The sequence below is a fragment of the Mesorhizobium sp. M2E.F.Ca.ET.209.01.1.1 genome (assembly GCF_004010375.2).
Lineage (GTDB): Bacteria > Pseudomonadota > Alphaproteobacteria > Rhizobiales > Rhizobiaceae > Mesorhizobium.
This window is the reverse complement of record NZ_SADP02000001.1, coordinates 166525-223556: the sequence shown is the minus strand read 5'-3', so window position 1 is coordinate 223556 and position 57032 is coordinate 166525. Positions and strand designations below refer to the sequence as shown.

At 64.4% G+C, this 57032-nt stretch carries 54 protein-coding genes (2 of these 54 only partly in view); 24 read left to right on the top strand and 30 right to left on the bottom strand.

Features of this window, described 5'->3' with window-relative positions:
- The 25 genes from flgK to EN852_RS01030 all read right to left on the bottom strand — a co-directional run.
- On the bottom strand, positions 1 to 268 hold the beginning of the coding sequence (gene flgK, locus EN852_RS01150; protein ID WP_127874585.1) for a flagellar hook-associated protein FlgK. The gene continues 1184 nt to the left of window position 1, outside the view; the window shows 268 of its 1452 coding nt (coding positions 1-268); the start codon lies at positions 266 to 268; its stop codon lies off the left edge, out of view.
- Between the two features lie 30 nt (positions 269 to 298).
- On the bottom strand, positions 299 to 1555 hold the full coding sequence (locus EN852_RS01145; RefSeq protein WP_127874584.1) for a flagellar hook protein FlgE: 1257 nt from the start codon (positions 1553 to 1555) through the stop codon (positions 299 to 301).
- A 91-nt stretch (positions 1556 to 1646) separates the two neighbouring features.
- Complete coding sequence (locus EN852_RS01140) at positions 1647 to 2315, bottom strand: response regulator transcription factor (RefSeq protein WP_042640505.1); 669 nt, start codon at positions 2313 to 2315, stop codon at positions 1647 to 1649.
- Positions 2316 to 2537: 222 nt separating this feature from the next.
- Positions 2538 to 3128 carry a transglycosylase SLT domain-containing protein gene (locus EN852_RS01135; protein ID WP_246694135.1) on the bottom strand — a complete coding sequence of 197 codons (591 nt, stop codon included), beginning with the start codon at positions 3126 to 3128 and terminating at the stop codon, positions 2538 to 2540.
- Positions 3058 to 4416 carry a flagellar hook-length control protein FliK gene (locus tag EN852_RS01130; protein ID WP_127874582.1) on the bottom strand — a complete coding sequence of 453 codons (1359 nt, stop codon included), beginning with the start codon at positions 4414 to 4416 and terminating at the stop codon, positions 3058 to 3060. The genes EN852_RS01135 and EN852_RS01130 overlap by 71 nt, the downstream gene beginning before the upstream one ends.
- Positions 4413 to 5891: a chemotaxis protein MotC gene (locus tag EN852_RS01125; RefSeq protein ID WP_127874581.1), complete on the bottom strand. Its 1479-nt coding sequence runs from the start codon at positions 5889 to 5891 to the stop codon at positions 4413 to 4415. The genes EN852_RS01130 and EN852_RS01125 overlap by 4 nt, the downstream gene beginning before the upstream one ends.
- Positions 5888 to 7306: a MotB family protein gene (locus tag EN852_RS01120; RefSeq protein ID WP_127874580.1), complete on the bottom strand. Its 1419-nt coding sequence runs from the start codon at positions 7304 to 7306 to the stop codon at positions 5888 to 5890. Before EN852_RS01120 ends, EN852_RS01125 begins: the two co-directional genes overlap by 4 nt.
- Positions 7303 to 7938 (bottom strand): hypothetical protein, encoded by a 636-nt coding sequence (locus EN852_RS01115; RefSeq protein ID WP_127874579.1) that lies wholly within the window; start codon positions 7936 to 7938, stop codon positions 7303 to 7305. The genes EN852_RS01120 and EN852_RS01115 overlap by 4 nt, the downstream gene beginning before the upstream one ends.
- A gap of 3 nt (positions 7939 to 7941) precedes the next feature.
- The gene (fliF, locus tag EN852_RS01110; protein ID WP_127874578.1) at positions 7942 to 9600 is read right to left on the bottom strand and encodes a flagellar basal-body MS-ring/collar protein FliF; all 1659 of its coding nucleotides are present in this window, start codon (positions 9598 to 9600) and stop codon (positions 7942 to 7944) included.
- 177 nt (positions 9601 to 9777) lie between these two features.
- Positions 9778 to 10848 (bottom strand): flagellin, encoded by a 1071-nt coding sequence (locus tag EN852_RS01105; RefSeq protein WP_127874577.1) that lies wholly within the window; start codon positions 10846 to 10848, stop codon positions 9778 to 9780.
- A gap of 358 nt (positions 10849 to 11206) precedes the next feature.
- Positions 11207 to 12202 (bottom strand): flagellin, encoded by a 996-nt coding sequence (locus EN852_RS01100; protein WP_127864329.1) that lies wholly within the window; start codon positions 12200 to 12202, stop codon positions 11207 to 11209.
- 211 nt (positions 12203 to 12413) lie between these two features.
- The gene (gene fliP / locus EN852_RS01095) at positions 12414 to 13145 is read right to left on the bottom strand and encodes a flagellar type III secretion system pore protein FliP (protein WP_127874576.1); all 732 of its coding nucleotides are present in this window, start codon (positions 13143 to 13145) and stop codon (positions 12414 to 12416) included.
- Positions 13142 to 13636, bottom strand: a complete 495-nt coding sequence (locus tag EN852_RS01090; RefSeq protein ID WP_127864331.1) for a flagellar basal body-associated FliL family protein — start codon at positions 13634 to 13636, stop codon at positions 13142 to 13144. The genes fliP and EN852_RS01090 overlap by 4 nt, the downstream gene beginning before the upstream one ends.
- 18 nt (positions 13637 to 13654) lie before the next feature.
- A complete protein-coding gene (gene flgH / locus EN852_RS01085; protein ID WP_127864332.1) occupies positions 13655 to 14359 on the bottom strand; it encodes a flagellar basal body L-ring protein FlgH in 705 nt (234 codons plus the stop codon).
- Positions 14356 to 14976 carry a MotE family protein gene (locus tag EN852_RS01080; RefSeq protein ID WP_127864333.1) on the bottom strand — a complete coding sequence of 207 codons (621 nt, stop codon included), beginning with the start codon at positions 14974 to 14976 and terminating at the stop codon, positions 14356 to 14358. Before EN852_RS01080 ends, flgH begins: the two co-directional genes overlap by 4 nt.
- An 8-nt stretch (positions 14977 to 14984) precedes the next feature.
- Positions 14985 to 16073 (bottom strand): flagellar basal body P-ring protein FlgI, encoded by a 1089-nt coding sequence (locus tag EN852_RS01075; protein ID WP_246694162.1) that lies wholly within the window; start codon positions 16071 to 16073, stop codon positions 14985 to 14987.
- A gap of 149 nt (positions 16074 to 16222) precedes the next feature.
- Positions 16223 to 16744, bottom strand: coding sequence for a flagellar basal body P-ring formation chaperone FlgA (gene flgA / locus EN852_RS01070; RefSeq protein WP_127874574.1), 522 nt, complete (start codon positions 16742 to 16744; stop codon positions 16223 to 16225).
- Positions 16745 to 16750: 6 nt separating this feature from the next.
- On the bottom strand, positions 16751 to 17539 hold the full coding sequence (gene flgG / locus EN852_RS01065; protein WP_127874573.1) for a flagellar basal-body rod protein FlgG: 789 nt from the start codon (positions 17537 to 17539) through the stop codon (positions 16751 to 16753).
- Between the two features lie 10 nt (positions 17540 to 17549).
- Complete coding sequence (locus EN852_RS01060) at positions 17550 to 17879, bottom strand: flagellar hook-basal body complex protein FliE (RefSeq protein WP_127864337.1); 330 nt, start codon at positions 17877 to 17879, stop codon at positions 17550 to 17552.
- Positions 17879 to 18295: a flagellar basal body rod protein FlgC gene (gene flgC, locus EN852_RS01055; protein WP_095817159.1), complete on the bottom strand. Its 417-nt coding sequence runs from the start codon at positions 18293 to 18295 to the stop codon at positions 17879 to 17881. The genes EN852_RS01060 and flgC overlap by 1 nt, the downstream gene beginning before the upstream one ends.
- 2 nt (positions 18296 to 18297) lie before the next feature.
- Complete coding sequence (flgB, locus tag EN852_RS01050) at positions 18298 to 18678, bottom strand: flagellar basal body rod protein FlgB (protein ID WP_126059627.1); 381 nt, start codon at positions 18676 to 18678, stop codon at positions 18298 to 18300.
- Between the two features lie 88 nt (positions 18679 to 18766).
- The gene (locus EN852_RS01045; protein ID WP_127874572.1) at positions 18767 to 19555 is read right to left on the bottom strand and encodes a hypothetical protein; all 789 of its coding nucleotides are present in this window, start codon (positions 19553 to 19555) and stop codon (positions 18767 to 18769) included.
- Entirely contained in the window at positions 19536 to 20942 is a 1407-nt protein-coding gene (fliI, locus tag EN852_RS01040) for a flagellar protein export ATPase FliI (protein ID WP_127874571.1), read from the bottom strand. The genes EN852_RS01045 and fliI overlap by 20 nt, the downstream gene beginning before the upstream one ends.
- 4 nt (positions 20943 to 20946) lie before the next feature.
- Positions 20947 to 21669 (bottom strand): flagellar basal-body rod protein FlgF, encoded by a 723-nt coding sequence (gene flgF, locus EN852_RS01035; protein WP_127864340.1) that lies wholly within the window; start codon positions 21667 to 21669, stop codon positions 20947 to 20949.
- Between the two features lie 7 nt (positions 21670 to 21676).
- The gene (locus tag EN852_RS01030; RefSeq protein ID WP_127874924.1) at positions 21677 to 22798 is read right to left on the bottom strand and encodes a DUF1217 domain-containing protein; all 1122 of its coding nucleotides are present in this window, start codon (positions 22796 to 22798) and stop codon (positions 21677 to 21679) included.
- Positions 22799 to 22945: 147 nt separating this feature from the next.
- On the opposite strand from EN852_RS01030, the gene motA reads away from it, so the two are divergent.
- The 6 genes from motA to EN852_RS01000 are packed head-to-tail and all read left to right on the top strand — an operon-like array spanning position 22946 to position 27848.
- A complete protein-coding gene (gene motA, locus EN852_RS01025; RefSeq protein WP_127864342.1) occupies positions 22946 to 23821 on the top strand; it encodes a flagellar motor stator protein MotA in 876 nt (291 codons plus the stop codon).
- A 34-nt stretch (positions 23822 to 23855) separates the two neighbouring features.
- Positions 23856 to 24794 carry a FliM/FliN family flagellar motor switch protein gene (locus EN852_RS01020; RefSeq protein WP_127874570.1) on the top strand — a complete coding sequence of 313 codons (939 nt, stop codon included), beginning with the start codon at positions 23856 to 23858 and terminating at the stop codon, positions 24792 to 24794.
- A gap of 30 nt (positions 24795 to 24824) precedes the next feature.
- On the top strand, positions 24825 to 25217 hold the full coding sequence (fliN, locus tag EN852_RS01015) for a flagellar motor switch protein FliN (protein WP_127864344.1): 393 nt from the start codon (positions 24825 to 24827) through the stop codon (positions 25215 to 25217).
- Between the two features lie 43 nt (positions 25218 to 25260).
- Positions 25261 to 26286, top strand: coding sequence for a flagellar motor switch protein FliG (locus EN852_RS01010; RefSeq protein WP_127874569.1), 1026 nt, complete (start codon positions 25261 to 25263; stop codon positions 26284 to 26286).
- Positions 26287 to 26310: 24 nt separating this feature from the next.
- Positions 26311 to 27393, top strand: coding sequence for a flagellar biosynthesis protein FlhB (flhB, locus tag EN852_RS01005; RefSeq protein WP_127874568.1), 1083 nt, complete (start codon positions 26311 to 26313; stop codon positions 27391 to 27393).
- A 17-nt stretch (positions 27394 to 27410) separates the two neighbouring features.
- Complete coding sequence (locus EN852_RS01000) at positions 27411 to 27848, top strand: hypothetical protein (RefSeq protein ID WP_127874567.1); 438 nt, start codon at positions 27411 to 27413, stop codon at positions 27846 to 27848.
- Between the two features lie 58 nt (positions 27849 to 27906).
- Here the strand turns inward: EN852_RS01000 and EN852_RS00995 are convergent, their stop codons facing one another.
- The 4 genes from EN852_RS00995 to EN852_RS00980 all read right to left on the bottom strand — a co-directional run bounded on the left by EN852_RS00995 (position 27907) and on the right by EN852_RS00980 (position 31614).
- Positions 27907 to 28677 (bottom strand): helix-turn-helix transcriptional regulator, encoded by a 771-nt coding sequence (locus tag EN852_RS00995; RefSeq protein ID WP_127874566.1) that lies wholly within the window; start codon positions 28675 to 28677, stop codon positions 27907 to 27909.
- Positions 28674 to 29384, bottom strand: coding sequence for a helix-turn-helix transcriptional regulator (locus EN852_RS00990; RefSeq protein ID WP_127874565.1), 711 nt, complete (start codon positions 29382 to 29384; stop codon positions 28674 to 28676). The genes EN852_RS00995 and EN852_RS00990 overlap by 4 nt, the downstream gene beginning before the upstream one ends.
- Positions 29385 to 29824: 440 nt before the next feature.
- Entirely contained in the window at positions 29825 to 30856 is a 1032-nt protein-coding gene (locus EN852_RS00985; protein WP_127874564.1) for a histone deacetylase family protein, read from the bottom strand.
- Positions 30857 to 30897: 41 nt separating this feature from the next.
- Entirely contained in the window at positions 30898 to 31614 is a 717-nt protein-coding gene (locus EN852_RS00980) for a TetR/AcrR family transcriptional regulator (RefSeq protein WP_245519483.1), read from the bottom strand.
- Positions 31615 to 31802: 188 nt separating this feature from the next.
- On the opposite strand from EN852_RS00980, the gene EN852_RS00975 reads away from it, so the two are divergent.
- The 8 genes from EN852_RS00975 (at position 31803) to EN852_RS00940 (ending at position 42370) form a co-directional block, all read left to right on the top strand.
- Entirely contained in the window at positions 31803 to 33464 is a 1662-nt protein-coding gene (locus EN852_RS00975) for an amidohydrolase (RefSeq protein WP_127874563.1), read from the top strand.
- A 128-nt stretch (positions 33465 to 33592) separates the two neighbouring features.
- Entirely contained in the window at positions 33593 to 34687 is a 1095-nt protein-coding gene (locus EN852_RS00970) for an ABC transporter ATP-binding protein (RefSeq protein ID WP_127874562.1), read from the top strand.
- Positions 34687 to 35607, top strand: coding sequence for an ABC transporter permease (locus EN852_RS00965; RefSeq protein WP_127874561.1), 921 nt, complete (start codon positions 34687 to 34689; stop codon positions 35605 to 35607). The genes EN852_RS00970 and EN852_RS00965 overlap by 1 nt, the downstream gene beginning before the upstream one ends.
- A complete protein-coding gene (locus EN852_RS00960; RefSeq protein ID WP_127874560.1) occupies positions 35600 to 36397 on the top strand; it encodes an ABC transporter permease in 798 nt (265 codons plus the stop codon). The genes EN852_RS00965 and EN852_RS00960 overlap by 8 nt, the downstream gene beginning before the upstream one ends.
- Positions 36398 to 36418: 21 nt before the next feature.
- A complete protein-coding gene (locus tag EN852_RS00955; protein WP_127874559.1) occupies positions 36419 to 37453 on the top strand; it encodes an extracellular solute-binding protein in 1035 nt (344 codons plus the stop codon).
- A gap of 70 nt (positions 37454 to 37523) precedes the next feature.
- The gene (locus EN852_RS00950; protein ID WP_127874558.1) at positions 37524 to 38720 is read left to right on the top strand and encodes a serine hydrolase; all 1197 of its coding nucleotides are present in this window, start codon (positions 37524 to 37526) and stop codon (positions 38718 to 38720) included.
- A gap of 30 nt (positions 38721 to 38750) precedes the next feature.
- Positions 38751 to 39929, top strand: a complete 1179-nt coding sequence (locus EN852_RS00945; RefSeq protein ID WP_127874557.1) for a serine hydrolase — start codon at positions 38751 to 38753, stop codon at positions 39927 to 39929.
- A 122-nt stretch (positions 39930 to 40051) separates the two neighbouring features.
- Positions 40052 to 42370, top strand: coding sequence for a Tex family protein (locus EN852_RS00940; protein ID WP_127874556.1), 2319 nt, complete (start codon positions 40052 to 40054; stop codon positions 42368 to 42370).
- On the opposite strand, the gene EN852_RS00935 is transcribed toward EN852_RS00940, so the two are convergent.
- Positions 42371 to 43282 carry a LysR family transcriptional regulator gene (locus EN852_RS00935; RefSeq protein ID WP_127874555.1) on the bottom strand — a complete coding sequence of 304 codons (912 nt, stop codon included), beginning with the start codon at positions 43280 to 43282 and terminating at the stop codon, positions 42371 to 42373.
- A 104-nt stretch (positions 43283 to 43386) separates the two neighbouring features.
- Here EN852_RS00935 and EN852_RS00930 point away from each other — a divergent pair, with 104 nt between their 5' ends.
- From EN852_RS00930 to EN852_RS00885, 10 genes are all read left to right on the top strand, one after another.
- The gene (locus tag EN852_RS00930; protein ID WP_127874554.1) at positions 43387 to 44577 is read left to right on the top strand and encodes an acyl-CoA dehydrogenase; all 1191 of its coding nucleotides are present in this window, start codon (positions 43387 to 43389) and stop codon (positions 44575 to 44577) included.
- Between the two features lie 249 nt (positions 44578 to 44826).
- Positions 44827 to 48186 (top strand): transglutaminase family protein, encoded by a 3360-nt coding sequence (locus tag EN852_RS00925; RefSeq protein WP_127874553.1) that lies wholly within the window; start codon positions 44827 to 44829, stop codon positions 48184 to 48186.
- A gap of 6 nt (positions 48187 to 48192) precedes the next feature.
- Positions 48193 to 50604 carry a circularly permuted type 2 ATP-grasp protein gene (locus EN852_RS00920; protein ID WP_127874552.1) on the top strand — a complete coding sequence of 804 codons (2412 nt, stop codon included), beginning with the start codon at positions 48193 to 48195 and terminating at the stop codon, positions 50602 to 50604.
- A gap of 1 nt (position 50605) precedes the next feature.
- Positions 50606 to 51490, top strand: coding sequence for a transglutaminase family protein (locus EN852_RS00915; protein WP_127874551.1), 885 nt, complete (start codon positions 50606 to 50608; stop codon positions 51488 to 51490).
- Positions 51491 to 51606: 116 nt separating this feature from the next.
- Positions 51607 to 52545, top strand: coding sequence for a glycosyltransferase family 2 protein (locus EN852_RS00910; protein WP_127874550.1), 939 nt, complete (start codon positions 51607 to 51609; stop codon positions 52543 to 52545).
- A complete protein-coding gene (locus EN852_RS00905; RefSeq protein ID WP_127874549.1) occupies positions 52545 to 53417 on the top strand; it encodes a glycosyltransferase family A protein in 873 nt (290 codons plus the stop codon). Before EN852_RS00910 ends, EN852_RS00905 begins: the two co-directional genes overlap by 1 nt.
- Positions 53414 to 54157, top strand: coding sequence for a hypothetical protein (locus tag EN852_RS00900; RefSeq protein ID WP_127874548.1), 744 nt, complete (start codon positions 53414 to 53416; stop codon positions 54155 to 54157). The genes EN852_RS00905 and EN852_RS00900 overlap by 4 nt, the downstream gene beginning before the upstream one ends.
- 62 nt (positions 54158 to 54219) lie before the next feature.
- Positions 54220 to 55311 carry a DNA topoisomerase IB gene (locus EN852_RS00895; RefSeq protein ID WP_127874547.1) on the top strand — a complete coding sequence of 364 codons (1092 nt, stop codon included), beginning with the start codon at positions 54220 to 54222 and terminating at the stop codon, positions 55309 to 55311.
- 112 nt (positions 55312 to 55423) lie between these two features.
- Complete coding sequence (locus EN852_RS00890; protein ID WP_127874546.1) at positions 55424 to 55798, top strand: YciI family protein; 375 nt, start codon at positions 55424 to 55426, stop codon at positions 55796 to 55798.
- Positions 55795 to 57032: the 5' portion of an RNA polymerase sigma factor gene (locus tag EN852_RS00885; protein ID WP_127874545.1), read on the top strand. Its footprint extends 37 nt past the window's final position; the window shows 1238 of its 1275 coding nt (coding positions 1-1238); its start codon is at positions 55795 to 55797; its stop codon lies beyond the right edge, outside the window. Before EN852_RS00890 ends, EN852_RS00885 begins: the two co-directional genes overlap by 4 nt.

Sequence of the window (57032 nt, the reverse complement as noted above, 5' to 3'; positions counted from 1 at the left end):
ACAGATCGAGCTGATCCATGCCGTCGTAAAGCGCGCTTTGGCCGCTCCATGCCGACAGCGCCGAAAGGTTCTGGCGGAACAGAAGGTCATTCGCGGTACGCTGGATTTCCACCGCCCTGGCGCCGGGCGCCGTGCTGGTCACCACGGCGATGCGACGGGTGTAGTCCGGGTTCGACGCATCGGCCACATTGCGCGATACGACGCTGGTTTGCTTGGACGTGGCCAGAAGCGCCGACTGGGCAATGCTTAGTGCGGAGGAAAGCGACATGCTGATCTTTCACGGGACGGCGCCCGTCGTTTATCTCTTCAGGTTGACGAGGACGTCCATCAGGTCCGAGCCGGTCTGGAAGACCTTGGAATTGGCGGTGTAGCTGCGCTGCGCCGCAATCATGTTGGTCAGTTCCTCGGCGATATCGACATTTGAGTTTTCAAGCGCGCCGGAGACGATGGAGCCGAGCTTGCCCTCATTGGCAAAGCCGATATGGACCGCGCCGGAATCGGTGCTCTCCACATAGACGTTGCCGGGCATGGCGGTGAGGTTGTCTGGGCTCTGAACGTCGGCCAGCGGGATCTTGTAAAGCGCCTTGGTCGAGCCGTCGGCGAACTGCGCGTAGATGATGCCGTCCTGGCCGATCTGGACCTTCTGGATGGAGCTCGGCGCGTTGCCGTTGACCTTGGCGTCGGCGACGGTGAAGCCGGTGCCGAGCTGGGTCAGCTTGGAGAGATCGAGGTTGAGGCTCTGGCCGCCCGGAACGGTGAAGGACACGCCCGTGGTTGCGCCGGTGAGCTTGCCGGTGGTGGTGTCGAAGGTGAGGTTGGCCGTACCCAGCGCGCCGCCCGTATAGGGGAAGGAGGTGCCCGGCGTTGCCTTCGACTGGTCGAAGACAGCGACCTGCCAGGTGCCGGCGCCGGTGTTGGTGAAGTAGACGTCGAGCAGCTTCTTGTTGCCGAGATTGTCGTAGGCGACCAGCGAGGTTTTCGACGTGTATTGGGCAGTCGCGCTGTTGGTGGAGGGCAGGCTGCCGGCCGCGACCGGAGTGGCGCCTGCCGGCAGGTTGCCGCTGAATATTCCGCTCGTGCTCGGCGTCGCCGTCATTTCCTGATCGGAGATCTGCACCGGCACGAGGCCTTCGAAGCCGTTGGCGGTCGCGGCCGGATCGCCATTGGCGTAGTCGTAGGCCATGAGCTGGTAGCCCGCGGCATTGACCAGCCGGCCCTGCGCATCCGGGACGAAGGAGCCGGCGCGGGTCAGATAGGGCGTGCCGCTGGCATCCTGCACGACGAAGAAGCCATCGCCGTTGACGGCAAGATCCGACACCGAAGTGGTGTAGGTCATGACGCCTTGCGTGCTGATGGCCGAGCGGATCGTCGTCGTCACGCCGCCGGAATTATAGGCGCCGCCGGTGCCGGGCATGATCAGTGACGAGAACTCGGCCGAAGAGCGCTTGTAGCCGGTGGTATCGGAGTTGGCGATGTTGTCGGCCACCGTGGACAAGCGGTTTGCCTGGGCGTTCATACCGGAAACGCCGGTCCGCATCATTCCGTAGAGGCTCATCGATTGATCTCCGCAGTGCCTGGGTAGGAGGCCATAAAACTATGCCTCATGTCTTGCGCGAGGCTGGCGCGGGATGTGCCTTGGGCGGTCATCAAAACACCAGCCGGTAGCCGAGGAACCGCTTGGAATCGATCGGGTCGTGGCCGAGCTTCTCGCGCAGCTTCTTGCGCAGCTTCGAGATGTGGCTCTCCACCACGTTCTCCTCGACCTCCTCGTCGAAGATGCCGTAGATGGCGTTGAAGACCTGCGTCTTGGTCACGCGCCGGCCGCGGTTGCTGGCCAGATATTCGAGGATGCGCCGCTCGCGCCGCGGCAGCGGCAGCGGCTCGCCGTCGATCTCCGGATCGCGGCCATCCATGAAGATGCGCATCGAGCCGACTTCGGTGTAGGCGGCCTCTTCGGAGCCGCGGCGGCGAATGGCGGTGATGCGGGCAAGGATCTCGCGGATATGGACTGGCTTGCGGACGACGTCGTCGACACCGCTCTCGAACAGCCGCAACGTATGTTCGAGCGAGTGATGCTCGCTGAGCGCGATCACCGGCGCGCCGGTCCGGTCGCGGATCTGGCGCGGCGATACCGCGCCCTCGCGGCAGTCGCCGATGAGAAAGGCCCTGACGGATCTGAGATCGGTGTCGGCGGCGGAACTCACCCACTCGCCGAATTCACCTGGCGCGAAACCGGCCGTGGCCACGCCCTCGCGATCGAAAAGTGAAGAGTAGCCCTCTGTCACGAGCTCTCGCTCGTCAACGATCACGATCATCGGCCCGCCCTCCGAATCAATTCATTTGCCCCGTGGGGAAAGGGGTAGCCGGGTCGGCGAATCCTGAAAAACCATCATTTCTTGTAGCTATTTTCTTGGGAGTTTTTTTTGGGAGCCGTAATAAAAGCGGTTGTGCAGGTGTATTCGCGCTCATTTTTGGTCGATGAATATTGGCGCCGGCGACAGGCCGGCGCGGGCCGATCGGCATTCAGGAGAGAGCAACTATTGGTTGCAGAATGCGCTGGCATTCGGCGTCCATTTGCCGAAGCCGGTGGCGACCATGTTGGCGATGACGCGGCAGACATAGACCTTCTGCGCCGGGTCGTTGTCGGGGCCGGCATGGTAGCGGGCGACGGCCATCGACCAGGTCATATGCCGGGCGTGCAGGGCGGCCAGGAAGCGTGCGGCGTAGTCGACATTCTGATGCGGGTCGAGCATGTCGTCGACGCTGCGGAAATGGTCGCCATGATAGTGCTGGTTGATCTGCATGCAGCCGAGGTCGATCAGCACCTTGCCTTCGCGGCGGGCATTCTGGAAGGCGGCTAGCGCTTCATCGCGGCTGCGCGGGAACACAGCTTTTCCCTCTATATTCAAAGCATTAGGCTGAAGGCTACCTTTCTTTCCGGTCTCTGTCAGCCCGACCGCATAGAGTATGCCGGCCGGCACGCCGTAGCGATCTGCGGCGCGCAGGATCTCCGGCTCGCAGGGATTTGTAGCGGCGCTCGCGCCGCCGGCCGCCAAGCTAGATATACATATCGTCGCCAGCGCGCTCGCGAAGAGGCGAAGCCGGGCGAGCGAATTCCTGTGCGCCATTGCCGTCGTTCCTTCCCGGTTGCCGGCCGCCGCCCGCGCCGTTGCCGCCTGAGTTCCCGGGCTGGAACGAAGGCTGGTCGCGGCCTGTCGACATCGGCATGGCGCTGTTGGCGTCGGCGCGGCTCGCCGCATGCGCTGCTATCGAAGGTTGCAGGACGGTGACCTTGTCGACGTCGAAGCCGAGGCTGCGCATCGACTTGACGATGGCATCGCTGTCGGTGGTGAGGCGGCGATATGCCTCGTGCGTCTCGGGCTTCATCTCAATCGAAAGTTGCTCCCCCGAGAGCCGCAGGCTGGCAGTGACCGCCCCAAGCTCGGCAGGGTGGAGCTCGATCTTGAGCACGTGTGTCGGAACGGCAACAGAATTGGTCGTCTGGGAGCCTGCCGAGGCGCTTGCGAAAGCCTGCTGAACGCCTTTGTCGGAGGCAAGCGCCTCAACCAGCGCAGATGCCGTCTGGCCGATCGGGTTTTGCGCCGGCGCAGGGAAGCTCTGCTGGCTGACGACTTCCACGCGTGTGGCGGAAGAAGATGGCTTGGCCGGTGTCTGCTGCGCGGTTGGCTGCGATTGTTGGGAGACCTTGGAGGTCGAAGCTGGCCGCCAGCCCTGCGGCGGCACAGGGCTGTCGGGCTGCGGTTCATTCCCCTGCGTCTGCAAGATTCTGGTTTCGCCGCGGCCGGGCATGTCGAGAGCCATGTCCGCCTTCACCGGCTTCTGCCCGAAGTCAGGCCCGGAAGCTTCAGCCGCCATCGAACGGGCGGATCGCGACTGCGGCTCGGCGGAATTGCCGACCGTCGCGCGCTTGCCCATGCGCAGTTGCAGCTCCAGTCCTTCGTGCTCGCCGGCGCCTTCTCCATTGGCAGCGGAATCCTTCCCGCCCGCGCCCGACGATTGCGCGAAGTGTTTCATGTCGCTCAACGCCATCAGCAACGGCAAGCGGTCCTGCAGCGGCGTGGAATCGTCAGTTTGCGCCGTGGCACCTTTGCCGGTCGTCGGCTTCGCCTCATCGGCTCGGGTGGCCGTGGTCCTCGTGGACTTTCCCGCGGCTTTCTGCGAGCCGGTTTTCCCTTGTGGATCCTGGTCCGGCTCCTGCTTGCCGTTGTCGGCCGCCGAGCGCTTTGCCAGATGCGCGCCCGGCGATACGGTCGCGTGCTTGTCCTGCGGCCGATCGGGCTTTTCCGTCCCGTGCACCATCTCGCCGAAACCCTGATCCTTGTCCTTGCCGCCGGCGGTGTGCTGCCGGGGCTGGGTCGAAGCGAAGCCCGGCAGGGTCTGGTTGACGCTGGTCATTTGGGGGCTGCTCCGAGGAGTTGGTCGATCTGGTCGAGCTGGCGGCGCGTGCTGGCCACCGCGGCGTCGATGGGGTCTTGCGCATTCGAGGCCGTCGGCGCGGAGGCCTGAACCACCGGCGCGGCGTCAGCTTGCATCGGAGCGGCGGCCGGCGTTTCATCCGTTGTCCGCGCCGGTGGCCGGGCAGAGGGCGGCGAAGCCGCGGGTGGAGTGTCCTTCGCCGGATCGCCCAACGCGACCGGCGGATCGCCCAACGCGACCGGCGGATCGCTTGCCGCGACCGGCGGATCGCTCGATGCGACCGCTGGCTGGTCGGGCATCGCTCCTTCCACCGGAGGCAGATCCGCATTGGCCGGATCGGCAGAGGCCTCGGCTGCCGCGTTCGCCTCGTTTCCCTTCGCCGCGGCCGGCGCGGCTTCCGCCTTGGCAGGCGTCTTTACCGGCGCCACCACTTCGCCCGCCACAGCCTGCGCGGCGTCAAGCAGGTCGCGGTCGCTTTGCGAAAGCTTGCTGCGATCGATCTTGCCGAGCTTGGCACGCACTTCATCGACGCTGGCCGATGTCATGGTGGAAAGGCTCGAATAGAGCTGGCTGCGCGGGTCGTCCTGGCTGCCGCCGTTGCGGCCCAGTTCCGCCTTGGCCGCGGCAAAAGCCGAGAGCTCCGTCATCCCGTCGATCGCGGCGCGGCGCGCGATGCGCAGATAGATCACCTTCTCGCGCTCGGGATCCATCATCGAGGTGATGTCGGCGATCTTGTCCTGGCTGATCGCCATATGCAGCGTGATGACGCCGGAAACAAAGGCATCGGCGAACTGGCTGGCGTAAGGCGAGTAGAGATAGGACGCGACATACTGGGTCGAGGCCAACGCGAAGCGGGCCGCGTCGCCCTGCGCGGCCGCGATGCCGACGGAGCGGCGAAGCGCCGCCTCCTCGACCAGCGTGCCGGGGCTGAGCAGGCGCGCCTCGTCCAGCAGGGCGAGCGCCTGGGCAGGATCATCGGCCGCAAGCAGCGAACCCTGGACCAGCGCCAGAAAGGCGCCGATGTCCGGGGGCACGCTCATCGGATCGATAGGCTTCAGCATTTCGATCGCATTGGCCGGCCGGCCGTTCAGATAGGCGACGACGCCCTTGGCGATGGCGAGGCTTTGCGGGTCGACCGACGCGCGCGAAGCCGCCGCCGCGACCGTCACCGGATTGCCGCCGCTCATGCCGTAGACCAGCAAGGCGCGGAAATTCTTCGGCTCCTTGAAATCCTCGGCATTGGCATCGCGCATCCGGGCGTCGATCATTTCGAGGAGCTTCGCCTGCATCGGCAGAGCGGCATGATCACCGCCGGCAATGCGGTCCTGGATCAGCTGCAGCGAACGCACCAGCTGATAAGGCTGCAGCGCGTCCTGCGCCAAGGCCGCCGGTGGCGACCCCGCCGCAAGCAATAGCAGCGCGATCGCGCCGCCGATGACGCTCCTGCCCTTCATCCGCCGGCCGCCATCAGGATTTCAATGCGGCGGTTCGCGGCCGCCATAGGATCGGAGGCGATCTTGGGCTGCCGGTCGGCGAAGCCCGCGACCTCGGTGATGCGGCTTTCGTCGACGCCGCCGCGCACCAGCATGTAGTAGGCCGCATGGGCACGCGCGGTGGACAGCCGCCAGTTGTCGTAGGTGTCGCTGCGGAACGGTCGAGCGTCGGTGTGGCCGCTGATGGTGATGGTGCCCTTCTTCTCGTTGATGATGTGGCCGATCTTTTCCATCGCCAGCACCAGCTCGCGGCGCGGCATGGCCGAGCCGATCTCGAACATGCCGAAATCGAGCTGATCGGTGATCGAAATGACGACGCCCTTGTCGGTGGCCTCGACCGAGACGCCGTCGGCGAGCTTTTCGCCCGGCAGGAATGCCTTGGCGAGTTCCTTCTTGATGTCCGCGGCCTGCTGGAGGGCGGCTTTGCTCGGCGCCTTGTCGCCCTTGTCGGCGGTCTGATCGGGTTCAGTCTTTTCGGCCGTCGTCGCTTCGGCCTTGGCGTTACCGGACGCGGCCTCGCGCTTGTCGGTCTCGGCTTTCCCACCTTGTGCTTTCTCGGTCTTGTTGCCTTCACCCGACGGCTTCTCGGCCTCGGCCTGCGCGGCTTTCTGCCCGCTCCTGGCTTCGGTTTTTTCCGAGGTTGCCAGCGGCTCCAGCGGCGCGGCCGTCAGCGGAGGGGCCGCAGGAACGGCCTTCACCTTCGGCACCGCGGCCGTTGCGACCTTCTCGCCGGGCTTGGCCGGGTCGCCCTCGATCCTGGCGCGTTCGGCCGTGGCCTCGGCGCCTGGCGCCGCCACCTGCTGCGACCAGAAATCAGGCGCGAAGGGGTCGCGATAGGATTCACCACCGGAAGCGCCGGTCGCCGGGCCGGCCGTCTGGGCGCCGCCTTCGCCCTTGGTGCTGACGTTCTGCAGCACCCCGGTGTCGGCGGCGATTTCCGCCAGCACCGCATAGGGATCGGCAAACAGCTTTTCGTCGGACAGCTGGGCATCCTGCGCGCCGGTCTTGGTCTGCCGGCGTTCGGACGAGCCGGCGCCGCCCTTGCCGTCCTCGCCCGCCTTGGTCGCGCCCTGCTGCGGATTGTCCGCGGTCAATCCGACCTTGCTCGGGCCGTCGCCGAGGTCCTCGAGGCCCTTGCGGCTGGAATTGCGGTCGATCAGCTCGACCGGATTGAAGTAGCTGGCGACGGCCGCCTTGGTCTGCTCGTTGGCGGCGTTGATCAGCCACATGACGAGGAAGAAGCACATCATCGCCGTCATGAAATCAGCGAAGGCGATCTTCCACACGCCACCATGGTGATCATCGTCATGGCCGTCGTGATTGCGCTTGACGATGATGATCTCGTGCCGGGGCTCGGCATGGTCGATGGCGCTCATGACAGGACCTCGGACAAGGACGCAGACCACTCGGCGATACGCGTCTCGAACACCGTTTCGTCGATGCTGACGGTCAGGTCGAAGCCCGGCGCCTCGACGAAATCGAGATTGGCGGCGCGGGATCCAAGCGCCGCCTTCAGGGGCTCGAACAGCGAGAGCGGTCCCCTAACACCGATGCGGACGGCTTCGTTGTCGGCGACCGCGGCGCCGATGGCGCGTGAAAGGGCCTGCAGCGAACGTTCCTGCAGGTCGTCGCTGAGAAGGCCGCCGATGATGCGGGCAACAGTCGAGCCGGTAAGCTCGGCAACGCGCCGCTCCATGGCCTCGATGCGCGTGGCGACAGCGGCGCCGAGGTCGCCGCCGAAGCTTTCCAGAAAGGCTCTCGCGGCATCGTCGCTGGCCTGGCGCTCGGCGTCGAGCGCGGCCTGATGGGCAAGCGCAAGGCGTGCTTCGAGCGTGGCCTCCGCGTCGGCCACCGCCTCGGCGATCAGCGCGCCGATATCGGCCTGCGGGGCCTGTGCGGCCGGCGCCGCCGGCATATGTCCGGCGTCGCGCGGGGTCGCTGCGTGGCTGGCATGCGGGGCCCGCGAGCCGAAATCGGGCAGGAGATCGAAGAGGGCTGCCGAGACCATGGCCTAACCCACGGCTTCCGGGGCGGCCGCCCATTTGCGCAGAATCTGCGCGGTGCGCTCCTCATTGAGGTCGACCATGCGGGCAAGCCGCTCCTGCGGCGCCGGCCGGATCTTCTGGCGCAGATCATCGAGCGGGGTTGCGCCGGCGCGCGCCCCGGGCAGGGGGCCGGCTGGGGTCTCGGCGGTGATCGCGGCAACCGGCGCGTCGGGCGTCGGCAGCGAGCGTTGCACGTCGTCGAAGCTTGGGCCGGCAATGGCCGCGGGCTTTGCCGATGCCGTCAGCGCAGTGGCCATCGGCTTCAGGCCGAAGAAGGCAACCAGGAAAACGACGACAATGAAGGCGCCGGCATTGATGAGCGTGCCGGTATAGGTGCCGATCGAGGCGAGGATGCCAGGCTGGTCGATCGGCTCACCGTCGAGGCCGTTGATGAACTCGACCGCCGACACATCGATTACGTCGCCGCGCTTGTCGTCGAAGCCGGTCGCCGAGGCCACCATCTTCTGGATATCGGCGACGCGCTTGGCGATCTGCTCCGGCGTGGCGTCCTTGCCGAGGATAGTCTTCAGCCGATCCTGGTTGACGACGACCGCGATCGACATCTTGTTGACCGTGTAGCCGTTGGAGACGGTGGCGATCTTCTTCGAGTTGATCTCGTAGTTGGTGATCTCTTCCTTGCGATCGTTCTGCGAGGAGGATTGCGGTCCCTCCGTGCTGGTGGTCTGCGTCTCGGGCAGGTTCTGCTCGACACTGGTGGGGGTCGAGGCCTGCTTCTGGTTACTGGCCTCGTTGGTCTTCACCGACTGCACCGAACGCTCGACGCGCGAGTTCGGATCGAAGATCGTTTCCTCGGTCTGGCGGCTGTCGGTGTTGACGTCGGCCTTGACGCTGGCGCGGAAATTGTCGGGGCCAAGATAAGGGGTGAGCGCGCGGCGGATGTTGTCGCCGATCTGCGCCTCGACCGTCTGCTCGACGCCCAGCGTGCGCGCGGCGCTCGTGTTGGAAGGATCGTCGCCGGCGGCCAGCAGATTGCCGTTGGAATCGAGCACAGTGACCTTGTCGGCCGAGAGGCCGGGAACCGCCGCCGCAACCAGGTGGCGGATCGACATGGCGCTCTTCTCGGAATCATTGCCGGCGTAGCGGATCACCACCGAAGCGGAAGGCTGCTGCTCGTCGCGTCGGAAATTGGCGCGCTCGGACATGACGATATGAACGCGCGCGGCCTTGACGCCGGAAATAGATTGGATCGTGCGCGCGATCTCGCCTTCCAGCGCGCGCACACGGGTGATCTGCTGCATGAAGGAGGTGAGGCCGAGCGAGCCGACATTGTCGAACAGCTCGTAGCCGGCGTTGGCGCTGGTCGGCAGACCTTTCTCGGCAAGCAACATGCGCGCCTGCGCGGTGGTGCCGGCAGGCACCAGCACCGAGGTTCCGTCGGAGCCGACATCGAAGCCGATGCCGGCATCGGCCAGCACCAGGCCGATCTGGTTCACGTCGGAACGCTCGAGGCCGACATAGAGCGTCTCGTAGGCCGGGCGATTGAGATAGACGGAGGCGATGCCGATGACGGCCATGACCAGGACCGCGATGCCACCCATGAGCGCCAGACGCCTCACGCCGAAGCTCTTGAAATTCGCGATGATGCTCTGGATCTGTTCCGGCACGATTCAACGGCTCCCAGCACGACTGTCCGCCGGAAGACTAGACCGTGAAGCTTGTGCGAGGATGATAGGGTGCGCTGCCGAGGAACCAGAAAACTACCGAACCGCCGGGTTTTTCCGATCAACGAAAAAGGCCGCGCCCGAAGCGCGGCCCTTTTTCGTTGATCGGGGTTGGTTGGCTTAGCCGTTCTTGAACAGCTGCAGGATCGACTGCGAGGAACTGTTGGCGATCGACAGGGACTGGATGCCGAGCTGCTGCTGGACCTGCAGGGCCTGGAGGCGGGTCGATTCCTTGTTCATGTCGGCATCGACGAGCTGGCCGACGCCACGATCGATGGAGTCCATCAGGCTCTGGGTGAAGGTCTTCTGCAGGTCGATCGAGCTCTTGGCGGCGCCAAGCACTGTGGCGGCGTCGGTGAGCTGACTCATGACGTTGTCGATCTTGGTCACCATCTGCGTGATGATGTCGTCGGTCACGCCAGCCGCGGTGATGTCGAGATTGAAGGCGGAGACGTTGTCGATCTTGACGGGCGTGCCCGACACCGCGGCCTGGCCGGCGGTGTTGGCGGCGATGTCGGTGGCGCCGCCGGCGATCGCGGTGGCATAGGCGGCGTCATACGCCGACTGGTCCGCGGCGGTGGAATAGATCGAGGTCTTGCGGTCGAGAATGCCCTGGTTCTTGACGGCGGTGGAGAGGCCGGAATCGAACAGTTTGGTGCTCTCGACATTGATGTCGATGGTGCCGAGCGAGATGGCGCCGGACGAAGAGCGGTTGAAGGACGAGACGATCTTGGCGTCCTGCTGGACGCCATCATTGGGGGCCGCCACTTCCGTGGATGTCACCGAAAGATAATTCGAGCCGGAGAAGGTGGCGGCGTCGGCGAAGGATTTCATCTGCGCCTGCAGCGAGGTGATTTCGGTTTGGGTCTTTGCCTTGTTGGCTGCCGACTGGCCGACGGCCGACAAAAGCTTGGTCTTGATCTGGCCGATCGTCGAAAGGACGTTGTTCATGCCGGTATAGGCGGTGTCGACCTTCGAGGCGCCGAGGCCGAGCGCATCCTGCACGGTCGACAGCGCCGAGTTATCGGAGCGCATGGTGGTGGCGATCGACCAGTAGGCGGCGTTGTCGGAGGCCTCGGAGACCCTGTAGCCGGTCGAGATCCGAGCCTGCGTCTGCTCGAGCGATTTGTTGGTGGCGTTGAGGCTTTGAAGTGCAGTCAACGCCGCAGCGTTCGTCATGATGCTCGCCAAGAAACTCGCTCCTTCTCAAAAGCCGGCATGCCACAGGCCGGGCTTGGCCTGCCATTGATCGCGATCGTGCCGGATAGGCCGATACGGCAATCTAAGTCATTGGTTAACCATACCTAGCGCGATATGGTTAATGGCATGTTAAAAATAGGCTTTGGAGAAGTTAAGAAACGAGGGTTGCGCGAGCCTTGAGCAAAGCAATTCCAGGAAAAGTGTGAAACGGTTTTCCGTCCGGAATTGCTTCAAAGCAAATAGAGATGGAGCGGTTCACCGTTTCCGTGAAACGGCGAGCCGCTCCAATGAAAAATCGGGCCGCGCTTTTGGCGCGGCCCGATGCTTTAGCGCGGTCAGTATAGAGCGATCAGCCGCGGAAGAGCGACAGGATCGACTGCGACGAGCCGTTGGCGATCGACAGCGCCTGGACGCCGAGCTGCTGCTGAACCTGCAGGGCCTGGAGGCGGGTCGATTCCTTGTTCATGTCGGCATCGACGAGCTGGCCGACGCCGCGATCGATGGAGTCCATCAGGCTCGAGGTGAAGGTCTTCTGCAGGTCGATCGAGCTCTTGGCGGCGCCGAGCTTGGTCGCGGCGGTCGTCATGTCCTTCAGCGCGGCGTCGACGACCTTCATCATGTCCGCGATCTGGGTATCGCTGGCAGCCGTGGTGCCGGAGAAGATCTTCAGAGTCGCGACCGAATAGGTGTCGCCCGCTGCAGCGGCCGCACCCAGGGTCGGGTTCTGCGCGGTAGCGGTGACAGCGCCGGTCGCGCCGACGCGGTCGGCGTCGAGGATGCCCTTCGACACGCCCGCCGCAGTGCCGGCCTCATACAGCTTGATGCTGTCCACCTTGACGTCGATCGTCGAGATCGAAACCACGCCGGTGGAGCTGCGGTTGAAAGCCGAAACGATCTTGACGTCGGCAGCAGCCGTGGCGGTGGCGCCGCTGTTGACCGACAGCATGTTGGTGCCGGAGAAGGTGGCGCCGTCGGCATAGGCCTTCAGCTGGTCCTGAAGAGCCTTGATTTCAACCTGGGTCTTTTCCTTGGAAGCGTCGGTCTGGCCGTAGGATGCGGTCAGCTTCTGCTGGATCTGGTTGATGGTCTTGATCGCGCTGTCCATGCCGGTGTAGGCGGTGTCGACCTTCGAGGCGCCGAGGCCGAGCGCGTCCGAAACGGTGGACATGGCCTGGTTGTCGGAGCGCATCGTGGTGGCGATCGACCAGTAAGCGGCGTTGTCGGAAGCCTGGGAGACGCGATAGCCCGTCGAGATGCGGGACTGCGTGGTGTCGAGGGCTTTCTGGGTGGCGTTCAAGCTCTGCAGAGCGGTCAACGCCGAGGCGTTGGTCATGATACTGGCCATGGTACTCGTACCCTATTTTTACACGGATTTTTTTGACATACCGGCATGTCCGGTATGACGGTGCGGCATCATGCCAATGATCTGTGAAACCCGATCACCCGCCATCTGCGAGCAATATGCGGGCCAGTCCCTACCAAAGCGCTAAATCGCAGGGTTAATCGAAAATATATTGCCTAAAATTCGAGCGCGTATCCGGCGCCGGCCTCTGGTTTCAGGTGAAGGATCGCACCAGGCTGCCGACGAGAAGGTTCCAGCCGTCGATCAAAACGAAGAACAGGATCTTGAACGGCAGCGACACCACCGTCGGCGGCAGCATCATCATGCCCATGGCCATGGTCACGGTGGCGACGATCAGGTCGATGACGAGGAACGGCAGGACAATGAGAAAGCCGATCTCGAAGCCGCGCCGGATTTCCGAGATCATGAAGGCCGGCACCAGGATGCGCAGATCGACGGTCTCGCGCGAGACGGTCTGGCCGCGCTCGCGGGCGAGGTCGGCGAAAAGGTCGAAGTCCTTGTCGCGCACATTGTGCAGCATGAAATCGCGGAACGGACCGGAAATCTTCTCGAACGCCTCGGCCTGGGTGATCTGGTTGTCCATCAGCGGCTTGACGCCGGTGTTCCAGGCCTGATCGAAGGTCGGCGCCATGACATAGAAGGTCATGAACAGCGACAGCGAGATCAGGATCAGGTTTGCCGGCGTCGACTGCAGGCCGATGCCGGCACGCAGGATCGAGAAGGCGATGACGAAGCGGGTGAAACTCGTCACCATGATGAGCAGGCCCGGTGCCACCGAAAGCACGGTCAGCAGGCCGAACATCTGGATCAGGTAGCCAACGGTCGTGCCGTCGGCCTTGCCGATGCCGCCAAGATCGAGCTGCTGGGCCGCGGCGACGGAAGTGGTGATGGCGATGAGCGCCGTGGTTATGAGGAACTTTCTCATTCGAGCAGCATCGTCCTGACGAGAACCTGTTTGACGTGGCCGCCGCTGCGCAGCGCCGCGCGCTCATCGAGATCGGCCTTGAGATGCTGGTAGCCGCTGGCGCCTTCGATCTGATGCAGCTTGATCGTGCGCACGAAGGCAAGCAGATCCTGGTGGATCTGCTCGGTCACTTCCGGCGGCTGCGGGGCATCATAGAGCACCGATACCTCCAGCCGGATCCAAACGTCCGACGGCGAGGCGAGATTGGTGGTGATCGGCGCCAACTGAGCCAGCGTTGGCCCGGCGGCCGCCTTGCCGGCTTCGCCGGGCTTCTCCGCCTTGCCGGCATTCTCCGACGCCGCGGGCACCGGCGCCGGCGTTTCACCCTGCTTGAGATAGCCGCCGGAAACCCAGCCCATGCCGATGGCCGCGCCTGTCATGACCAGCAGCATGGCGAGCTGGATCACCAGGGAAGGTCCCTTCTTGGGCTGGACCTGCTCGACATTGGCCACGGCGGCGCTCTCCCGGTCCTAGAAAGGAAGAACCTGGTCCAGCACCTGCTGGCCATAGGCCGGCTGCTGGACCTCGCTCACACGGCCGCGGCCGCCATAGGAGATGCGCGCCTCGGCGATGCGCTCGTAGGGGATGGTGTTCTCCGCGCCGATGTCGGACGGACGAACCATGCCGGCGATGGTGAGCACCCGCAGCTCGTAGTTGACGCGGACCTCCTGCGAACCCCTGATCATCAGATTGCCGTTGGGCAGCACCTCCGTCACCACGGCCGCTACATTGAGCGCGATATCTTCCGAGCGCTTGATCTCGCCGTCGGCATTGGTCTCGGTGCTGGAGCTCAAGCCGGCGTCACCCTTGCCGCTGGTGCTCGCCGTTTCCCAGCCGAGATTGACGTCGTAGCCGAGCTTGCGCGCGGCAGTGCGGCTGCGATCGTTCTGGTTCTTGAAATTGGCCCGATCGTTGAGCCTGATGTTGACGGTCAGGATGTCGCCGGCGCGCAGCGCGCGCGGATCGGTGAAGAGCCGGCTCTGGCGATCGTCCCACAGCGAGAATTTCTTCGGCCGCGAAGCGGGCGGCTCAGGGTAGCTGTATGGACCGGAGCCGCCCTCGCCGATGCCGGAACCGACCGGCGACAAAGCGGGCTCCCTGTTGATTTCCCTGGGATCGGTGCCGCAGCCGGCCAGGCCGGCCAGGGCGATCAGGGCGAGCAATTTCAACTTCATGACGGATCAACCCTTCGCGCCGCGCTGGCCATGATGCCGGTGAGCGTCGCCGCCGCCTTCTGGTCCATTTCATTCAGGATGACGCCGGCCTTGCGCGAATCGAGCTTCATCAGGATGGCCGCCGCGAGCTCGGCATTGACCATCGCCAGCCGTTCGGCGGCGGCGTCCGGCTTCATGCCGGCATAGATCTTGACGACGCCGTCCTCGGCGCGCGCCAGGAAAACTTCGCGGCGCTTCAGCCACTCTTCATATTCGGCTTTCTTTGCCTCCAGCGCTTTCATGCGCTCGTCGATGCCGGCCTGCAGCTGCTTCAGCTGCTCCGCCTGCAGGGCGTAGCGGCGGTCGCGCGCGGCATCCGCGATGTTGGAGCAGAAGCGCTGGATCTCGCTTTCGTCAGGCGCTTTGCCGCCCGCAAGTCCAACCGGTTGGGCCGATGCCGTCTCGCGCGTGAGCTGGGCCGGCTGAGCCGGCGCCTGACCGCCAGGCAATACCTGGCGCACTTCATCCGCGCGGACCGCGCCGCCCGCCAGCGCGACGATCGCGCCAATGGCGAGGAGGCCGCTCGCGGAGTGAAGCCTTGGGCGACGATGCAGTATCGAGGAGAGGAGCGCGATCATCGGTGTGCCTATTGGAGAACCAGGTCGGCCTGCAGGGCGCCGGCCGACTTGATGCCTTGCAGGATGGCGATGATGCCGTCGGGCTTCACGCCGAGGCGGTTGAGGCCGGAGACAAGCGTTTCGAGATCGGGGCCGTCGAGCACGGCGACGCGCGCGTTGGGCCGGCTCGCATCGATGGCCGTGGACGGTGCCACCGCGGTCTCGCCCCTGGAGAAGGGTTCAGGCTGGACGACCCGCGGCGCCTCGGTGATGCGCACGGTGAGTGTGCCATGGCTGATCGCCACGCGCGAGATCCTGACATTGCTGCCGATGACGATGGTTCCGGTGCGCTCGTCTATGACGACGCGGGCAGGGGCATCCGACTCGACGACGAGGTTCTCGATCTCGGCATAGAAGCGAGCTGCGGAGATGTTCTTCGGTCGCCTGATCTGCACGGTTCGGGCATCGCGCTCGGCGGCGACCCGCATGCCGAAGCGCTGCGAGGTGTAGTCGTTGACGGCATCGGCGATGCGGATGGCGGTCGAGAAGTCGGGATTGCGCAATTGCAGCGTCAACACGCCCTGATCGTCGAACTCGGCCGGCACGGCGCGCTCGACGATGGCACCGTTCGGCACGCGGCCGGCGGTCGGCACGCCTTGCGTCAACTGCTCCGCCTGGCCCTGGGCGGTGAAGCCGCCGACGATCACCGAGCCTTGCCCGACGGCGTAGATCTCGCCATCGGCGGCCTTCAGCGGCGTCATCACCAGCGTGCCGCCGGCGAGCGAGGTGGCGTCGCCCATCGAGGAGACGTCGATGTCGATGCGGGCGCCCGACTGGACGAAGGGCGGCATGTTGGCGGTGACGATGACGGCGGCCACGTTCTTGGCACGCGCGCTGCCGCCTTCGGTGGCGATGCCGAGATTCTCCAGCATGGCGCGGATCGACTGTTCGGTGAAGGGCGAGTTGCGCAGGCTGTCGCCGGTGCCCGCGAGGCCGATGACCAGGCCGTAGCCGACGAGCTGGTTGTCGCGCGCGCTTTGCAGCTGGGCAATGTCCTTGATGCGCGCGGCGACCTGGCCGGGCGGCAGCGTGCTTGGCCCGGTGGAAACGCGGAACATGCGCTGGGTCGTGGCCGGATCATATTCCGGATCGTCGTAGACGCCGCCATTTTTCTGCGCCAGCTCGCGCTTGGCCTTCGGCGTCAGCCCGTCCGCCAGCACCGGCTGGAGGCCGATGGCCATGCTCATCAGAACGACGAAGGCGCGCATCACGAAGCGCCGACCTTGATGGTGCCGTCGGCCATTACCGTGCCGGAGATGATCTTGCCGCTGTCGGTGTTGCGGATCTTGATCTGGTCGCCGGCAGCACCCGGTTCGAGCGTGACGCCGGCGGCCGAAATGGTGAGCGCGCCGGCGGTGAAATAGACCTGCACGGAAGCGCCCTGCTCGACCAGCCAGGCCTCGCGGATAGCGGTGACCGGGATATAGCGGCCGGGCAGAAGCGTGCGTTTGGCGACCTTGCCCTGGAGTTCCTCGGAGCGCGTCGCCATGCCGTCAGGCTTGTGCTTGCCGGGGATGAGCGTGACCTGTTTGAGCGAGGCGGCCTCGATGGTCTCGCCGGGATAGATGACCCGGTTGGGGATCAGCACGGCTTCGCCGGCGGGCTGGCCGGCGGCTATCTGGTTCGCCGACTGGCCGGTGGCGTCCTGCGCGATAGCCGGCGTGCCGGCGGCCAACAGGGCGGTGGCCAGCACGGCCCGTCGGAGTGCGAAGGAGATCGGCCCGGCCATCACCCGTTACCTGATGTTCTTGGAGACAACCGAGGCCATGTCGTCGGCGGCCTGGATGACCTTGGAGTTCATTTCATAGGCGCGCTGCGCTGAGATCAACTCGGTGATTTCCTTGACCGGATCGACGTTGGAGGATTCCAGGTAACCCTGCTGGATCGTGGCGAAGCCGGGATCCCCTGGAACGCCGACATTGGCCGGGCCCGAGGCGGCCGTTTCCTGGAAGAGGTTGTCGCCCAGCGGGGCCAGGCCCGCTTCGTTGGCGAAATTGGCGATCTGGAGCTGTCCGAGAAGCTGGAGGTTGGTCTGGCCGTCCAAACGGGCAAAGACCTGGCCGGTCTTGTTGACGATAACCTCGATGGTATCGGTCGGCACGGTGATGGCCGGAATGACCTCGGCGCCGTCGACGGTCACCAACTGCCCGGTGGCATTGGTGTTGAAGGAGCCGGCGCGCGAGTAGAGCGTGCCGCCGTCGGCGCCCTGGATCTGGAACCAGCCCCTACCGGTCAACGCCAGGTCGAAGCTGTTGCCGGTGCTGGCCAGCTCGCCCTGCGTGTGGACGTTGCGCACCGCCGTCGTCTTGACACCAAGGCCGATCGAAACGCCTTCCGGCACCAGCGAGGTGTTGGAGCGGTTGGGCACGCCTTGCGTGCGGTCGACCTGGTAGAGCAGGTCGGAGAATTCGGCCCGCGCCCTTTTGTAGCCGGTGGTGTTGATGTTGGCGATGTTGTTGGCGATGACTTCCAGGTTGGTCTGCTGGGCGTTCATGCCGGTCGCGGCGATGGCGAGTGCTTTCATGACGCGGTTCCTAGATACTCATGCGACTGATTTCGAGGTAAGCCGAGACGACCTTGTCGCGGATTGCGATGGTCGTCTGCAGCGCCTGCTGGGCGCTCAGCACCGCATCGACAACCTGACGGGTGTCGGCGTCGCCCTTGAGCGCCTGTATCGACATCTGCTCGGCACCCTGCAGCGTGTTGACGGTCTTCGTCGCGGCCTGGCTGAGGACGTCGGCGAAGCTGCTGCCGACGCTTTCGCTGGCCTGCGTCCCGACGCCGCCCTGCAAAAGGTTTGGTGACGCCGACTCCGCGCCGTCAACCGCCGTCTTGAATTGTATTGCCCCGATACCGCCGATCATTACTGGTTCCTCATCAGGTCGATGGTCATGGAAATCAGATCGCGAGCCTGCTTGATGACCTGCAGGTTGGCTTCATAGGAGCGGTTCGCCTCGCTCATGTCGGCCATTTCGACCAATGTGTTGACGTTGGGCATCTTGACGTACCCTTTGGCGTCGGCGGCTTCGTTGCCGGGCTGGAATTCGATCGGAAAGTCCGAGGGATCGCGATTGATGGCGCTGACTTCCACCAGCGAACCGCCGGTCGCGCGGTCGACCTCGGACTGGAAGGTGATCGTCTTGCGGCGATAAGGATCGGCGCCGGGCGTGCTGCCCGTCGACTGGGCGTTGGCGAGGTTTTCCGAGACCACGCGCAGGCGCTCCGACTGGGCGCCGAGACCGGATGCCGCGACTTTGAGGGCTGCGGTGAGGGCGTCCATGGTCAGCTCTTCACCACCATCGTCATCATCGAATGGAAGGCCTTCACGATCGCCGTGTTGAGCTCGAAGGAGCGGCGGACCTCGCCGGCCTTCATCAGCTCCTGCTCGAGAACGACGGTGTTCTTCGACGGCATGATCGCGCCGTCAGGGTCCTCCGGCTTGACGTTGAAACCGGCATTGGTGGTTTCGGCACCAAGATGGCCCGTCTGCGTGGCAGCCAGCGTCACCGCGGTGCGGTCGAGGACCTTTTCGAACGGCTCGACATCATTGGCCGTATAGCCCGGCGTGTTGGCATTGGCGATGTTGGAAGCAATCGCCGACTGGCGCACGGCCAGCCATTGCGACTGCCGCGTGGCAAGATCGAAAAGATTTACGGGTTCCATGGGAATCTCCCGGACAAGTACGCACAAGACTAGGCGGCCAGTCTTGCGCGGACCTTGCGCGGGGGCGGGGCTGTACGGCCCGGCTCCGTTACTTCGAGAGCGGGATCACCTTGTCCGTGCTGGTGACGATCACCCACTTGCCGCCGCGCTGCTCGATGGAGGCGACGCGGCTCGAATCCGGCAGAACGGAGCCGCGCTGAACGACCCACAGACCCGTATCGTCCTCGATCATGGCGCGGCCGTTGGCGACATGCACCATCTTGAATTCGGAAGCGGCGGCCGGGAAAGGTTGGTCGGCGGGCGGCGGGGCGGGGTCATCCTCAACCGTTCCGGTGGCAAAGAGATCGATATCGGGATTGGGAACGTCCTTGGCCGTCAGCGGCCCGCTGCGTTGAGCCACAACGCCGCCGCCCTCGCGTCCGGAATTGCTGCCGCTGCCGCCGAACTTGATGGCCTGGACGCCGAACTGCTCCTGATTGAAGAAGATGTACCAGGGAAACAACGCGCAGATCAGGCCGAGCGTGATGCCCAGCGCGGCGATGACGAAATCGCTTCGTCGGTCGGCGCTCCTGTCGGCAAGGCGCGGGAACTGAGCTTTCGGCGGCTCCGGCCATTCGGCGCGCGGGAAAAGCCCGTCGATCAATGAATCGCGGCTGGCCTGTGCCGCATCGGCTCCCTTGGCGATGGGCACCCTCGAAGGATGCGGCCTGTCAGCTCTGGTCAGCAGTGCCGCCGCCTTCTCCGTCCTGGCGCGCGCGGCTTGATCCTTGGCAATCCTCGCTTTGTCGGCCTCGGCCCGCTCCGCCGCCTCGGCCTCGGCGAGCATGTCGCGCAGCATGCGCTCGGTATATTGGAGCTCAGTCTCCTTGATCGCCATTCAGCTTCCCCTTGAGATGGCGGGCGAGGTCGGCAAACGGATCGACCGACGTGCGGTCCCTCGGCGATTGCGTGAGCGCATCGTAGATCAGCGGCACCTGGCGCACCGCGTTGTCGAGCTCGGCATCGGCGCCGCTTTGGTAAGCGCCCAAAAGACGGATGTCGCGCGTGTCCTCGAAGCGCGCGATCATCGATTTCAGCCTTGTCACCAGCACGCGCTGTTCCGGGCTCCAGGCCTTGTCGGCAAGGCGCGAGATGGACGACAGCGGATTGACCGGCGGATAGCGGCCCTGCTCGGCCAGGGCGCGGTCGAGCACGACATGGCCGTCGAGGATGCCGCGCACCGAATCGGCGACCGGATCGTTGTGGTCGTCGCCGTCGACCAGCACGGAAATGATGGCGGTGATCGAGCCTTTTCCCTCGGCGCCAGGGCCGGCGCGTTCGAGCAGCTTCGGCAGGTCGGTGAAGACCGAGGCCGGATAGCCGCGCGCGACCGGCGGCTCGCCGGTTCCTGTCGCAACCTCGCGCAGCGCATGCGCGAAGCGGGTAATGGAATCCAGCACCAGGAGCACGCGATGGCCCTGGTCGCGGAAATGCTCGGCCACGCACATGGCGGTGTCGGGCGCGCGGCGCCGCATCATGGCGCTTTCGTCGCTGGTGGCGACGACGGCGACGGTCTTGGCCATGCTCTCGGCGCCGATCGTATCCTCGAGGAACTCGCGCACCTCGCGGCCGCGCTCGCCGATCAGCGCCACGACCACCGTATCGAAGGCTTCGGCGCCGGCGAGCATGGCAAGCAGCGTCGACTTGCCGACGCCGGAACCGGCGAAGATGCCGAGCCGCTGGCCGAAGCAGAGCGGGGTAAAGATGTCGATCACCCTGACGCCGGTGAGGAAGCCGGTGCCGACGCGCTGGCGCGACAAGGCGCCCGGCGTCGCGCCATGCATCACATCGGTGGCATTCGACCGGATCAGCGGAGGACCGCCGTCAATGGGACGGGTCAAGGCGTCGACGGCGCGCCCGCGCCAGGAGACATGCGGCGTGACCGCGAGCGGGCCGCGGCGAAAGACGGCGTCGCCGATACCGGCATCGGCGCTGCGCTCGAAAGGCGCGATCACGACCTCGTCGCTGCCGATCTTGACGATCTCGCCGCGTCGCGCGCCGGCCTTGCCGCGCTGCTCCACGATGTCGCCCAGCCTGGCGATCCCGGACAGGCCGCGGACCTTGTAATGCGTGGGCGATATCTCGGCGACACGGCCGCCGCGCGCAAGCAGCGCCTGCGGATCGTCGAACCGCCGCCAGACGCGTTCGAGCGCGGCCAGCCGGTCCGTCCTTCCGGAATCGGCAGGGCTCTCGGAAGCGCGCAACAGGGACGGGCCGGTCGTCATGCCGTTACTTCGAGCCGAGCGTCTTGATCGCGTCCTCGGTCGAGGAATCGGTCTGCCGCATCAGCGCCGCCGTGTTCTCGAAAGCACGCTGCACCTGGATCAGCCGGGTCATCTCCAGCACCGGGTTGACGTTCGACTCTTCCAGAAATCCTTGCGCGATGCCGATGTCGGAGCGATCGGTGACGGGTTCGGGCGTGCGCGCCGGAACGATGCCTGAATTGCCATAGCGGACGAAATTCTCTCCGGGATCGAAATTGTAGAGGCCGATGGCGCCGACCAACTGGTCATTCTGCCTGAGCGAGCCGTCGGCGCCTGCCTTGGGCGGGCCGTTGCGCGGATCGAGCTGGATCGGAGCGCCGCCGCTGTCCAGCACCGGATAGCCTTCGATCGACATCAGTTCGCCGTTCTCGTTCATGGAGAAACGGCCGTCGCGCGTCATCACGGTGCCGGCGGGCGTGTCGATGGCGAACCAGGCATCGCCCTGGACGGCGAAGTCGAACGGGTTGCCGGTTTCGGTCAGCGCGCCATGCGCGCCGGAAAGATAGGTATTGCCGGAGGAGGCGAAGGAAACCGACCTCGGCCCCGTGCCGGACACGACGTCCTCGAACTTCACGCCGGTGGCACGAAAGCCGATGGTCGAGGCATTGGCGACATTGTCGGCGATGGTGTCGAGACGGCGCTCGAGCGCGATCTGAGAGGAAAGGGCGACGTAAAGACTGTCCTGCATGATCGTCTCAGAACTTCAATTGCTGCATGGCCATCATCAGATCGGTGGAGATGCCGACTGTGGTCGGCTGCGCGAAAAGCACGCTGACCGACGTCACTGCCGTCGAGGTCGGGTGAGCGATCTCGTACATGCTGGTGAAGCGGGTCAGGAACTTGCCGAGCTTGTCGGGGTCGGTGAAGTCCTTGATGTCGAGCTTCTGCCCGAACAACTGCGCCTGCTTATCGATGTCGGCCGTGGCAAAGGAATCGGGCAGGCCGAGCGCGGTGCGCACCACGCTGGCCAAAGCGGTGTCGGCCAGCACGTCGTACCAGCTGGTGATATCGGGCGCCTTGCGCTGGAAATAGAGCGCCAGCCGCACGCCCTCGTTGGTCTTGCCGGCATCCTCCTCCAGCGTCTGGCGCATGTACATGTCGACGGTCGGCTGCTGCGCCTGAACATAGGTGGTGGCGTTTTCGCCGTATTGCTCGAAGTTGAAGGCCGAGGCGAGCCCGGCATAGGCCTTGTTTGTCTGCTTGTTGGCGACGCTTTCGGGATCGCGCACGCCGCCTTGCAGGACCGACTTGATCAGGTCCTTGTCCTCTGTCGCCGAATCCAGGCCGTACGCGGCAAGCGCGTAGGTGTAGAGCCGGTTGTTCGACATCAGATCGTCGACCGATTTCACCTTGGTGATGTTGGCGAGATAGTAGGTCGTCTCGCCCTTCACATAGTCCGAATTCGGGTCGAGGCCGGCGATCTCGGCCTGGATGGCGTAGTTCTTCGTCACCAGCTGCTGCGCTGGGTTGTAGACGGTCGCATCGGCGCCATCCGCCGCGAAATTGAAAGCCTTGACGAACTGGGCGTAGCGCTTGTCGGTCAGCTTGTAGGCGAAACTGTCGGGGTCGGAAACGCCTTCCTTCAGCGCCTTGACCATGAAGGCCTTGGCGTAGTCCATGTTCTCCAGCCCATAGGCTTTCATGGCATATTTGAACAGGCGGTCATTGTTGACGAAATCGTCGATCGATTTCACCTTGGTGATGTTGGCCAGATAATACTGGGTATCGCGATCGACCATCGGCTGTTTCTCAATCCGGTCGATCGACTTGCTGATGTCTTTGGCAATCAACTGATAGCTGGTGTAGGTATTGAGCAAGGACATGCCTCCGGCCGAAGCTATCCCTGGACAATAACGTCACTTCCTTGCGCGAAGCTGAATCGCGTCCGCTACCCTCGATTCAAGCCTCACACAAGGCACGGGGACTATCCCTGATCCACGACGTGACATGCGGAAGGACCTGTCGTGGGCATTCTGATCGGACTTGTGGTGACGCTCGGCTGCGTTCTCGGCGGCTTCATGGCCATGGGTGGCCATCTGCACGTGCTGCTGCAGCCCTGGGAAGCGGTGGTCATCTGCGGCGCGGCGCTCGGCACTTTCCTGGTCGCCAATCCGATGAAGACGGTCAAGGACACCGGCAAGGGCATTCTCGAAGCCTTCAAGCAGGCGGTGCCGAAGGAGCGCGATTATCTCGAGACGCTCGGCGTCCTGCACAGCCTGATGCGCGAACTGCGCTCGAAGTCGCGCAGCGAGGTCGAGGCGCATATCGACAATCCGGAAGAGTCGGCGATCTTCCAGGCCTTCCCGACCGTGCTGAAGAACCACGACCTGACGCATTTCATCTGCGACTATTGCCGCATCATCATCATCGGCAATGCCCGCTCGCACGAGATCGAGGCGCTGATGGATGAAGAGATCCAGACGATCCGCAGCGACAAGCTGAAGGCTTACCACGCGATGGTGGCGGTCGGCGACGGCCTGCCGGCGCTGGGCATCGTGGCCGCCGTGCTCGGCGTGGTGAAGGCGATGGGCGCGCTGGACCAGTCGCCGGAAATCCTCGGCGGCCTGATTGGCGCCGCACTCGTCGGAACCTTCCTCGGCATCTTCCTGTCCTATGCGGTGGTCGGTCCGGTCGCGACCAAGATCAAGACGGTGCGCGAAAAGAAGAACCGCCTCTACATCATCGTCAAGCAGACGCTGCTTGCGTATATGAACGGCGCCCTGCCGCAGGTGGCGATCGAATTCGGCCGCAAGACGATCTCCTCCTATGAGCGTCCGACGATCGATGCCGTCGAGCAGAGCACCATGAACGCCGGCTCCGCCGAGAAGAAGGCGGCCTGAGCATGCAGCATCCGAGACAGGGCCGCCTGCCGCCATGACCAGTCCGGCCAGTCCGTCAGAAACGCGGGCCTTGATCATCGAGCGGCTTGTCGGCGACAGCGGCGAGGCGGCGCAGGTGATCGGCGCCGGCCGCAGCATGGCCGAGCGGGCGCTGCCGGTGCTGCAAAAGGCGCTTACCGGCGAGCTCGGCGCGCCGGTGACCGTCGACCTGCAGGCGGTAGAGGTCGGCCGCGTTCCCGAAGCGCGTTCGCGCGCCGGCGATGCCTTCGCGCTGACCATCGTTTCCTCGCCTTCCTCGGCTGACGCCATGACGCTGGTGATGGATGCACAGGCGGTCGCCGTCATGGTGAGCGCGCTGTTCGGCGGCGATCCCGACCAGCCGGTCGCGCCGATCGAGCGCGACCTGTCGCAGATCGAAGCCGATGTCGCGACGACCGTCTTCCAGGAGGTCGCGACGGCGCTCAACGGATCCGGCAAACGCTCGCTCGACCTGCGCCTGCCGGTGCCGAGGGCCATGGCCGGCAACGAGGCGAGGCGGCGCGTGCTGCGCGACGGCGCTGCCGTGCGCATCGTCTTTGGCCTTTCCACGCCGTCCGACAGCGGCACGCTCACGGTGATGATCCCGCAGCGCCTGCTGCTTATCTCGCGCGACGGCGCAGCCGCCGCGGGCAAAGATGGCGAGGCCACGGAGTTCGACTGGCGGGCCCGCTTCTCCGAAGAGGTGATGCGCTCGACCGTCCGGCTCGAGGCGACCATGCCGCTCGCCAGGCTGACGCTCGGCGACCTTGCCGCGTTTGCGCCCGGCCAAGTGATCGAGTTCGAGGAGAAAGCGCAGCTCAACGCCAGGCTCAGCGCCCGCGACAAGACATTGTTTGTCTGCGAGTTCGGCAAGCTCGGACAGAACTACACGGTCCGCATCAGCCATCCGCATGATGCCGGGCAGGATTTCATCGACGGACTGATGCCGGGCTGACGCCAGGCCCGGGATTTATGGAGACGAAGTATGGCAGCGACAAATGTGGAAGCCGAGGCCGAAACGGAAACCGGCCAACCCAACGAGCAGCTGGATCGCGCTATCGAAGAACTGCGTGGCGTGCTCCGTGAAGAGGAGGGCCGTCCAGATGCCGCGCTTCGGTCGGGGGCCAATTCGTCGATCATCATGACCATTCCGGTCGACGTGCAGATCATCCTCGGCAGCACCGAGATGCCGGTCTCGGAGCTGATGGCGCTGCAGAAAGGCTCCACGGTCGCGCTCAACCGCCGTATCGGCGAGCCGGTCGACGTGGTCGTCAACGGCCGCAAGATAGCGCGCGGCGAGATCACGGTGCTGGAGAGCGATCCGACGCGCTTCGGCATCAGGCTCACCGAGATCATCGCCGCGACGAAGAGGGCGTGAGCATGGTCGGCGGGCGGACCAATCGGCAGCGAGGGCAACACGCATGACGACGGCATTGGCGCTCACAGGTCCGCAAAAGGCGGCGGCCATACTGGTGGCCATGGGCAAGCCCGCGGCCAGCCGGCTGCTCAAATTCTTCAAGCAGGATGAGCTGAAGGCGCTGATCGAGGGCGCGCGTCTCTTACGCACCATCCCGCAGGCCGATCTGGAGCGCATCGTCGCCGAGTTCGAGGCCGAGTTCACCGAGGGCGCGGGCCTGCTCGATTCGGCCGACCGCATGGATACGATCCTCAACGAATCGCTGTCGCCCGAAGAGATGAGCGCCATCATGGGCGAGAGGAAGTTCGAGCCGGTCGCGGAAGGGCCCGCGCCGATCTGGCCGGACCTCGAAAAGCTCGAACCGGCACGGCTGGGCGCCTTCCTTTCCGGCGAGCATCCGCAGACGTCCGCGATGGTGCTTTCGAAGCTGGCGCCCCAGGCTGCCGCCAATGTTCTGCTCACCATGGAAAAACCGATGCGCAGCCAGATCATCAAGCGCATTGTGACGATGGCCAACATCCCGGATGCGGCTTCCCGGATCGTCGAGAACCAGCTGCGCGTGAGCGTGCTGTCGCAGAAGGCCAGCAGGGACACCACGGCCGGGCAGGAACGCGTCGCCAGCATGCTCAACGAGATGGCGAAGCCGGAACTGGACGACCTGATGCAGGACCTGGAGCAGGCCGGCACGCCCGATCTCGCCGGCGTCAAGTCGCGGCTGTTCGCCTTCGACGATCTGCCGCTGCTGCCACAGAAGGCCCGTGTCCTCCTGTTCGATGGGCTGTCGACCGAACTCGTCACGCTGGCGCTTCGCGGCGCGTCGCCGGAACTGGCCGAATCGGCACTGTCGGCGATCGGCGCGCGCTCGCGCCGCATGATCGAATCCGAGCTTGGACAGGGATCGGAAGGCATTGCGCTTGCCGACATCATGGCGGCCCGCAAGAGCATATCGAGCGCCGCGATCCGGCTGTCGCGCGAAGGTGCTTTCGAGCTGCCCTCGATGCAGACCGCCACTGCCGCCGAAGCCGCCTGACGATAGTAACCCGGTCAGAGCGTCATGGCTGAAGCGGTCGACAAGGACTCCAAAACCGAGGAAGCCACAGAAAAGAAGATCCGCGACACGATCGAACAGGGCAAGCTGCCCCATTCGCGCGAGACCGCGATCTTTGCGTCCTTTCTCGCCATCCTGGTTTTCGCGGTCTTCTACGCCAAGGACGCGATCGTCGATCTCGGCATGTTCCTGTCCACATTCCTGGAAAAGCCGGAAGCCTGGCCGATGGACACCGAGACCGACGTCATCTCGCTCTACCGGCAGGTGATGACCGAGATCGGCCGCGCCGTGGTCAGCCTGCTGGTGCTCCTGACGGTTGCCGGCATCGGCGCCTCGGTGTTCCAGAACCTGCCGCAGATCGTCGGCGAGCGGATCAGGCCGCAGCTGTCGCGCATCTCGATCGCCAAGGGCTGGAGCCGGATGTTCGGCGTGCAGGGATGGGTCGAATTCCTGAAGTCGCTGGCCAAGCTTGGCTTTGCCATCGCGGTGCTGAGCTTCACGCTCTCGCAAGATCATCGCAAGCTGCTTGCCGGCATGATCACCAACCCGATGTCCTTCGGCATGGTTATCCGCGGCATCTTCGTCGACATATTGGCGGCGATCGTTTTCGTCATGGGCCTGATCGCGGTGGTCGACATCGTCTGGTCGCGTTTCCACTGGCGGCGCGACCTGCGCATGACCAAGCAGGAAGTCAAGGACGAGCTGAAGCAGTCGGAAGGCGATCCGATCGTCAAGTCACGACTGCGTTCGCTGGCGCGCGACCGGGCGCGCAAACGCATGATGACGGCGGTGCCGCGCGCGACGCTGGTGATCGCCAACCCGACGCACTTTTCGATCGCGCTGAAATATGTGCGCGGGGAGGATTCCGCTCCCATCGTGCTCGCCAAGGGGCAGGATCTGGTGGCGCTCAAGATCCGCGAGATCGCCAGGGAGAACAACATCCCGATCTTCGAGGACGTGGCGCTCGCACGCTCCATGTACAAGCAAGTTTCGGTTGATAGCGTGATCCCGTCGCAATTCTACCAGGCGGTCGCCGAATTGGTGCGGATCGTCTACTCGAAGAAGTCCGCCCGCAAGGCAACCCAATGAACGGACGCCGCTAATCCATGGACCGGCAACCACACGCCAATTCCCGCGAGCTGATCGTCGCCAGCGCCATCGAGCCTGTTGTGGGCGAGTTGAGGCTCATCGACGTTGCCGACTATATCGCCTTCATCCGGCTCGAGCATTTCGCCTGCCTGTCGGACCTGGTGGACTCGGCCGCCGAGCTTTACTTCCGGCCGGGCACGCTGCGGCTCGGCCATGGCGGCGAGGCGCATGTCGACTGGAGCGGCAGTCCGCGTATCGTGCTCGATCTCGAGCTGCGGCCGCGCGGCGTGACGGTCTATTTCCAATTGACGCTGACCGAGCGCGGGCCTTCCGTGGTGGTCAACTACGTGTCGTTCGAGAAGCCCGGCGAGACGCCTGAGCACAACACTGCCTTGCTCGAGGGCGCCGTAGAGGAGGCCCGCATCCGCAGGACCGAGCCGCTGGCATTTCCCTGATGATTTGATTGTGGCGAGCCGAGCTCGCCGCGTCACCTTTAGCGCTGCATGCGTGACATCACTCGATCAGGCCGAGCCGCAACGCCTTGGCGACCGCCTGGTTGCGGTTGACCGCGTTGAGCTTCTGCGTCGACTGGGTGAGGTACTGGTTGGCGGTGTGCACCGAGAGCTTGAGAAGCTTGGCGATCTCTTCGCTGGTGTTGCCGTTGGCGGTCAGCTTCAGGCATTCGAGCTCGCGCTTGGAGATCGAGCGCATCCGGCCGCTGTCGGTGGGGCGGATGCGGGCGACCGCCGCGAACAGCGCGAAGGAGCGCGCGTGGATCTCGCACAACGTGTCGTCGGACAATGCCATCTCGGAGCCCAGGAAGACGACCAGGCCGCATTGACCGCGGTCGGCATGCACGGGAAGGGCGATGCCGGTTGTGCCGGGCGCCAGCGGCGCGGTCGGCTCTGCCCAGGCGAGCGACTGAAAGACCTGCCGCGATCCGGCGATGCCGTCGTCGGCCCACCAGCGCGGCGCGGTCGAGATGCGGCTGTGCCGCACCACATCCTCGCCATTGGCGCCGGAGATGAATTTGGTTGCGACCGCGGTGCTCGGGTAGTCGGAATCGAAGCACGCGACGAGGCGAGCGCGTTCGGCCGACGGGCTGACGAAATAGAGCCCGAAGGCCGAGGCATTGATGTCCACCGCGATCCAGCGGCAACGGCGCACGGCATCGGGAATGGTGGCCGCGTGATGCGTCTCCGAGCCCAGCGAGAAGGCGCCGAAGGGGTTGCGCTGATCGTTGAAAAGGGCGGCGGCCGCCTCTTTGACCTGTGCGTGCTTCAAATGATGCCGCTCCTGATCGCCGTCGCGATCGCCATCGCGCGGTTCGAGGCCGCGAATTTCTGGATGGCGTGCGTGATGTAGCTGTTGACGGTGTTGGACGAGACGCCGAGGATGAGGGCCACCTCGTCGGTGGTCTTGCCTTCCGAGACCCAGAACAGGCATTCGCGTTCGCGGTCTGACAGCGGGTCCTGCATGGATGCCGCCGCGATAAGCTGCGGAATGCTGGAAAGCGCATAGCAGCATTTGAGCTGTGCCTTCATCAAGGCGGTCAGGTCGATCTTGCCTGCCTCGGCGGCCGAGAACAGCACGAACAGGCGCTGCCGGCCGACATTGAGCCGCAACGAGTAGATTTCGGCATGGCCGAGCACGTCGAGCAGGCGGGCCTCTTCGCCGGTCAGCAATGCGCCGGCGTCGGGCGCGTGCGCCGCAACCAACGGCTTGGGGCGCACTCCGGGCGCCACGGTGAGAGGGCCGAGCGCCAGATTGGCGATCAGCCTTTTGCCGATCAGCTCTATGGCATCGAAGATCCAGTTCGAGGAGACGATGCGCGCGTCGTTGCGGTCCTGGTCATGCACAATGGCGACCAGCATGTAGCTGTCGGCGCCGATGTCGGCCGTAAGCTGCATGAAAAAACCGGTGAGATCGCCGCGGGACGTCAGGTGCGGGCCTGAAGCATCGGGTTGGAGAAGCGCGGCGGGACTGCTCATTTTAATTCTTGGATTCTTGCCGGAATCGATCCTTGTGCCCGGTGCTGGCGAAGCCAGCGGCCGGACCCCGAAACGCGTCACGTTTACGAAGACACACTCACGGGCGCGAACGGCGCCCAACCGCGCCGAATCCCTCTAGGGAACGCGAAACCGTCCGCGTCTGGTGCCGGCCTGGCGCCGGAACTTGAGACTTTGGGTGGTCGCCGCGCCCCCCGTGGACCGGCTGATTCGGGTCTAATCTACCCGCAGATGAATCCGACATCAAACGCGATTTGACAAAATCGAATCCGATGGACTCGCGTTGCGACTCAGCGGCCGATCTTCGCGTTGCTTGGCGATGATCTCAAAGTCGAATTGAGCTGATGATTTCCTGGCCGGGCCGCAAAAAAAAGACGCCCCCGGTTGCATTCGGGGGCGTCTGCCTTTCGGTCGAACTGCGCTTAGCGATCCTCGAATCCGGTCAACACACCGACGGCGTTGATGCCGATCTCTTCCACGGCATAGCCGCCTTCCATGACGAAGAGCGTCGGCAGACCCAGCTTGGCGATACGACGGCCGATCTTGGGATAATCCTCGCTCTTCAACTTGAACTGGCTGATCGGATCCTTCTCGAAAGTGTCGACGCCGAGCGACACGATGACGATGTCGGGCGCGTAGGCCGCAAGCCTGGCGCAGGCATCCTCCAGCGATGCGCTCCAGCCGTCCCAGTTTGTGCCGAAGGGCATTGGATAGTTGACGTTGAAACCCTCGCCTTCGCCTTCGCCGCGCTCGTCGGCGTGGCCGAGGAAGAAGGGATACTCGACCATCGGATCACCATGCAGGTTGAGGACCTGGATGTCGCCGCGGCGATAGAAGATCTCCTGCGTGCCGTTGCCGTGATGGTAGTCGACATCGAGGATCGACACGCGCCTGGCGCCCTGGTCGCGGAACCATTGCGCGACGACGGCGGCGTTGTTGATGAAGCAATAGCCGCCCATAAAGGCGGCACCCGCATGGTGACCGGGCGGCCGGCAAAGCGCGAAGGCGGTGCGCTCGCCGCCCTTGACGAGCGCGGCGGCAGTCAGGGCGACGTCATAGGAGGACTTGATCGCCGCCCAGGTGCCCTCGACGAAGGTGGCGCCGGCATCGAAAGAGTAATAGCCGAGCAAGGCATCGATGCGCTTCGGCGGCACGTCGCCGCGCAGGCCCCGCGTCGGCCAGGTGAAGCCCATGGCCGAGCCGGTGAAGCCGGCGGCGATCCATTCCGGCCAGACGGTCGGCAGGAAATCGATGTAGCGGGCATCGTGCACGCGCTTGGCGGCGGCGAGGTCGTGGTCGACCGGCCCGATGATCGGCCCGAGCTTCTCGCTCTCCACCCGCGCCTTGATGATTTCGGCCCGCGACGGTTTCTCGAAGCCGGGCACGATGGCCGATGTGACCAGTTCCATCTGGCCTGAATGACCGGCGTGAAGTGGCGAAAAGACAGTCTTCATGGAATTCCCCTGGAAGCGCGAAATCGGTTGGAGGTGCGAAATCAGTCGAGGTTGAGATAGGGGGTCACGAGAGCCAGCCACATGGCTTCCACATCGTCCTCGATGAGGTCGAATGTCTTGCGATCCCGCTTCAGTCCGACAAGCCTGCAGGCGTGCCCGACCTCCATCATCACCAGGCCCAGCCGCTTGGCGGTCTTTTCCTCAAGCGCCGGGTTCACATGCTGCAGCCAGGCTGCGTAGAGGGCGATGATGTCCTTGTCGTATCCGTCCTGGATCGGCCTCAGGTCGGCGTTGCCGGAAATGGCCTCGATCACCGGCATCAGGGTCGCGTTTTCGAGATAGATCCGCGACGTGTCGATAAAGAGCTTGCGCACTTCGCGGCGAAACTCTTCGCGGTTGGTGGGTGGGGCGACTTTGATGCGCTTGGCGATCACCTCGGGAAAGGACGACAGCCAGCGCCTGCCGAGTTCGAGAAGGATGGCTTCCTTGTTGGGGAAATATTGGTAGACCGAACCGACTGACAGGCCCGCGCGCTGCGCGATGGCGAGCGTCGTCGGGGTCTTGGTTCCTTGCTCGCGGGTCAGGATCAGCGCTGCGTCGAGAATCCTGTCGACCACCTTGCTCGACCGTTGCTGCCGCGGCTGCTTGCGCGGTTCGAGCGCTATTTTGGTCTTGCGGTCGAGACTGCGCTTCACTGCCCGTTGCCCCCGTTCCCCGCTCGGCCTCACCATCGGCGCGCGGTGCAGTCCACTATACATGCCAAATTCCGGCTGTTGACAAACGCGAATAAACAGTCGCATTCTTTATCCACGCTGTCTTCAACGATAACAAGGGGAATTTCGAAGACGGCGCATCGGCATCGACTTTCGTCCATGGCGTCGCCCCGGTGGAGCGGCCGCTTGTCGGGTGTGGCGTTGTCGGTCCCTCAGCAAAATGTGGAGTCGCGATGTCGGTTGGTGGTGCGGATCTGATTGTCGTCAACGGCCGTGTGCTGACCATGGACGACGACAATCCCGCCGCTGAGGCTATTGCCGTCAAGGACGGCGTCATCATCGCCATCGGCAACCGCGCTTCCATCGAAGAATTCAAAGGACCAGCGACAAAAATTGTCGACGCCCAGGGCGGGTCGGTGCTGCCGGGTTTTATCGAGGCTCATATGCACCTCTTCGGCGGCGCGGCCGAGCTCGACAACCTGTATCTGGCGGGCGTGCACGGCTTCGACGCGCTGCGCGACGCGATCCAGGATTTCGCCGCGAAGCGCCCGGACGCCAGGCTGCTGATAGGCGCCGGCGTCGATTACGCCATCCTGCCCGAGCCGGTGACGCGCCACGATCTCGATCGCATCATTCCCGACCGGCCTTTCGTCATGTCGGCGTCCGACCATCACACGATGTGGGCGAACACCAAGGCGCTGGAAGAGGCCGGCCTGCTCAATGGCAGGCAAGTCGGGCAGGGCAACGAGATCGTCATGGGCGCCGACGGGCTTGCCGCCGGCGAGCTGCGCGAGAGCGAGGCCTTCGGGCCGGTCCTCGACCACTACGGGGCGAACCGCGCGCGGCTTGGCCTGGAGGGAGTCGAGCCGGACCCCCATCCTACGGCAAACGAGCTGGCGGCGGATCGCGACCTGATGCATCGCGGGCTTGAATGGTGCGCCAGGCACGGCATCACCTCGATCCAGAACATGGACGGCAACCTCTACCAGCTTGAGCTTCTGGCCGGTCTGGAGAAAGAGGAAAGGTTGCTTTGCCGTACCAAAATCCCGTTCCACTTCAAGAATTTCATGAAGCTGGAAATGCTGGAAAAGGCCTCGCGCATGGCGGCGGCCTACAATTCCGAGTGGCTGTCCTCCGGCATGGTCAAGGTCTTCTATGACGGCGTGCTGGATTCCTGGACGGCGGTGATGGTCGACGACTATGCCGACCGTCCCGGCTGGCGCGGCGAGCCGCTGTTTTCGCCTGAGCATTTCGCCGAGGTGGCGGTCGAGGCCGACAGGCGCGGGTTGCAGATCGCCGTGCATTCGATCGGCGACGGGGCAGTTCGCGCGGTGCTCGATGGCTATCAGGCGGCGGCGAAGAGGAACGGCAGGCGCGACAGCCGCCACCGCGTCGAGCATATCGAGGTGATCACGGCTCCCGACGTGCCGCGCTTCGCCGAACTTGGCGTTCTGGCTTCGATGCAGCCGGCGCATCCGCCGGGGGCGATGAACTTCCCGATGGAGCCGACGATCTCCCGCATCGGTCGCGACAAGTGGCCGTTGAGCTACGCCTGGCGTACGCTGAAAAATGCCGGCGCGCGCGTGGTGTTCGCCTCCGACTGGCCGGTTTCTCCGGTCGATCCGATCCTGTCCATCCAGGCGGCGGTCATGCGCAAGCCTTGGGCAGAAGGCATGCCCGACCAGAGCTTCTCCCTGCGGGAGGCAATAGAGGGCTACACGGTCGAGGGGGCCTATGCGGAGTTCATGGAAGATCGCAAGGGTCGGCTGAAAACCGGCTACCTCGGCGATATCGTCGTCTTGTCGGCTGATATCGAGGCGACGGCGCCGGAAGCGCTGCAGACAGTGCACCCGGTGACCACCATCTGTGGAGGGAAGATCACCTACCAGGCCTGAGGTGCGGCATGGGAATTGCGTTTGAAAATCAGGTAGCAGCTCCGCAGTTGCCAAGCCGCACGGCTTATGGTGACAATCAAACAGGAACACACCTGCCGGAAAGAGCAGGCTTTCTCAATGGGGTAATCGTGCCGGAACAACCGGGTAAGAACGCGATCGAAGTTCGCGGTGTTCGCAAGGTTTTCGGAACCGGCGAGAACCAGGTAGCCGCCCTCGACACGGTATCGGTGTCGATCCGCGAGAACGAGTTTTTCACACTGCTCGGCCCGTCGGGATGCGGAAAGACGACGCTGCTGAGATTGATTGCCGGCTTCGACTTCCCGACCGCCGGCGAGATCCTGCTGCACGGCCAGGACATCGCGCCGCTGCCGCCCTTCAAACGCCCGGTCAACACCGTCTTCCAGAGCTATGCGCTGTTCCCGCATATGACGGTGGCGCAGAATATCGGCTTCGGGCTGGAGATGCTCGGCAAGCCGAAAGCCGAGATCGAGGCCCGCGTCGCCCAGATGCTGAAGCTGGTCAAGATGGAGCCGTTGAAGGCGCGCCGCACCAGCCAGATTTCCGGCGGCCAGCAGCAGCGCGTGGCGCTCGCCCGCGCGCTGGCGCCGCAGCCGAAGGTGCTGCTGCTCGACGAACCCTTGTCGGCGCTCGACTACAAGCTGCGCAAGGAAATGCAGATCGAACTGAAGCGGCTGCAGCACGAGACCGGCATCACCTTCATCTTCGTCACCCACGACCAGGAAGAAGCGCTGACCATGTCCGACCGCATCGCGGTGATGTCGTCCGGCAAGATCCTGCAGGTCGGCACGCCCTGGGATATCTACGACAAGCCCGCGGAACGCTTCGTCGCCGACTTCATCGGCGAGACCAACTTCCTCACCGCGGCCGTCGCCGACATGGGCAACGGCAAGGCGCGAGCGACGCTCAAGTCCGGCGCCGTCATCGAGGCAACCGTAGCCGACGGCTTCCAGCCTAAAGACAGCGCCACCGTGGTGGTCAGGCCGGAACATGCCAAGCTGATCAAGGGCAGGGGCGATCTGTCTGGCACCGTCGCGAACGTCGTCTATTTCGGCACCGACACGCATATCCATGTGCAACTGGACAGCGGCGAGGCGTTCACCGTGCGCCAGCAGAACACCCGAACCGCCGGCTGTGGGTTCGAGGTCGGCGACGCGGTCGGCATCTCGATCGGCAACGACGCAGCACAAGTGCTGAGGGACTGATGGCCAACGCGGAACAGGTCGCGAAGGAAGCGGAGCGACGCGACGTGCGCACGCGTTGGCTGTTGTCGGCGCCTGCGCTCCTCATCATCCTGCTGGCGGCGACCGGGCCGTTGCTGATCGTGCTCATCTATTCGTTCCTGACGCCCGGTCCTTACGGCGATGTGAAATGGCAGTTTTCGCCTGAGGCCTGGGTGTCGGTGTTCATGGAGCGCGACATCTTCGACGACACGCTCTCGCTGGCGGCCGCCCACATCACCATCTTCTGGCGCTCCATCAAGCTTGCCGTGGTGACGACGATCGCCACTTTGGCGCTTGGGTTTCCCACGGCCTATTTCATGGCCACACGCAGCGAGAAAACCCGCGACATCTGGCTCTTCCTGATCACCATACCGTTCTGGACCAACCTGCTTATCCGCACGTTCGCGGTGCTGCAGATCATCCGCAACGAGGGCATCATCAACACCCTGCTGATCAAAGCGGGGATCATCTCGGCCCCGATCCAGATCCTGTTCACTGATACCGCGATCCTGATCGGCATGGCTTATGTCTACCTGCCGCTGATGGTGCTGCCCATCTATGCCAGCATGGAAAAGCTCGACTTCCGGCTGGTCGAAGCAGGCTACGATCTTTACGCCAATCGTTTCCAGGTGCTGCGGCGCATAATCTTCCCACTGGTCAAGCCTGGCGTGATCGCGGGATCCATTCTCGTCTTCATCCCGGCGATCGGCGCCTATGTCACGCCAGTCGTGTTGGGCGGCGGCAAGAACATGATGCTTTCAAACCTGATCGAGCTGCAGTTCGGGCAGGGCCGCAACTGGCCGCTTGGCTCGGCGCTGTCGATTGCCGTCATGATCATCGTCATGGTGGCGCTGCTTGCCTACGTTCGAAACGCCGGACGGACCGAGGTGCGCCATGGCTAATTTCTCCATCAAGCACCAGCCCGGCTTCACCGCCGTCGCCGCGACCTGTTTCGTGGTTCTCTACATGCCGATCGTGGTGCTGGTCGTCTATGCGTTCAACGCCGCGACATCGACCTCCGAATGGGGTGGCTTCTCGCTCAAATGGTTTCAGTCGGCGTGGCAGAACACGCAGGTCATCGATGCCACCTTGCTGTCCTTCCAGATCGGCTCCGTCGCGGCCGTGCTTGCAACCATTGCCGCGACGATGGCTGCGCTGGCGACGACTCGGACGGCTCCGTATCGAGGACTGACTTTCAAATATGCGGCGATCAACCAGCCTTTGATGGTGCCGGAGATCGTCACCGGCGTGGCGCTTCTGATCTTCTTCTCGCGCGTCAAGATTTTTAGCGGCTACTCGGGCCTCGGCTACCTCATCGCGGCCCATACGGCGTTCTGCATTCCCTTCGCTTATCTGCCCATCCGGGCGCGGCTGGAAAACATGGATCTGACCCTGGAACGCGCCGCGGCCGATCTCTATGCGACGCCCTGGCAGACCTTTCGCCGCGTCACGCTGCCGCTGCTGTGGCCCGGCATTCTGGCAGGGCTGATGCTGGCTTTCGTCATCTCGCTCGACGACGTCGTCATCACCGAATTCGTCAAGTCCGGCGGCCAGGACACGCTGCCCACTTACATGCTCGGCCAGATTCGCCGAGGGATAACGCCCGAGATCAACGCGATATCGACCGCCTTCCTGCTGCTTTCGGTCGCGATCGTCACGTTGTTTTTCTTCGTCAGCAGGAAACAAGACTGAACAGACAATGGGAGTCAAAGCATGAACTGGAAGACAACAGCGACCGCCATGGCGCTGACATTGCTCGCTTCGACAAGCGTCGTTCGCGCTGACGGTGTCCTGAACATCTACAATTGGGGCAACTACACCAGCCCGGACGTGATCAAGAAGTTCGAGCAGAAATACAACGTCAAGGTGACCATCACCGACTACGATTCCAACGACACGGCGCTGGCCAAAGTCCGCCAGGGCGGCACCGGCTTTGATATAGCGGTGCCGTCGCAGACTTTTGTTCCGATCTGGATCAAGGAGGGCCTCCTGCTCGAGACCGATCCCGGCAAGATGGAAAACTTCAAGAACGTCGCGCCGGAATGGGCCAATCCGGAATTCGATCCCGGTCGCAAATACTCCGTGCCGTGGGCCTGGGGCACGGTCGGCGTCGTGGTCAACACCGATGCCTACAAAGGTCCGGCAGACACCTGGGGCGTTATCTTCAACACGCCCGACGAGTTGAAGGGCAAGGTCAATGTCGTTCCCGAAATGAACGATGTGATCTTCGCGGCCATCAAATATCTTGGCGGCCAGCAATGCACCGACGACAAGGCGCTTTTGAAGAAGGTGCGTGACACGCTCGTAGCCGCGAAGCCGAACTGGATCGCCATGGAATACAACACCATCGAAAAGATGGGCGCCGGCGACTTCAAGGCGACCAGCGACTGGAACGGCTCGGCGCTGCGCCAGCGGCTGGCCAACCCGGCCATCCACTACAATTATCCGAAGGAAGGCTTTGGCCTGTGGAGCGACAATGTGGTTGTCCTCAAGGAAGCCAAGAACGTCGAGAACGCCAAGCTGTTCCAGAACTTCATCATGGATCCGGAAAATGCTGCCGGTCTTTCGGCTTTCCACCGCTACGCCAACGCCATCACCGGCTCGGACAAATACATGCCGGCCGACATGAAGGATGCTCCGGAAGTGATCATTCCGGCCGACGCCAAGCCGCGCGGCGAATTCCAGCGGATGTGTGCTCCCGAGGTCCAGGATATCTACACCAAGATCTGGACCGAACTGCAGAAGTAGCCATTTTGCTTGAACGGACCCGTCGGCACGTGCCGACGGGTCCGTTTTCATGTTGTCAGGGTAGTTGGTCATGGATTCCTACCGCAACTCCGATCCGCGGCCGCCGATCATGCAAGGCTCGCCGCCGAAGCTGGTGTCGCCGAAGCTTGATTGGGACAGGCCGCCATGGAACCGCTGGGCCTTCCAGCACATCCGCGAATTCCTGCCGACCGTCGAGGTCTGGCGCGGCAGCGGCCATCGCCATCGCCTCGAACGCGCGGAGGTCGACCTCGACGATTTGGCCGTCGTCGACAGCAATGGCGCGCCGACGACGCTCGCCGGCCTGCTCGACGAAACCTATGCCGACGGCTTCCTGGTGCTGAAGGACGGCAAACTCGCCTATGAGCGCTATTTCAACGGCATGAACGAGCGCACGCTGCATCTGTCGCAGTCGATGGCGAAGTCGGTCACCGGGTCGGTGTGCGGCATCCTCGTCGGGCGCGGCCTGATCGATCCGGCGAAGCTCGTTACCGATTATCTTCCGGAGCTCGGTGAGACCGGCTGGGCCGGCGCCACCGTGCAGCACGTACTCGACATGACGACGGGCGTGCGCTTTTCCGAGGAATACACCGACCGCTATTCCGAGATCGGCCAGGTCGATGTCGCAACCGGCTGGAAGCCGATCCCGCCGGGCAGCGATCCGGACTTTGCGTGGCCCTCGCACATGTTCGAGCTGATCCTGCGGCTGAAGGACAGAGTGCGCCCGCATGGCGAGGCTTTCGAATACCGCTCGATCGAGACCGACGTGCTCGCCTTCATCATGGAACGCGTGAGCGGCAAGCGCCTGGCGCAGCTCGTCTCGGAAGAGCTCTGGCAGAAGCTCGGCGCCGATGAGAGCGCCTGCTTCACCGTCGACAGCGCCGGCTATGCGCTGGCCGATGGCGGCTTCAACGCGACGCTGCGCGACTATGGCCGCTTCGGGCAATTGATCCTCGACAATGGCGGCGGGGTGATCCAGGCCGACTGGATCGAGGCGACGCGCAGCGGCAGGCATGGGTCGGATTTCAGCCCGAGCCTTCCGGACGGCAGCTACCGCAACCAGTTCTGGATCGAGGATTCGCGCTCGCGCTCGCTGATGTGCCGCGGCGTGTTCGGCCAATTGATCCATATGAGCTGGGAACACAGGATGGTCGTGGTGAAGCTCTCGACCTATCCGGATTTCCTCAACGCCGCCTATTCGGTGGCGACGCTGAAGGCGGTGCACGCCATCGCCGCCGCATTGGCCTGAGCACCCCAAGATAGCAACCGCGAGAGCATCATGAACGGCAAAACCGCGTTCGAGATCCAGTATGGCTTTGCCCGCAAGGATGTGCGGCTTGAGACCTGGCGGCTTTCGCCGTTCAACCGATGGTCGTTCCAGAATGTCGGCGAACTGGTGCCGAGCGTGCATGTCTCGGCTGCGCCCGGCGGCGAGGAGCAGGCAAAATCGCTCGGTGCGCTGCTCGAGGAGAACATATCGCTCGCCGGCGGCAGCGAAACCGTCCAGAGCTTCTTGAAGCGCTCCGATACGGACCGGCTGACGATCCTGAAGGGCGGCAAGCTGGTCGGCGACTGGTCGGCGCCGCATATGCCGTTCGGCTCCCGCCACATCATCTTTTCGATCAGCAAGTCGGTGACCGCCATTCTTGCCGGCATATTGGAAGGCGAGGGGCTGTTCGATCCCAACGCGCCGGTGACGCACTACATCCCCGAGGCCAAGGGCTCGGCCTATGGCGATGCGAGTGTGCGCCACGTGCTCGACATGACGGTCAGCCTCGATTTCGAGGAAGCCTATCTCGATCCGGAAAGCGCGTTTGCCCGTTATCGCCGTTCGACCTTGTGGAATCCGGGCGGCGGGTCGGAAAGCCTTGCAGCATTCCTGCTGACGCTGCAGCGTCTCGCTGAGCCGCACGGGCAGACTTATCGCTATCGATCGCCTAATTCGGACATGCTTGGCATCTTGGTGGAGCGGGCGTCGGGTATGCGCGTCACCGAGTTGCTCGCCGAAAAACTGTGGCTGCCGCTGGGTGCCGCGAGCGACATGTCGGTGACGGTCGACATGGAAGGCACGGCGCGCACCGCCGGCGGCATGTCGATGACGCCGCGCGACCTCGCCCGCATCGGCGAGATGATGCGGCAGGGCGGCATGGCGAACGGCCGCCGCATCGTGTCGGAAGCCTGGGTGCGCGACACGGTTGCCACCGGCGGCAGCTTTGAGGCCTGGCAGCGCGGCACGATGGCGTTCCTGTTCCCAAAGGGGCGCTACCGCAACAAATGGTACCAGACCGGCCATGACAGCGCCGCCTTCTGCGGCATCGGCATTCACGGCCAGTGGCTCTACGTCAATCCGAGGACGGAAGTGGTCATCGCCAAGATGTCGTCGCAGCCGGAACCGGTGGATGACAGGCTGGACGAGCAGGTTGTTGCCTTCTTCGAAGCTTTGAGCGGAATGGTTTGAGCCGGTCGTTGCTTCTCTCGTTCGGCTGTTTCCTGTGGACCTTTGGCGCCGATTGAAACCGGCGCGGTTGGCGTAGCGGCTCTCCCGGCCTATGGTCGCCGCTCTTTTCGACAGGGACCAGCATGGCATCGGACATCAAGCGCATCGCAGCAATCATCGCGACAGAGATCGGCGCGCGACCGGAGCAGGCGGCAGCTGCGATCGGGCTGCTGGACGAAGGCGCGACGGTGCCTTTCGTGGCCCGCTACCGCAAGGAAGTCACCGGCGGGCTCGACGACACGCAGTTGCGCGACCTTTCCGAGCGGCTCGCCTACCTGCGCGAGCTTGATGCGCGGCGCGAGACGATCGTCAGCTCCATCCGCGAGCAGGGCAAGCTGACCGAGGAACTGGAAGCCAAGATCGCGGCGGCCGCCACAAAGGCGGAACTCGAGGACATCTACCTTCCCTACAAGCCGAAGCGGCGCACCAAGGCCGAGATCGCCAGGGAGCGCGGGCTCGGGCCGCTCGCCGAGGCGATCCTCGCCGACCGCTCGAAAGTGCCCGCCGAGCTCGCGCTCGCCTATGTCACCGAAGAGGTGGCCGACGCCAAGGCGGCTCTCGAAGGCGCGCGCGACATCCTGTCGGAGCAGTTCGCCGAAAATGCCGATCTGGTCGGCAAACTGCGAGCCTATATGAAGGAACGCGCCTTCCTGCGCGCGAAAGTCGTCGACGGAAAGCAGGAGGCCGGCGCGAAATTCTCGGACTATTTCGATCATGTCGAGCGCTGGTCCGGCGTGCCCAGCCACCGCGCCTTGGCCATGCTGCGCGGCCGCAACGAGGAGGTGCTGTCGCTCGACATCGAGGTCGATGCCGACGACGCCTCGCCGGTGAAGCCGGTGGAGCGCATGATCGCCAATGCCTATACGATAGGCGGCAGTTTGCCTGGTGACAAATGGCTGACGGAAGTGGCCGGCTGGACCTGGCGGATCAAACTGTCGCTGCATCTGACGCTCGATCTGATGCGCGATCTGCGCGAGCGGGCCGAGGAAGAAGCGATCCATGTCTTTGCCCGCAACCTGAAGGATCTGCTGTTGGCCGCTCCCGCCGGCTCGCGGCCGACCATGGGGCTCGACCCCGGCATCCGCACCGGCGTCAAAGTGGCGGTGGTCGACGGCACCGGCAAGCTGGTGGCGACGACGACGGTCTACCCCTTCCCGCCGAAAAACGATGTGCGCGGCACGCAGGCCGAACTTGCCGCCCTCATCCGCCAGCACAAGGTCGAGCTGATCTCGATCGGCAACGGCACCGGCAGCCGCGAGACCGAGAAGCTGGTGGCCGACATGCTGTCGGACTTGCCGGCCGGTGCCGGGCCGAAGCCGCTCAAGGTGATCGTCAGCGAGGCTGGCGCCTCGGTCTATTCCGCGTCGGCCACGGCAGCGGCTGAATTCCCCGGCCTGGATGTCTCGCTGCGCGGTGCGGTGTCGATCGCACGACGCCTGCAGGATCCGCTGGCCGAACTGGTCAAGATCGAGCCGAAATCGATCGGCGTCGGCCAGTACCAGCATGATGTCGATCAGTACCGGCTCGGCCGATCGCTGGAAGCGGTGGTAGAGGACGCGGTGAACGCCGTCGGCGTCGACCTCAACACGGCGTCAGCGCCGCTCTTGGCGCGGGTTTCGGGACTGGGGCCGTCGCTCGCCGAGGCGATCGTCGCGCATCGCGATGCGGCCGGGCCGTTTGCCAGCCGCAAGGACCTGCTCAAGGTGGCGCGGCTCGGGCCGCGCGCCTTCGAGCAAAGCGCGGGTTTTCTGCGCATTCCGAATGGCGCGGAGCCGCTCGATGCGTCCTCGGTGCATCCGGAAGCCTATGGTGTGGCGAAGAAGATCGTTGCCGCTTGCGGCCGCGACGTGCGCGCGCTGATGGGCGACAGCGCCGCGCTCAAGGCGATCGATCCGCGCGTCTTCGTCGACGAGCGTTTCGGCCTGCCGACGGTGCGCGACATCATCGCCGAGCTGGAAAAGCCCGGACGCGACCCGCGCCCTGGCTTCAAGACGGCGACCTTCGCGGAAGGGGTGGACGACATCAAGGATTTGAAGCCTGGCATGCTGCTCGAAGGCACCGTCACCAATGTCGCCGCCTTCGGCGCCTTCATCGATATCGGCGTGCACCAGGACGGGCTGGTGCATGTCTCGCAACTCGCCGACCGCTTCATCAAGGATGCGCATGAGGTGGTGAAGGCGGGCGATGTGGTGAAGGTGCGCGTCGTCGATGTCGACATCAAGCGCAAGCGCATCGGCCTGTCGATGCGCAAGGATGGCGGGGAGGGTGGTGCGCCGAGAGGCCCGCGCGACAATGGCGGTGGCAAGCCGATGCCGCGCTCGCCGGCGCCGCAGCGCCAGCCGGAAAGGCCTTCGCAGGGCGCGTTCGGCGCGGCGCTCGCCGAGGCGATGAAGCGCAAGTAGCTACCAGGCCAGCACTGCTGGCTCTTTGCCGATCTGGCCCAGCAGCCAGTCGCGAAAACTTGCGACCGGCGGGTGGCCGCGCTTGTCGTGCGGTACGACCAGGTAATAGGCGCTGCGGCTCTGCATCGGTTGGCCCGGCGCGGGCACCAATTGGCCGCGCTGCAATTCCCCGGCAATCAGGATTTCCGGCAGCAGCGCCACGCCGAGGCCCGCCATGCAGGCCTGCGCGACCGTGCCGAACTGCTCGAACTGCATGCCGGGCCCGGTCGGCGCCTCCAGCCCCTGATACTCAAACCATTTGCTCCAGGCGCCGGGGCGGGTTGCCATATGCAGCAACGGCAGACGACTGATATCGGATGCCGCGACGATGGCGCGGGTGGCCAGGAATTCGGGCGAAACTACCGGCATCACAGTTTCGCGCATCAAAAGCGTGCAGTCGGCGTCCGGCCAGTCGGGCATGCCGTGATGGATGGCGGCGTCCAGCCGCTCGCGGGCGAAGTCGAACCGTCCGATGCGGGTGGCGAAATTGATGGTGATGTCCGGGTGCCGGGCGACGAAATCCGGGATCAGCGGCATCAGCCAGCGCGTGCCGAAGGTCGGCAGGATCGCAAGGTTGAGGACGCCGCTATGCCGATTGCTCATCAATCCAAGCGCGGCGTCGCGCAACTGGCCGAGCGCCGAGCGCACCGCCTCGGCGTAGATCTCGCCTGCGACTGAGAGCCGAACGTTGCGGCTGTCGCGTTCGGACAGCCGGCGGCCGAACTGTTCTTCCAAGAGGTTGATCTGGCGGCTGACGGCGCCTTGGGTCAAATCGAGCTCACGCGCGGCGGCGGTGAAGGAGCCAAGCCGCGCCACGGCCTCGAAGGCGGCAAGCGCGGCGGTGTTCGGCAAGAGGCGGCGCTGAACGTTCATGATCCATTACTAACGCTCATCAATGCGTGATGCAATTTCGTTTGATTTTTCGCGTGCGCAGGCGGATAAGCCCGGCACATCAAAAATACTGGGAGCCCGAGGCCATGGCCGCCGAGAAGAACGCCTTCGTCTGGAACGATCCTTTTCTCATCGAGGACCAGCTCTCCGAGGATGAGCGCATGGTGCGTGACGGGGCGGCGGCATTCGCCGCCGACAAGCTGGCGCCGCGTATCGAGGAAGCCTATGCCGACGAGAAGACCGATCCGTCGATCTTTCGCGAGATGGGCGAGGCGGGTCTGCTCGGCATCACCATTCCGGAGGAATATGGCGGGCTTGGCGCCGGATATGTGACCTATGGGCTGGTGGCGCGGGAAGTCGAGCGCATCGATTCCGGCTATCGCTCGATGATGAGCGTGCAGTCGTCGCTGGTCATGTATCCGATCCATGCCTATGGCTCGGAAGCGCAGCGCAAGAAATACCTGCCGAAGCTGGCGTCCGGCGAATGGATCGGCTGCTTCGGCCTGACCGAGCCGGATGCCGGCTCCGACCCGGGCGGCATGAAGACGCGCGCCGAGAAGACCGCGAACGGCTACAGGCTCTCCGGTTCCAAGATGTGGATTTCCAACGCACCGATCGCCGATGTGTTCGTCGTGTGGGCGAAGTCGGCCGCGCATGACAACCAGATCCGCGGGTTCATTCTGGAGAAAGGCATGAAGGGGCTTTCGGCGCCGAAGATCGGCGGCAAGCTGTCGCTGCGCGCGTCGATCACCGGCGAGGTGGTGCTGGAAGGGGTCGAGGTCGGCGAGGAGGCGCTGTTGCCCAACGCCAGGGGTCTCGGCGGTCCGTTCGGCTGTCTCAACCGCGCGCGCTACGGCATCTCCTGGGGCGCCATGGGCGCGGCGGAGGATTGCTGGCACCGGGCTCGGCAATATGGTCTCGACCGCAAACAGTTCGGCAAGTCGCTTGCCGGCACGCAGCTCTTCCAGAAGAAGCTCGCCGACATGCAGACTGAGATCGCGCTTGGCCTGCAGGGCTCATTGCGCGTCGGCCGGCTGATGGACGAAGGCAAGATGGCGCCGGAGATGATCTCGATCGTCAAGCGCAACAATTGCGGCAAGGCGCTCGACATCGCCCGCCAGGCGCGCGACATGCATGGCGGCAACGGCATCCAGATCGGCTACCACGTCATGCGCCACGCGCAGAACCTGGAGACGGTGAACACCTATGAAGGCACGCATGACGTGCATGCGCTGATCCTCGGACGGGCGCAAACGGGCATTCAGGCGTTTTTCTAAGGTATGCCGATATTCAGGTGAGGCCGGCCTGCAAACAGCGGTTTCCTGCGCTTCCGGTGCTCACGTAATGAAATGTACGCTCCGCTCCGGTTCTCGCAAACCCCTGGTTTCGGCTCGGCCTGACCTGAATTTCGACACACCTTAGCCGGCAACGCTGCTTAATTTAGTTGCAGCGCAACATCTCTGCTTGGAGAATGGCCAGCATTTATGTCAGGGTTCGGCGACTGAAACGCCGAACTCCGGGGTACCATGGCAATTCTGGCAGCCGTCCATCACCTGACCCATTACAAATACGACCGGCCGGTGGTGCTTGGTCCCCAGGTGATCAGGCTGCAGCCGGCGCCGCATTCGCGCACCAAGGTGCTCAGCCATTCGCTGAAGGTCGAGCCGAAGAACCACTTCGTCAATCTGCAGCAGGACCCCTACGGCAATTTCCTGGCCCGCTTCGTCTTCCCGGAGCCGGTGACCGAACTCAAGATCGAAGTCGACCTCGTCGCCGACATGACGGTCTACAATCCGTTCGATTTCTTCGTTGAGGAATCGGCCGAGAATTTCCCGTTCGATTACCCGGAGGAGATCAGGGAAGACCTCGCCATTTACCGGAAGCCGGAGCCGGTCGGGCCGCTCCTGTCCAAATTCCTTGACAGCATCGACCGCAGCCCGACCAACACCGTCAATTTCCTGGTCGATCTCAATGCCAGGCTGCAGCGCGAGATCGCCTATATCGTGCGCATGGAGACCGGCGTCTTCTCGCCGGAGGAGACGCTCGCCGCGGCCAAGGGTTCGTGCCGAGATTCCAGCTGGCTGCTGGTGCAGATCCTGCGCAATCTGGGCATCGCCGCGCGTTTCGTCTCCGGTTATCTGATCCAGCTGAAGCCGGATCTGATTTCGCTCGACGGGCCGCCCGGAACGTCGGTCGATTTCACCGATCTGCATGCCTGGTGCGAGGTCTATCTTCCAGGCGCCGGCTGGATCGGCTTCGACCCGACCTCCGGCCTGCTGACCGGCGAGAGCCATGTGCCGCTGGCGGCGACGCCGCACTACCGCAATGCAGCGCCGATCTCCGGCATGGCAAGCTTCGCCAATGTCGATTTCGGCTTCGACATGCGGGTCGACCGCATCGCCGAGCATCCGCGCATCACCAAGCCGTTCTCCGACGAGAGCTGGGAAGCGCTCGATGCTCTCGGCAACAAGGTCGATGCCGTCCTGCGCGAGGAGGACGTGCGGCTCACCATGGGCGGCGAGCCGACCTTTGTGTCGATCGACGATTTCGAGTCCGCGGAATGGAACACGGCGGCCGTCGGTCCGACCAAGCGCGACAAGGCGGACCAGCTCATCCGCCGGCTGCGCGAGCGCTTCGCGCCGGGCGGTTTCCTGCATTACGGCCAGGGCAAGTGGTATCCCGGCGAAAGCCTGCCGCGCTGGACGTTCTCGCTCTACTGGCGCACCGACGGCGAGCCGGTCTGGCGCGACCCGTCATTGATCGCGCGGGAGAAGGGCAATGCCGCGGTCGGACCCGAACAGGCCGAAAGCCTGCTCACGGCGATCGCCGGCGAACTCGGCATCAACAAGGCGATGGTCAGCGAGGCCTATGAGGATCCGGCCGAATGGCTGCTCAAGGAAGGCAAGTTGCCGGACAATGTCGATCCGTCCAATTCGAAGCTGGAAGACCCGGAGGAGCGCAGCCGCATGGCGCGTGTCTTCGAGCGCGGGTTGACCAAGCCATCGGGTTATGTACTGCCGGTGCAGCGCTGGAACAGCCAGGCCGCCGGACAGCGCTGGCGCTCGGAAAAATGGAAGACAAGGCGCGGAAGGTTGTTCCTGGTGCCCGGCGATTCCCCGGTCGGCTATCGCCTGCCGCTGGGGACGCTACCCTACGTGCCGCCGGCACAGTTCCCTTACATCGTGCCGGTCGATCCTTCGGTGCCGCGTGGCCCGCTACCGACGCGCGCCGAAATCCTGTCGGAAGCCACTCCAGCAGAGCCTGAAGGCGCCGATGAAATGGCGCGTCGCCAGCAGACGGTGTCCTTCACGGCCGCGACCGGCCAGCAGGACCGTGTCGAGCAGGAGATCACGGAGATCGGCGGCGCGGTGCGCACCGCGCTCACCGTCGAGCCGCGCGATGGGCGGCTCTGCGTGTTCATGCCGCCGGTCGAGGCGCTGGAAGACTATCTCGAACTGGTGGCCGCGGCCGAGAACGCGGCGAAGACCATCGGCCTGCCGGTGCATATCGAGGGTTATGCCCCGCCGCACGATCCGCGCCTCAACGTCATCCGCGTGGCGCCTGATCCCGGCGTGATCGAGGTGAACATCCACCCGGCCGCCAACTGGAACGAATGCGTCGCCACCACCACGGCGATCTACGAGGAAGCACGGCAGTCGCGGCTGGGCACCGACAAGTTCATGATCGACGGCCGCCACACCGGCACCGGCGGCGGCAACCATGTCGTGGTCGGCGGCGCGACGCCGAATGACAGCCCGTTCCTGCGCCGGCCCGACCTGTTGAAGAGTCTGGTGCTGCAATGGCAGCGACATCCGTCGCTGTCCTACCTGTTCTCCGGCCTGTTCATCGGTCCGACCAGCCAGGCGCCGCGCTTCGACGAGGCGCGTCACGATTCCCTATACGAGCTGGAGATCGCGCTGGCGCAGGTGCCGCATCCGGACAAGGGCGCGGCACCTTTGCCCTGGCTGGTAGACCGGCTGTTCCGCAACCTCCTGACAGACGTCACCGGCAACACGCATCGGTCGGAGATCTGCATCGACAAGCTGTTCTCGCCGGACGGCCCGACCGGCCGGCTGGGGCTGGTGGAGTTCCGCGGCTTCGAAATGCCGCCCAATGCGCGTATGAGCCTCGCCCAGCAGTTGCTGGTCCGCGCCATCATCGCCCGCGCCTGGAAGAACCCGCTGGACGGACGCTTCGTGCGCTGGGGCACGTCGCTGCATGACCGCTTCATGCTGCCGCATCATGTCTGGGCGGATTTCCTCGACGTGCTGGAGGATCTGAAGCTCAACGGCTTCAACTTCCGCCCCGAATGGTTCGCGGCCCAGCTCGAATTCCGCTTCCCCTTCTGCGGCGAGGTTCAGCATGCCGGCGTCAAGCTGGAATTGAGGCAGGCGCTGGAGCCCTGGCATGTGATGGGCGAGCAGGGCGCCATCGGCGGCACGGTCCGCTTCGTCGATTCCTCGGTCGAGCGGCTGCAAGTGCGGACCGAGGGGCTCAACCCGGAGCGTCACGCCATCGTCTGCAACGGCCGCATCGTGCCGATGAAGGTCACCGACAACCGCGAGGTCGCGGTGGCCGGGGTGCGCTTCAAGGCCTGGCAGCCGGCCTCGGGCCTGCATCCGGCTCTGCCGGTCAACACGCCGCTGGTCTTCGACATCTATGACCGCTGGTCGGGCCGCTCGGTCGGCGGCTGCGTCTACCATGTCGCGCATCCGGGCGGCCGCAACTACGATACCTTCCCCGTCAACGGCAACGAGGCCGAGGCCCGGCGCCTCGCCCGCTTCGAACCGCGCGGTCACACGCCCGGCGGCTATGTGTTGCGTGACGAAGAAGTCTCTGAAGAGTTCCCGATGACCCTTGACCTCAGGCGGCCGGCGAGACTCTGATCGACAATGGCCAAGGGGAATCAGAAACGGGCGGGCGGCAGGCCGCGGGCGCAAAGCCTGCTGGAACGCTATCGGCCGATTGAAGGCGTCGTCGACGAAATGGTCGACGCGTTGGGCAGCCCGCGTCCGGCCTGGCGCTCCTTCATCGACGCGCTCGACGGTTTGGGGGCGGAGCGGCTTGGGCAGCGTTTTGCCCGCGCCGACCAGTATCTGCGCGATGCCGGTGTCTATTACCGCGTCTACGACAAGGCAGGCGCCAATGAGCGGGAATGGCCGCTCGCCTACGTCCCGCTGCTGATCGACGAGAAGGAATGGGCTGAGATCAGCGCCGGACTGGTCCAGCGCGCAGACCTGTTCGAGGCGATCCTGGCCGACATATATGGGCCGAACCGGCTGATCGAGAAGGGCATCCTGCCGGCCGGGCTGATCGCGGCGAGCCCGGAATATCTGCGCCCCATCGCCGGCATCAGGCCGGCTAGCGGGCATTTCCTGCATATGGTCGCCTTCGAGCTCGGCCGCGGACCGGATGGCCGCTGGTGGGTGCTGGGTGACCGCACCCAGGCGCCGTCGGGCGCCGGCTTCGCGCTGGAGAACCGTGTCGCCACCACGCGCGCGCTGTCGGATATCTATGGCGAGATGCATGTGCACCGCCTTGCCGGCTTCTTCCGCCGTTTCCGCGACGCGTTGAACGGCATGGCGAAGGAGTCGGGCGGTCGTGTCGCCATTCTGACGCCGGGGCCGCTCAATGAAACCTACTACGAGCACGCCTATATCGCCCGCTATCTCGGCACCATGCTGCTCGAGGGCGAGGACCTGACCGTGTCCGGCGGCAGGCTTATGGTGCGCACCGTTTCCGGCCTGATGCCGATCGGCGTCTTGTGGCGGCGGCTCGATGCCGCTTTTGCCGACCCGTTGGAACTCAAGCCGGACTCGCAGATCGGCACGCCAGGGCTTGTCGAGGCGATCCGGCGCGGCACGGTGTCGGCCGTCAATGCGCTGGGCTCAGGTCTGATGGAGACGCGGGCGCTGCTGTCCTTCCTGCCCAGGATCGCGCGGGAACTGCAGGCTGACGACCTCAAGCTGCCGAACATCGCCACCTGGTGGTGCGGGCAGGAGACCGAGCGCGCCCATGTGCTCGCCAACATCGATCGCATGGTGGTCGGCCCGGCGCTGTCGACCCGGCTCGCCTTCGAGGACGACGGCGCGACCCGGCTCGGATCATCCCTGTCGGCCGGCGAGCGTGCCGAGCTCGTCGCGCGGATCGAAGCGGACGGCACTGGTTTCGTCGGCCAGGAAGCGGTGACGCTGTCGACCACGCCGGTGTTTGTCGGCGGTTTGCTGGAACCACGGCCCGCCAGCCTGCGCGTCTATCTGGCGCGCACGCCGGAAGGCTGGACGGTGATGCCCGGCGGCTTCGCCCGCGTCGGCTTCTCGCTCGACCCGACGGCGATCGCCATGCAGCGGGGCGGCCAGGCCGCGGATGTCTGGGTGGTCAGCGACAAGCCGGTCGAGCGCGAGACGCTGCTGCCTCAGGAACATGACGGCTTCACCCGCACCATGCCAGGCAGCCTGCCCAGCCGCGCGGCGGAGAACCTGACCTGGCTCGGGCGCTATATAGAGCGTTCGGAAGACACGTTGCGCGTGCTTCGCGCCTATCACGTGCGGCTTGCCGAGACGTCCGATCCGGACATGCCGCTGCTTGCCGATATCAGGGACTATCTCGAGCCGTATGGCATCGACGTCGAAACGGCGATACCGCTGGGATTGATCGGCACGTTGGACAGCGCGGTCTACAGCGCTGGCCAGATACGCGACCGCTTTTCGCCCGACGGCTGGCTGGCGCTCAAGGATCTGTCGAAGACCGTTCACAAATTCGCGCAGACGGTCGCGCCCGGAGACGATGCGACACGGGCGATGACTGTCCTTTTGCGCAAGCTCGCCGGCTTTTCGGGCCTGCTGCACGAGAATATGTATCGCTTCACCGGTTGGCGGTTCCTGGAGATCGGCCGCAGGCTGGAACGTGGCATCCAGATCGCCCGCACGCTCAGCCGGCTGACAAGGAAGGGGGCGCCGGAAGGAGCGCTCGACATGATGCTGGAGATCGGCGACAGCGTCATGACCCACCGCCGGCAATATCCGGTGCAGGCCGGGCGACGCACGGTCATCGACCTGCTGGCGCTCGATCCGCTCAATCCGCGCTCGGTCCTGTTCCAGCTCGAGCGGCTGAAAACCGAGATCGGCATGCTGCCTTCGGTCGGCGGCGAGGGGCATATGTCGACGGCCGCCAAGGAAATCCTGCAGCTCAACACTGCAATCGCAGTGAGGGAACCATCGGACATGACGGCGGATGTGCTTGATGATCTCGCGACCGAGATCGGCAATCTCTACAACAGCCTCGCCAAAGCCTATTTCGGTTAGCATGCTATACGATATCAGGCTTCACCTCAGCTACGACTATGACGCCGCGGCCGGTGGCAGCCGGCATCAGGTGCGGGTGCTGCCGCCGACGATTGCGGGCGTGCAGCGCGTCGTCGTCGCCTCGCTGTCTTTCGTGCCAAACCCATCTGAACGCACGGATTTTTCCGATTTCTTCGGCAACAACGTCACCTCGATCGCCTTTCGCGATGTCCACGACGGCCTCGATATCAAGATGACCGCGCGGGTGTCGGTGTCGCGTCCGGAGCCCGGCCTTGACGTCTCGCCGGATCTGCAGCGGCTCAAAGAGGAACTCGGCTCGGTCCGCTCCCTGTCGCCGTCCGCGCCGCATCATTTTCTCGCCGCCAGCGATCATGTCGGCATCGATGCCGCGATCACGGCCTATGCGCGGGAAAGCCTGGCAGGCTCGGCGGTCGCCACGGCGGTTAATCTGTGCAACCGCATCCATCGCGATTTCACCTATGACGGCAAGGCGACGACCGTCCAGACGCGGGCGGGCGACGCCTTCGCGCTGAAGCGCGGCGTCTGCCAGGATTTTTCCCATATCATGATCGCCGGCTTGCGCGGGCTGGGTATTCCGGCCGGCTATGTCAGCGGCTTCCTGCGCACCATTCCGCCGAAGGGCAAGCCAAGGCTCGAAGGCGCGGATGCCATGCATGCCTGGGTCAAGGTCTGGTGCGGGCGCGATGCCGGCTGGCAGGAATTCGACCCGACCAACGGCATGCGGGCGAGCAACGACCATATCACCGTAGGCTATGGCCGCGACTATTCCGACGTGGCGCCGATCGTAGGTGTGCTGAAGACGACGGGCGGCCAGGTCGGCGAGCAGGCGGTCGACGTCATTCCGGTCGCCATGGAAAAGGTGTAATGGCGATCCCGATTGCCCGACAGACGCTTCTCAAGCACGGGCGCGGCCGATATCGTGAGCATTGGATCGACGGGGATCGCGGCCGTTTGCGGATCGGTTGCGGCGCGGAGACAGGTTTGGAAGCAGTCAGCATCATCATTCCGGCACACGATGCGGCCCGGACGATTGCCCGGACGCTCGCCTCGCTGGCATCGGAAAAAGCGATTATCGGCGAGGTGCTTCTGGTCGACGATTCATCGTCCGACGACACCGCCGCCGTCGCGGTGGAAGCGGCGTTGCGGCTTGCCTTGCCGCTGCGTGTGATCAAGTCGAGCTGCCGCGACGCCGGCGGCTCCAGGAATCTGGCGCTGGAGCAAGCCCGCTTTCCCTGGATCTACATGATCGACGCTGACGATCTTCATCTGGAAGGCGGCTTGCGCATGTTGCTGGCGACCGCCACCAAGGCGCAACCCAGGGCCGACATGGCTGTCGGCGCCTACCGCCGGAGGGTCGATGGCGGGGAGCGGTCGACCAAGCTGCCGGGCGGCTACACGGCAAGCGGACCGGCCAATGCCTGCGCCTATCTCGAAGGACGGATACGGTCGATCGCGGTCGGCAGCGCGCTGGTGTCGAGGCGGCTGATAGGCGAGACGAGATTTGCGACAGGTCTTGCCTACGACGAGGACACCCTGTTCTGGGCGCGCGTGATGGCCAGGGCTTCGCTTGCGATCGTGACGCAACCGATATTCATCTATTTCGTGTCGGCGGAGCGCTCCGACGATCGTTTCACGGTCAGATCTGCCGCGCGCTTTCTGGAATGGCGCCTGGCGCTGCGCCGGCTCCGGTCCTGCGGCATCGCGGAGCGGTCGCTGAAGATCAGGGAAGGCCTCGTCGCCTTGAAGATCGCGCGCGTTCATTACGCGCGCGGCGATTTCGACAAGGCGGCAAGATTCCTTACGGTGGCCGAAGCCGCGCCACGGGCGGCCGCGGACGTCTGGCGTTGCATACGCTATCGATTGAAGATCTCTCTACGGCGTCGGTTCTCGGCGCCGGCCATCCAACCGCAACGCGCCTGATGGCCGAGAGGCCGGACCTTGCCGTCGTGGTGATTGGTTTCCAGGCGCCTGCCGAACTGGCGGACTCGGTAAGATCGGTCCTCGACCAGAATATTCCGCTTGAGGTCGTGGTGGTGAATTCCGGCGGCGGCGACGCCAAGGCGCTTCTTGCCAATGCCGGCATCGAGGTGAGGGTCATCGATGTCGAGGAGCGGCTGTTTGCCGGCGCTGCTCGAAATCGCGGCGTTGCGGCCACCAAGGCTCCTTTTATTGCCTTTCTCGCGGATGATTGTCTGGCTTGCCCGGGATGGGCGGAAACCAGGCTGCAATGCCATCGTTTGGGCATCCCGGCGGTGGCGAGCGCAGTGGTGAACAGCCATCCGCGCAATCCGGTCGCTTGCGCGGCGTATCTCGTCACCTACATGCGACGACTGCCCGGTCTTCCGGCCGAGAAGGCGCAACGCTACGGCGTTTCGTTCGACCGGACGCTGTTCGAGCGATATGGGGCGTTCGACGAGCGGATGAGGTCGGGAGAAGACACCGAATTCATGGCCAGGCTGCCGGAAGCTCTGCGACCCGTCTGGGAGCCGCGGGTCCTGACGATCCATCGCAATGAGACGAGCCTGTTCAAGCTGCTTGCCGACCAGTATCGGCGTGGGCGCCGCTACGGCGCCTATCTCGGATCCGTCGAAGGCGGAAAACCCGCGCGTCCGTTCCGGAAGGTTTTTCGGGACTGGCGCAATGTCGGCAAGCTGGGCAAGGAGGGCCTGTCCGGCAAGGAAATGATTTTCGCAAGGCTGTCGATGCCGATCGTGTGGATGGCATTGTTCGCCAAATCGCTGGGGGCCTCCACCGGCGCCCGGCATGGCGACAGGACAGGCTGTCGCCGATGATCACCGTCGAGATGAAGCCGACACGCCGGCGGCGAGGCCGATGGTTTTGGTCGCGGCGAAAAATCGTCGCCGTGTTCAGCTATCGCTACGATCAGCATCTCGTGCCCGATCTGATCGCCAACCTCAACCCAATTGTCGACGGCTGGATCGCCTATGACGACCGCGCCTCGGACGGAATTTTCAGCAACGAGCCGCGAAGGCGGCGCGCACTTGTTGCCGCAGCCTATGAGGCGGGCGCCGATTGGGTTCTGGCCATGGATCCCGACGAAAGGCTGGAAAACGCTGTCGCCGATCGTATAGGCCAACTGACGGGCAGATCCAGGCGCATCGCCTGGGGGTTCCGCTGCCGGGAGATGTATACGCCGGCCAGCTACCGGGTCGACGGTCCTTGGGGCCGGAAGATGCAGCACAGGCTTTTTGGCGCCTATCACCCCGACCGCTACCGCGCGCAGGATCTGCACGGCGCCTGGTTTCCCGACGATATCGGTTTCAGTCTCATGGACAGCGGTCTCAATCTTTATCATCTGAAGATGATCGAGCCAAAGCGGCGCGTGGCGCGCCGCGACCTCTACAATCGTCTCGATCCGGACCGCCGCCTGCAGCAGATCGGCTACGACTATCTGGCGGACGAGGCGGGAATGATCCTCGAAGCCATACCGCCCCGACGAGGTTACTTTCCCGCTCATGCCGACGACGGCGGGCTCTGGATGGCGGATTTATCGCTCGACCACCAGGGCTGATGACCTTCTGGAACAAGTCACCGGCGCGCGGCTTTATCTACGGGTCATTTCGCGGAGCCGGCATGTTGCAGCATTCACAACCTTTATCGGACCGTTCGGCGCGGGACGAGGAATCCCGAAGGAACGGTGCCAGCAGCTTGGCCGGGAGCACGTCGCTCAACTATGTAACGGATGCCGATCCCGGCATCCGCAGAGTGCGGAAAGGCACGCAATTCGCCTATATCGAGGCCGGTGGTGGAATTGTCGACAAAACGACGCTCGCCCGCATCAAGGCGATCGTCATCCCGCCGGCCTGGACGGATGTGTGGATCTCGCCCGATCCGGACGGCCATATCCAGGCGACGGGCAGGGACCAGCGCGGCCGCAAGCAGTACCGTTACCATCCGCAATGGACCGAGGAACGCGACGGCGTCAAATATTCCAGCCTCGTCGCCTTCGCGGAAAGCCTGCCTGGCCTCAGGCGCCAGATCGATGCCGATCTGCGCCGGCGCGGGCTACCGCTGGAGCGCGTCGTCGCCTCCGTGGTCTGGCTGCTCGACAACACCATGATCCGCATCGGCAACGCTGCCTATGCGCGCGACAATAAGAGCTTCGGGTTGACCACGCTGCGCGACCGTCATGTCGAGATCACCGGCTCCAGCCTGCGCTTCGCCTTCAAGGGCAAGTCGGGCAAGGAATGGAAGCTGAAGCTGGTCGACCGCCGGATCGCCAAGGTGGTGCGCGGCGCGCAGGATCTGCCTGGGCAGAAGCTGTTCCAATATCTCGGCGAGGATGGCGAACGGCGGCCGGTGCGTTCGGAGGACGTCAACCGCTACATCCGCGAGGCGTCCGGCGCCGAATTCAGCTCAAAGCATTTCCGCACCTGGGGCGGCACCATCCATGCCGCGTCGCTGTTTGCCGGGACCGAGCTGCCGGAAAGCAAGACGCAGCAAAAGCGTGTGATCAACAGCGTCGTCGACAAGGTCGCCGAGCGGTTGGGCAATACCCGGGCGGTCTGCCGCAAATGCTACATCCATCCGCTGGTGTTCGAGGCGTGGAGCGAAGGGCGCCTGCTTGACGAAATGGCTGAGGCCAACAAGCGCAAACGCCTGATATCCGGCCTCGACGAGGAAGAAACGCTGGTGCTCAGATGGCTGCAGGCGCATGGCGCCTGACGGGCCAGGCGCGAGGGGCAACCAAGCCCGTGATTGCCCAACGAATTTTTTTATCGACCTTGTGTCGGGAAGGGTCCTAGTGTCGCGTCCTTTGATACGGAAAGGACCTGCCATGCTCTACGCCATCCTCTGCTACGCCTCCGAAGACGTCGTCTGCTCCTGGAGCAAGGAACAGGACGACGAGGTGATGGCAAAGCTCCTCAATGTGCAGGACAAATACGCCAAGGCCGGCCGGCTCGGGCCTGTGGCGCGCCTTTTGCCGACGACTGCCGCGACGACCCTGAGAAAGGTCAAGGGCGAGGCAGTCGTGCTCGACGGCCCGTTCGCCGAGACCAAGGAACAGTTCCTCGGCTTCTACACACTCGAATGTCGCGAACTCGACGAGGCCGTCGAATTCGCCCGCGAGCTTTCCGAGGTCAATCCGAGCGGCGGCTCCTACGAGATCCGGCCGGTCTCGCTCTTCAATCCGACAAAGGTCGCGGTATGACGGACCTCGCCTGGATAAGCACGGCGATCAGCAACGCCCGTCCGCAGGCGATGGGCGCGCTGCTGCGCTACTTCCGCGATCTCGACGCCGCGGAAGAGGCTTTCCAGGACGCGTGCCTGAGGGCGCTCAAGAACTGGCCGAAGAACGGGCCGCCGCGCGATCCGGCGGCCTGGCTGATCTTCGTCGGCCGCAACAGCGGCATCGACGCGGTGCGCAAGCGCGCCAAGCAAGCGCCGATGCCGGAAGAAGACCAGATCTCCGATCTGGAGGATGCCGAGGGCGACATGGCCGAGCGGCTCGACGGCGCGCATTACCGCGACGATATCCTGCGGCTTCTGTTCATCTGCTGCCATCCGGACTTGCCGGCAACGCAGCAGATCGCGGTGGCGCTGCGCATCGTCTCCGGCCTGACCGTCAAGCAGATCGCGCGCGCTTTCCTGGTCGGCGAGAGCGCCATGGAGCAGCGCATCACCCGTGCCAAGGCGCGCATTGCGGACGCCGGCGTTCCGTTCGAGACGCCGGGCGCGGTCGAGCGCTCGGAGCGGCTCGCCGCTGTCGCGGCGATGGTCTATCTGATCTTCAACGAAGGCTATTCAAGCAATGGCGGCGAGGCGCCGGCCCGAGCGCCGCTTTGCGAAGAGGCGATCCGGCTCGCGCGCCTGCTGCTCAGGCTTTTCCAGGCCGAGCCGGAGATCATGGGGCTGACCGCACTGCTTCTGCTGCAGCATGCACGCGCGCCGGCGCGTTTCGATGTGAATGGCGAGATCGTCCTGCTCGAGGACCAGGACCGTTCGCTGTGGAGCCGCAAGATGATCGACGAAGGCCTGGCGCTGGTCGACAAGGCGCTGCGCCACCGCAAGCCCGGCCCGTACCAGGTGCAGGCTGCGATTGCCGCGCTGCATGCGCGGGCGGCTGTCGCCGACGACACCGACTGGACCGAGATCGACCTGCTTTACGGCCTGTTGGAGCAGATGCAGCCGTCGCCGGTGGTGACGCTGAACCGCGCCGTTGCGGTCAGCAAGGTGCGCGGCCCGGAGGCAGCGCTTGCCATGATCGAGCCGCTGGAAGAGCGGTTGTCGGGCTATTTCCATTTCTTTGGCCTGCGGGGCGGGCTGCTTATGCAGCTTGGCCGCAACGAGGAGGCGCGCGTCGCCTTCGACCGCGCCATCGCCTTGGCCAATACCGCTGCCGAGGCGGCGCATATCCGCATGCATATCGACCGCCTGATCAAGGA

Excerpts from the sequence above, each read along its gene's own strand:
- EN852_RS00935 (WP_127874555.1), bottom strand. The coding sequence starts at position 43,282 with ATGAACGTTCAGCGCCGCCTCTTGCCGAACACCGCCGCGCTTGCCGCC.
- EN852_RS00980 (WP_245519483.1), bottom strand. The coding sequence starts at position 31,614 with ATGTATAGTGGACTGCACCGCGCGCCGATGGTGAGGCCGAGCGGGGAA.
- flhB (WP_127874568.1), top strand. The coding sequence starts at position 26,311 with ATGGCTGAAGCGGTCGACAAGGACTCCAAAACCGAGGAAGCCACAGAA.
- EN852_RS00975 (WP_127874563.1), top strand. The coding sequence starts at position 31,803 with ATGTCGGTTGGTGGTGCGGATCTGATTGTCGTCAACGGCCGTGTGCTG.
- EN852_RS01145 (WP_127874584.1), bottom strand. The coding sequence starts at position 1,555 with ATGAGCCTCTACGGAATGATGCGGACCGGCGTTTCCGGTATGAACGCC.
- EN852_RS01120 (WP_127874580.1), bottom strand. The coding sequence starts at position 7,306 with ATGAGCGCCATCGACCATGCCGAGCCCCGGCACGAGATCATCATCGTC.
- flgF (WP_127864340.1), bottom strand. The coding sequence starts at position 21,669 with ATGCAGGACAGTCTTTACGTCGCCCTTTCCTCTCAGATCGCGCTCGAG.
- EN852_RS01000 (WP_127874567.1), top strand. The coding sequence starts at position 27,411 with ATGGACCGGCAACCACACGCCAATTCCCGCGAGCTGATCGTCGCCAGC.
- flgA (WP_127874574.1), bottom strand. The coding sequence starts at position 16,744 with ATGGCCGGGCCGATCTCCTTCGCACTCCGACGGGCCGTGCTGGCCACC.
- flgH (WP_127864332.1), bottom strand. The coding sequence starts at position 14,359 with ATGAAGTTGAAATTGCTCGCCCTGATCGCCCTGGCCGGCCTGGCCGGC.
- EN852_RS01115 (WP_127874579.1), bottom strand. The coding sequence starts at position 7,938 with ATGGTCTCGGCAGCCCTCTTCGATCTCCTGCCCGATTTCGGCTCGCGG.
- EN852_RS01060 (WP_127864337.1), bottom strand. The coding sequence starts at position 17,879 with ATGATCGGCGGTATCGGGGCAATACAATTCAAGACGGCGGTTGACGGC.
- EN852_RS01010 (WP_127874569.1), top strand. The coding sequence starts at position 25,261 with ATGACGACGGCATTGGCGCTCACAGGTCCGCAAAAGGCGGCGGCCATA.
- EN852_RS01130 (WP_127874582.1), bottom strand. The coding sequence starts at position 4,416 with ATGACCAGCGTCAACCAGACCCTGCCGGGCTTCGCTTCGACCCAGCCC.
- EN852_RS01045 (WP_127874572.1), bottom strand. The coding sequence starts at position 19,555 with ATGGCGATCAAGGAGACTGAGCTCCAATATACCGAGCGCATGCTGCGC.
- EN852_RS00925 (WP_127874553.1), top strand. The coding sequence starts at position 44,827 with ATGGCAATTCTGGCAGCCGTCCATCACCTGACCCATTACAAATACGAC.
- fliN (WP_127864344.1), top strand. The coding sequence starts at position 24,825 with ATGGCAGCGACAAATGTGGAAGCCGAGGCCGAAACGGAAACCGGCCAA.
- EN852_RS01135 (WP_246694135.1), bottom strand. The coding sequence starts at position 3,128 with ATGGCGCACAGGAATTCGCTCGCCCGGCTTCGCCTCTTCGCGAGCGCG.
- EN852_RS00965 (WP_127874561.1), top strand. The coding sequence starts at position 34,687 with ATGGCCAACGCGGAACAGGTCGCGAAGGAAGCGGAGCGACGCGACGTG.
- flgB (WP_126059627.1), bottom strand. The coding sequence starts at position 18,678 with ATGGAACCCGTAAATCTTTTCGATCTTGCCACGCGGCAGTCGCAATGG.
- EN852_RS00930 (WP_127874554.1), top strand. The coding sequence starts at position 43,387 with ATGGCCGCCGAGAAGAACGCCTTCGTCTGGAACGATCCTTTTCTCATC.
- EN852_RS01125 (WP_127874581.1), bottom strand. The coding sequence starts at position 5,891 with ATGAAGGGCAGGAGCGTCATCGGCGGCGCGATCGCGCTGCTATTGCTT.
- EN852_RS01075 (WP_246694162.1), bottom strand. The coding sequence starts at position 16,073 with ATGTTCCGCGTTTCCACCGGGCCAAGCACGCTGCCGCCCGGCCAGGTC.
- EN852_RS00900 (WP_127874548.1), top strand. The coding sequence starts at position 53,414 with ATGATCACCGTCGAGATGAAGCCGACACGCCGGCGGCGAGGCCGATGG.
- EN852_RS00940 (WP_127874556.1), top strand. The coding sequence starts at position 40,052 with ATGGCATCGGACATCAAGCGCATCGCAGCAATCATCGCGACAGAGATC.
- flgC (WP_095817159.1), bottom strand. The coding sequence starts at position 18,295 with ATGGACGCCCTCACCGCAGCCCTCAAAGTCGCGGCATCCGGTCTCGGC.
- EN852_RS00890 (WP_127874546.1), top strand. The coding sequence starts at position 55,424 with ATGCTCTACGCCATCCTCTGCTACGCCTCCGAAGACGTCGTCTGCTCC.
- EN852_RS00895 (WP_127874547.1), top strand. The coding sequence starts at position 54,220 with ATGTTGCAGCATTCACAACCTTTATCGGACCGTTCGGCGCGGGACGAG.
- EN852_RS00960 (WP_127874560.1), top strand. The coding sequence starts at position 35,600 with ATGGCTAATTTCTCCATCAAGCACCAGCCCGGCTTCACCGCCGTCGCC.
- fliI (WP_127874571.1), bottom strand. The coding sequence starts at position 20,942 with ATGACGACCGGCCCGTCCCTGTTGCGCGCTTCCGAGAGCCCTGCCGAT.
- EN852_RS00950 (WP_127874558.1), top strand. The coding sequence starts at position 37,524 with ATGGATTCCTACCGCAACTCCGATCCGCGGCCGCCGATCATGCAAGGC.
- flgG (WP_127874573.1), bottom strand. The coding sequence starts at position 17,539 with ATGAAAGCACTCGCCATCGCCGCGACCGGCATGAACGCCCAGCAGACC.
- EN852_RS00920 (WP_127874552.1), top strand. The coding sequence starts at position 48,193 with ATGGCCAAGGGGAATCAGAAACGGGCGGGCGGCAGGCCGCGGGCGCAA.
- EN852_RS00990 (WP_127874565.1), bottom strand. The coding sequence starts at position 29,384 with ATGAGCAGTCCCGCCGCGCTTCTCCAACCCGATGCTTCAGGCCCGCAC.
- EN852_RS01100 (WP_127864329.1), bottom strand. The coding sequence starts at position 12,202 with ATGGCCAGTATCATGACCAACGCCTCGGCGTTGACCGCTCTGCAGAGC.
- EN852_RS01140 (WP_042640505.1), bottom strand. The coding sequence starts at position 2,315 with ATGATCGTGATCGTTGACGAGCGAGAGCTCGTGACAGAGGGCTACTCT.
- EN852_RS00905 (WP_127874549.1), top strand. The coding sequence starts at position 52,545 with ATGGCCGAGAGGCCGGACCTTGCCGTCGTGGTGATTGGTTTCCAGGCG.
- EN852_RS01020 (WP_127874570.1), top strand. The coding sequence starts at position 23,856 with ATGACCAGTCCGGCCAGTCCGTCAGAAACGCGGGCCTTGATCATCGAG.
- fliP (WP_127874576.1), bottom strand. The coding sequence starts at position 13,145 with ATGAGAAAGTTCCTCATAACCACGGCGCTCATCGCCATCACCACTTCC.
- EN852_RS00985 (WP_127874564.1), bottom strand. The coding sequence starts at position 30,856 with ATGAAGACTGTCTTTTCGCCACTTCACGCCGGTCATTCAGGCCAGATG.
- EN852_RS01080 (WP_127864333.1), bottom strand. The coding sequence starts at position 14,976 with ATGATCGCGCTCCTCTCCTCGATACTGCATCGTCGCCCAAGGCTTCAC.
- EN852_RS00915 (WP_127874551.1), top strand. The coding sequence starts at position 50,606 with ATGCTATACGATATCAGGCTTCACCTCAGCTACGACTATGACGCCGCG.
- EN852_RS00945 (WP_127874557.1), top strand. The coding sequence starts at position 38,751 with ATGAACGGCAAAACCGCGTTCGAGATCCAGTATGGCTTTGCCCGCAAG.
- EN852_RS00955 (WP_127874559.1), top strand. The coding sequence starts at position 36,419 with ATGAACTGGAAGACAACAGCGACCGCCATGGCGCTGACATTGCTCGCT.